Source organism: Duganella sp. Root1480D1 (genome assembly GCF_001427305.1).
Classification (GTDB): Bacteria; Pseudomonadota; Gammaproteobacteria; order Burkholderiales; family Burkholderiaceae_D; genus Rugamonas.
The window spans coordinates 115344-173014 of record NZ_LMFZ01000004.1; the positions used below are offsets into that span (position 1 = coordinate 115344).

The window sequence follows — 57671 nt, forward strand, 5'->3', positions numbered from 1 at the left end:
GATCCGTATTCGCACTGCGTGGCAAAGGCCACCCGCTCCGCCATGCCGTACATGTCCATGACTTTCCCGGCCAGGCGCTCGCGGATCAATTCCTGCTGGTGCGGGTACAAGGGTTCGGACGCCGTGAACAGGAATGGCACGCTCAATGTCATGCCGCGCCGCTCCAGTTGCTGCGCCAGCGTATAGGCAGTGGACGGGTAAGCCTGCATCATGGCCGGCGCGTATTCGCGCAGCTTGTCGATGATGGGGTCGATGCAATGGTCGGTCAGGTGGCGCGATGAGAGCAGCAGTTGCCGGTTGTAGCGGTTTTCGAACCAGAATGGCGGGCGCTGCTGCTCCAGCCCTGCCACCATATCGCCGCGCAGCGTGGCGCGCGGCATGCCGTCAACATAGCCGCCCCAGGTCCAGTGGCGCTTGATGAAGGCCTGTTCCATCTGCACCGATTGAAGGCTGCGGATGACCACCAGCGGGGTACCGGTTGTCCCGCTGGTCTTGCCCAGCGCCTGCCATGGGCGCTTGCTGCCATTGTTCGGATACAGCGCCAGCGGATGTTCGAGCAAGGTCGACTTGTCGACAATCGGGAACATTTCGCGCAAAACCTGGCGCGCTTCGACCGGCGAGAAATCGCGTGTGATGTGCGCGTAGTATGGCAGCTTGCCGATCGCCGCCTGCAGGCTGCGGTGCAACAGCCGGTCGCCCAACACCTTCAATGCGTAATCGTCCATCAGCTCGTGCCGCCGCAGGCGCTGCACCAGGCGCTGGCTCAGCGCATTGTCGCGCACCAGCGCGCGGCCGCCGTACAGGAACTCTTTACGCAATTCGGCCAGCATGATCGCCTCCTACCAGGTTCTGATAGCGTTGCGCCACCGCCTCGCCCAGCACACGGTAGCTACGCGCTGCTTCGATGTATGCCGGCCCAGCCGCGGCCCGCTCACGCGCCGCTTGCGGGTCGCGCAAAATGGCCAGCAAGCCTTCTGCCATTGCCTGCGGCGTGCTTGCCGCCAGCCAGCCCGCGCCGCTTGCGGCAAGTACCGCCTCCTGGTCCGGGATGTCGTTGCCAACGCATGGCATGCCCAGTGCCAGGTACTCCAGCAGCTTGGTCGGCGAGCTGACGTCATACAATGCGCCGCGCGGCACATACGATATGGCGGCTTGGGCCCCAAGCAGGTATTCCCAGGCTTGCGCTGGCGGCAGCCAGCCGGTAACCTGCACCGCATCTTCCAGTCCGCGTTCACGCCCAGCGGCGAGCAGCTGCGGCACATCGCCCTGCTGCGGCGAACTGCCGATCAGCAGCAGGCTGGCATCCGGCAGCTCGCGCCGCACCAGCACCAGTGCATCCAGCACGCGTTCCAGGCAGCGTGCCCGGTCCAGCGTGCCGAGATAGGCCACTACCGGCCGCCCTTCCCAGCCCTGCCAGGGCCGCGCCAGCGGCCGCGCTTCCGGCCTTGCCAGCGCTTCCATGTCGACGCCCATCGGCACCGCGCAGATGCGCCCCGCAGGCACGCCCTGCCGCACTACCAGGCTCGCCATCGCTTCGCTCTGCACGAACACGTGATCGACGCGCGGCAGCAACACCCGGTACAGCAGCCAGCGCTCAGCGAGTCCTTTAGCCAGCACCAGGCCCGCCCGCAAGCGGCGCAGGTGGCGCTGGCCCTGCAGCCGCGCCAACTCATCCCGGGCCCGCTCGATGCGTCCTTCGCTCATCAGGTAAGACAGCCAATACGTCATCGGCAATCCCTTCATGCGCGCCACCAGCAAAGCCAGCAAGCCAATGCTGACCATGTCGCGCACTTGCACGGCATCGTGGCTATGGCGGTTGGCGCCGAACAAGGCGCGCAGGCAGAGCCAGAGAAAAGACAGCTCCGCTTTCCAGCGCGCACCGGCGCTTGCCCGCCGTGAAGAAGCGAAGCCCTGGTTATCGGCTGGTGCCGCACTGCCTTTGCCGACCAGGTGGCATTGCACGCCATGGCGCGGCAGGTATTTTCCAAAAAGGGTCGCTACGTCGGCGCGAAAAGTCGGCAAGGGTTCCGGCACGAGCTGCAAAATGCGTACTGGGCGAGCCATGCTTCATCCTAGCAAGAACTGCTCGATTTCAGCGCCCGGTTCACCTCGCCCTTCCAGCCTTCCCGCAGCGAGCCGCACACGCTGTGCAAGTTCCTCGCGGCGCGCCGGTTGTTCGAGCGCACGCGCCAGTGCCTGGCGCATCGCCTGCACATCATCGTGCGGCACAAAGCCCGGATAATCCTGCCCAAGATAGGCTTCGATCGCCTCATGGCGGGTCGCCACCAAGGGCTTTCCATGGCGCAGGACACGCAGCAGGACACTCTGCCCGCACGCCTCGCCAAGACCGCGCAGGGGCATCGCCACCACGCTGCTGCGGGCCAGCAGGCCTTCGAATTCCGCCTCCGGCAAATCGCGCAGGATGCGCGTGCTGCCGCGCCCCGGCTGGCGAATCTGGTTGCGCTGCGAAGCGACGATCACCAGCGGCGCCGGCAGCGGTTCGGCGGCATCCAGCAGCAGGTCGTAATCGCGATTGGAGAAGCCGCCGGCAAAAATACTGCCGTCATCGTCCTGTTGTGACGCACGGCCGTCGAGCTCCTGGCGCCACAGATGGCAATGCACGTCCTGCTGCGCCATGCCGACGTTCTGCACCAGGTTGCGCGCCTCGCCCGGCGAGAAGGCAATAAAGCCGAGCCCCGGCACGCGCAAGGCGCGCAGCAGGCGGTCGGCAACACGGCGTGCACGCTGTCCATGCACGAAACACCCCATCACCAGCAAGCGCTGCGGCCGCGGCAACAGGCGGGCTTTGACCAGCGCCAGCAACGGCAAGGCCTGCCAGCCAACAACCAGCACGCGGTCTTCACGCGTCCACAAGCCGAAACAGCGCAGCAGCTTGGGCGACAACATGGCCAGCACGATGGCAGCCTTGCCGCGCATGCCCTGCGCGTCCGGACCGATCACCGTCACGCGTGCGCCGCGCTCGCGCAAGTATTCAGTGATGTCGCGGTAACCGCCCGCTTGCGACAGCAGCACATGGATCATGGCCGCCGCCCCTCCGCCACGACTTCGCGCAGGATCTGCATATACTGCCGGCTCACCACATCTGCCGTATGTTCGGATGCGTAGCGCAAGGCTCCGCCGTCCTGCAGCGTGCCGTAATACTCCGCATCGTCGTACAGGCGATTGATGGTCGCCAGCATGGCCGGCACGTCTTGCGGCATCATGCCAGTCCAGCCTGGGACGATGCTGAAGGTCGACTGCGGGCACAGGACCGGCGTGCGCGTCGACCACGAATCGCACAAAAAGCCCCAGCCGGAATTGCTTTCCGTGTAGGCGAACCATGCCGACGACAGGCGCTGCAGCGCTTCGATGCGGGTCACGCCCTCCACATGTTCAACGCGATCGCCCAGCTTTTCCCGCAATTGCTTCACGATGTGCGCATACGGGCCACGGCCGATCACCACGAAGCGCTCCACCGGCGTATGTTCCAGGATCGCCGGCACCGTTTCCAGCCAGCGTTCGCAATTCTTGTGGCGGATCAGCGAACCGACATAAATCATTTCGCCCTGTTGCCGTTCGCGCGCCGGCCGCCAGTCCGCTGGCCGCTGCGCACAATGCGCAGCGTAATAGGCGCGCCGACCGCGCAAGCCGAGCGTCGCCAGCTGCGGCAAGTCCGCCGGATCATTGCTCATGAGCGCATCGACCTGCCCGCACACCTGCCACCAGCGCATGCGCCCCGCCACGCGCCCCAAGGCTGGCACGCCGCCGTAGTAGCGCCGCCGCAGCAATTGCACTGGATCGGCCGATTCCACCCGCAACAGCACCGGCACCGGATACAGTGGCCGCAACAATTCCAGCAACGGCAAGGTATGGAATGAATTCACCAGCAGCACGTCGGGCTGGAATGCGTCGGCGATTTCACGCACTTGCGGCAGGTAGCGTAGCGCTTCGTGCGACAGCGCACGCAGGCTGGGAAAGATGCGGTGGATTGGCACGCCCTGGAAATTCTCATACGCCGCACCGGGCTCGGAACTTTTAAGCGCCGACACGCGCGACGTCACCACTTCCACCGCCACGCCTTTGGCAACCAGCGGCGGCAGCACATACGCCACCTCGTCGAAGGTGGGATTCAATCCGGGGTAGATGGCAAGCACTTTCATAAGGCCTCGCGCAGAAGTTGGCGTCCCAGCACTCGGTTGATGAGCTGTCGATCTTTCTCATCAATTGCACCGGACAATAACAGCGCTACAGCAAATACGGCGCACAGCAGCAGGCTTCCCGCTGCTGCTGCAAGCATGCCCTGCCCCGGCAACAGCCAGGCCACGGCAGCCGCCGCGCCAATTGCCAACAACGCGCGCGCCCACCAGTGCATGCCCAGCGGCCATGCAAAGCCGCGGCGCCGCATGCCTGCCACCACCAGCCCGTTCACGATCAGCTCATTGCCCAGCAAGGCGGCCGGCACCAGCCACAATCCCAGGCTTGCGGAACCGAGCCAGGCCAGCACGGGCAGCACCAGCAAGGAGCACAACGAAGCCAGTGCCCACATGCCCATCAAGCCGACCGCATTGCACACCACGTTGAGGATCAGGCGATGCAGGCGCAGCGCCAGCCAGCCGCACAGCACGGCAAACAGCAAGCGGTATTCGCCGAAGCGCCCGCCGCTGGCCAGTTGCAGCACCAGGTCGCCATACACTGCGGCCACCGCCAGCACCGGCAGCAAACTCAATGCACTGACCTTGAACACGAAGTGCGCCCAGCGCTGCAATTCTCCATAGTCGCGATTGCCGGCGTAGGCGCCGATCATGCGCGAGCGCACTACCGAGAAAATTACCATGCCAGGCATGTAGTTGCGGATGATATCCGTCAATCGCAAGACGAATCCCAGCCCCGCCATGGCTTCCGGCGCCTGGCTGCGCGCGAGCAGCAGGATCAGGCAGGACGGCGAATACAGGTATTCGACAATGCCGCTGGCATAGTTATGCAGTGCAACCGTCAGCATTTGCGCGCGGCGTGGCGGCTGCCATCCTTCCTGCGCCTGCGCCGGCAGGTTGCGCACGGCATGGGCGAAGAAGGCGGCCGCCAGCAGCAGTGCCCCGACGCTTGCGCCCAGTTCCGCGAACAGCAACTGGCGCGCCGTTCCGCTGCCCATTGCCAGCAAGGCACAGGCGATGACGGCGCCGCGCAATACAGTGACGATTTGCATGCGCGATTGCAAGGCCAATGCCTCCAGCGTGTTGTCACGCAGGATGCGCATCACGCCCTCCACCACCAGCAGGATGGCCACCACGCCCGCCAGTTGCGGCGGGAAGCTGGCGGGCAGCAGGCCCAGGCTGCGCGCCAACAACAATCCGCCTGCGACGATAAGCAGCAGCAGCATGCGGCAGCCAGCGACAGCGACGACCAGACGCGCCAGCGCCTGGCGGCTGCCACGCAGGCGATATTCAGGAAGGAAGCGCAACAGGACCCAGTCGAGGCCTAAGCTCGATAGTCCAAGGACGAGCTCCACCAGCGCCATGGCGACCACGTAGTGGCCGAATTCGGCAGCCGGCAGAACGCGTGCCGACAGCCCGAGCACGCTGGCTGTCAGCACGGCGGTAGGCACCTTGCCTACCAGGAATGCGGCGATATTGCGCCGCGTTTGGGGTCCCGAGTATGGCGCTGTCATAGCATGGCTCAGTCCCCCTGGCGGCTCAAGGCAGCGGCAGCGTGATGGTTTGGCTGCCCACCGTCAGCACGCGGCTGGTGGTACCGGTGGTCAGCTTCACCGCCGGCTTCTTGCAGCCCACATCCAGCAGCACCACGAATTCGCCCTTGAGTGCGGCGGGACGCGTAAATGCTGCATGGTCCTCAATGCCGGTGCGTGGCGCCGGCCCATCGCGCTTGACCAGCGTGGCTCCCGGCGTGATCGAGCTCACGCACAACGAACGGTCGCCATTGACGATGGTTGCCGTGCCATCCGCGTTGGCCGTGATGGCCACCGCCGCATGGAAATTCCATTCCCACGCATGGGCGACCGGCGCGGTCAGCGTATCCATTACCACGGCCGCATCCTGGCTGCGGAAGTACCACACCTTGCGCCGGTTCAGCGACAGCGCACCTTCAAACGCAGGCGTGGCATCGCCTTCGACGTAATCCATGGCAGACGTGGTCGAGAAGCCGGTGATCTTGCCATTGCGGCCCAAGTTCACCGTATTGCCTTCGATCCGCTGGCCGATGCCATTGTCGTAAGTCACCGCGTTGTGCGACTTGGTCGCACGGTACCAGCTGCTCCACAGCGGCGAGCCGTACCAGTCGTAATAACCGGCCTCGATCAGCAGCCGCTTGCCGCCGCTGTTCAGCACGATCGAGTTCTGGTCGCCGTGGCTGTGGTTGTACGAGCCGTAAGGGCTGGACTTGAAGTACAGCGAGGTGCGCTTGGTGTCCGCCATCGAACTGTGCATGGCTGCCCAGCCCACGCTCGGATAAAACGCGCCGTTTGGCGGCGGCGCGGCGGTCGCGACGGTATTGACTGGCAGCGGCGACGGCGCCTGCAGCAGGGTCAGCGGATCTTCCACCCCGGTCATGCTGTTGAAGTACCACTTTGCCGCCGGCGTGTTGAAGCGCGAGGCAAAGGCTTTCAGCAGATAGGTGTTGGGCACGTCCTCGTGGCCATCGCCGAACACATGGTTCGGCGTGCCGGGCGGAACGAAGTGCGCCATGAAGCGCAGGAAGCCATCCGACCATGGCTTGCGGTAAATCGACACGCCCAGCGCCTGGCTCAGCGGATCCCAGATCTGCACCGAGAAGTCCGCAGCCGCCTGGCCATACGCGGTACCGTTGGCATAGCCGCCTTCCGGGCCGCTCCAGGTGTAGACCTGGTGCACATAGGTGCGCACGGCAAAGTCGAACCAGGTCTGGGCCGCCGGCACGTCGCCCAGGTTGAGTGCCGCAATCAAGGCCAGGAAGCCCAGCGTGTTGCCACCGTGGGCATCATAGGGATATTGGTCCATGCGGCCATTGCTGCCCGCCAGGTCGTTATAGATATCCGTCGTGCGGCGTGCAATATTAGCTTGCCAGGTTGCCTTGCGGGTGGAATCGAGGTTATTCCACAGCATGTCCAGCGACTTCGACAACGACAGGGCAATGGTGCGGGTCGCCTGGTCCTGGTTGGCATAGCTGGTTGGTCCTGTCGGGCTCAATGCAGCCAGTTCATCGCCGCGCTTGATCGCCTCGTTGAGGTAGGCGGTAGCGATGGCCTCCCCTTGCTTCAGGCGGTACAGCAGGGCCGCGGCTTCCACCTGGTGCGCGGTGCGGTTGATGCGGTTGCGGATGTCCGAATTCTGGTTGCTCAGCGCCGTGGTCATGGTGCCGCTGCTCACCAGCGGCCAATCGGTATCCTTGACCGGCGCCATGGTCAGGCGCGACTGCACGGTTTCGATCAGGCGCCGCACCTGGTCGCCGCGCTCGGTGACCATGGCCGAGGACCATTTCAGGTATGGCAGGAATGTCGGCGGCAGCATGCGCGAGCGCCCATGGCGCAACACATTGTCGCGCAGGGTTGCATTGTCATACACCTCGAACTTGATGGCGCTGCTGTCGATGGTGAAGCTGCGCACCGTCGACCAGTCCTTGGCCACGGGTTCGGCCAGCGGCACCACAGCCGCTTCGGCCGCCGCTTCAATCTGGGCCAGGTTGGAACCGGCCGCCTTGGCCTTGGCGCGCGCGGCCGCATCGGCATCGTTCATCGCCTGCGTGCGCGTGAATGGCGCAACTTTCCAGGTATAAATGCCGGCGGTGGGAAACGCGTGCGTCGGCAGCAGCCAGTTGCGCGGAACCACCGACTTGATCGGCGCAGCGGTGCCCGGCGGCTGGATGATCACCAGGTACCAGGTAGACGAAGTAGCAATCGGATAACGCGACCAGGAAAAGCCGGGCGGATTTTGTGGTTGCAACTGCATTTTGTCCGGCGCCGGGCGCACCGCCTCGATGTTGGCGGAGATCGCCCAGTCGGCGCGGCTTGCGGTAGCAAAGGTGGCCAGGGCTGTGAAGACTGCATAGGGCAATAGGGAATATTTAACGAATTTCATGTGATACTCTCCAGACAATTTCGTTTGCGAATCAATAAGTTAACAGCATTTTGATCCGGCACAACAAGGAAAGTCTACATCACGCATTTCACAAATTCGTTTCTGTGCGACAAAAGTTTTGTAACAATGTCGCACAGAAATGACACAATCCCCTAGCGTTGGGACGAGCCGAAACGGCATAACTGGACTATCGTCCCCATGCACATCATCAGGAGTAGCTGGGCGGTGGGTTCATCCATCAGCGCGCGGTTATAAACCAGCATCATCAGGAACAGCAGCATGGCTGCGACGCAGGTATCGGCCAGCGCGAGCTGGGCCACGCTACCTTGTTTTCGGCGCACGTAGCGCCAGGCAGCTAGCAGGGAAAACAGTAGCATGGAGCCGTAAGCGAGAGCGCCCAATAGACCCACATCCCACAGCAGAATCGCCAGCGCGGTGGCGTCCAGGTGCAGCGGCTGGTAGCGCTTGGCGACCTCCCCCGCGCCCAGCAAGCCGGACGGTTTGCTGGCGCCGGGCCCGTAACCCACCAGGCGGCGCGGCACGGTTGCCAGCGGATCATGCGTCCACAGCGCGAGCGATGCAGCGCGGCTGATTTCACCGGTACGATAGTTGACGTTGTTCGGATCGAAGAAGTAGCCGCCGCCACGGTCCAGCTTCTCCGCCATATTATGTGCCGACTGCACCTTCTTGCCCCAGTACAGCGTTTCGTACACGGTATAAGTGGTGCCGACAAAGGCCGCCACCAGCACCGCGAATCCGATGAAGGCGCCGATGCTGCGCAGGATACGGCGCCGCAACACCCAGGCCAGCACCAGCGGCAGCCAGATGAAGGCAGCCTTCACTTCACCGAGCAGGATGATCGCAAAGCCGATCGCAAGGAAACACCACATCGCCTTGCCGGACATCTGCCCTGCATTCCAACGCGCTGCGGCATACCCCATTGCCACGACCGTGAAGAACACCATGATGGCGCTATTGCCGCCAAAGCCCGGCGTGCCGCCAAAAGTGCCGACAATCGAATCGAAGGTGGTGGTCGTGGCAACAAAGAAGTGCTGGTACAGCACCACCGGCACCTGGATCAGCACGACCCAGAACATCATGCGCCAGCTAAGTTCCAGATGGTTCTCTTTCCAGCGGAACCAGTACAGGGCAAACAACACCGAGAACATCGGCAGCATGGCTTTGGCCGACGAAAAAATCTGCGTCTTGGGCACGCGGTTGAATACCAGGCTGATAACGAAGGCCGCCAGGAACAATAGCGCCGCCAGTTCGACGGTCCATCCATCGCCCTTGCGCATGTGCTGCTGCTCGCGCTTGTGCACCACCAGGTCGAGCAGCGCGCGGCAGAAAAACAGGATGGCCAGGCCGAAGGCAAGCCATGCGGCTGGCCTCAACTTCAGGAAATAGACGGCAGATCCCTGCAACAGGAAGGTCAGCACGAACAGGCACCAGAACATGCCGTGCAGCGGCAGCACGAACAGCATCAGCACCGACAATACCGCCGTGCCGACGATTGCCACCAGCGGCGGCGAGTCCAGACCGCCCACCACCCCGACGAAAACCGCCAGCAGCAGGAAGGGGAACAGCAGCATCAGCGGCAGTCCGCGATTCGGGCGCACCAGCGCGTGCGGGCTGGCGCCGACGGCAGCAGCGGCAGTACGGTGGAACAATGGCATGCGCATCGTTCCCCCCCTACTCGCCGAACACGCCGACCAGGCGCTCGCGCGCCGGCTTGTCCAGCGCCGCCAGCAGGGAACGCACGAACTGGTCATGCAGCGGGTAGGCCGCACCGGCCTCGCCGCTGATGCTGGACACCCGCACCAGCATCCCATCCGGCACCGTGCCGCTCAAGCCATAGCGCAATTCCTGCAGGCGCTGGTCGACGCCGGGCATGGTCGCCTTGCGCCCGACCGTGATCCAGTAGGTGATCGGTTCCTGGCGCGCACCGGCAACGGCAAACAGCCGCTTCACCGGCAGCACGCCGAGGCCCGTATCGAGGCTGCTTTTCTGTCCGTCGCGCACGGTGAAGCCTTGCGCGGTGTAGCACACCTCCGGCTTGTGCACGCCCATATTGTCGCCCTGGTCGCCGCCATAGGCGATCGACAGCATGATGCGCTCGCCATTGCGGTTGACATAGGTGCGGCCCAGCGTCTGGTTGTAGATTTTGTCCAGCTTGGCCTGGGTGGCGGGATCGACCTGGAGGGGAAGCACTCGCGTATCGACCTGCCACTCGCCGAATGTGCGCGGCACCATCTGCTCCAGGCTGAAGCGCCCGGCCGCATCGGCCATGCGCGCGGTCGGCGTCAGGGCCCGCGTCACCGCAGCGGAACACACCATCAGCACGCCCAGCACCACGCTCACCATCATTGATTTTTTCATGAATTCCGCCACCTGACGAACCATTGCAGGAAGGCGTCCACGCCGATAATCAGCAGCAGCGCCGTGATGAATAGCACCATGCCGGCAAAGCCGTGCAGGAAGCCCTGCCCCGCCGCGTCGCCGAGGTAATAGGTCACCAGCGACAGCGTGATCACGCGGATCACGTTGGCGGTGAAGGAGATCGGGATGATCAGCAAGGCCAGCGCCACGTTGCGGAAGGCCGACGAATGCCGCACCACGTTCAGGTAAAACAGCCCGAGCGCTTCCAGCGTGAGCAGGGTTTGCAGGCCGGCGCAGGCGTCGGCCACCAGCAACTGGTACTGCCCCACCTGCAGGATTACCCCGCTGCGCGCAATCGGGTAGCCCGCCGCGTACAGCATATGCTCCGTGGCCCAGGACACCGCCATCTTCATCGGCATGGTCAGCATGCCGACCAATGGGCCGGGCAGCGGCACCATGAAGGCCATGAAGAAGAAGGCAAACCATTGCACGCGCAGCGCGCCATGGCCGCATTTGAGCATCAGCACCGCGGCCAGCAGCAGGATGAAGGAGGCGATCTCGAATGCGATGATGCCTTGCGACCGGCCCAGGATATATGCCAGCAAGCCCATGCCCAGCACCGGCCAGCCCGCAGCGGACGGCTGGCCATCGGCGCGCGCCAGCATGGCCGGCCATTGCCGGTACATCAGCCACAGGGCCAGCAACAGGATGATCGGTCCATGGGCTTGTTCCTCGGTCGCCCACAAGCCGGTGAACAGGCGATAGAAAGTGGGCACGTACAGCACCAGCATGCCGACCAGCACGGGTGCCCAGTCGGGCAGCGCGTCGCGCAAGGCCGCACGCATCGCGGCTTGCGGGCGGATGGCCAGGCCCGGGTCCACGTCAGAACTCCAGCAGCACGGAACCGACGACTTCAGCGCCGGCATAGCGCACCTGTTCGCTGAGCGCCGCCACGTCGTACAGCGAAGTGGCGTTGCGGTGCACCACCAGCAGCACGCCATGGGCACGCGCCATCACCGGCAGCGAATCGTGGGCAGTCAGCACATCCGAGGTGTCGTACAGCACGACATCATGCAGCGCTTCGAGTTGTGCATTGAGGCCGGTGAAATCCTTGCGCGCCAGAAGTTCGGCCGGATTGGGCGGCAGCGTGCCGGCGCCCAGCACGGCCAGCGATTCGAACGCGTCGATGCGCGTCACCGCCCCCATCGTGGCGCGGCCGGCCAGCATGTCGGACAGGCCGGTCTTGCCCTGCAGGTTGAAAATCTCATGCTGCGAAGGCTGGCGCAGGTTGGCGTCGACCAGCAAGGTGTTCTGCCCCAACTGTGAAAACACCACTGCCAGGTTGGCGGCAAACAGGCTGGTGCCCGAACCCGGCTCGACCCCGACAATCGCCAGCGACTTGTGGCCGCGCGCAAACCAGCGCAGCATCAACTGCCCGCGCACCGCACGCAGCATCTCGACCTGGCGGCTGAACGGATCGTAGGCCGCCACCAGGCGCGACGAGAAGTATTTCTCCCCGGACGGGATATAGGGATAGTCGAACTGCCGCGCCAGCACCTGCTGGATGTCGGCAGCGCTGACCATGCCCAGCGCCTGCGCCGCTTCGCCGAAGCGGACCCCGGTCTCCTCCTGCATGCGCAGCACGGCATCGGTGTTCTCCGGCGTCAGCTTGCCGGCTTCCTGCAGCAAGGCGCCGATGGTCGCATCGCCCACGCCATGCGGCGAGGCGGGATTGAAATGCAATGGGCTGTTCATCAGCACCTCCTCAGTTCAGCCGCAGCGTGCGCGGCGCATGCAGGTGCGGCAGGCCGAAGCGGCGCTGGCGCGGCGGATTCCAGTCGATCGTGGCCAGCACCGGAATGCGCACCACCTCGGCCAGGTCGGCTTCCGACCGCACGCGGCGATCGAACATTTCAGACAGCATGGCAATGCCGATGCCCAGCATGCCTCCCAGCAGCAGCGACAGGACGGTGTTCAGCACCACGCGCGGGCCGGCCGGCTCGATCGGCGGCACGGCCGGATTCAGCACCGACACGTCGGACTGGTCGTTGCCGCCCTCGATGCGGGTCTGCGACGAACGCTGCGAAGCATTGTCGAAGGCGCGCTGGGCGCTCTCGACATCCTTGTTCAGCACATTCATTTCATCGCGCTGGCGATTCAGCTGCAGCACCTTGGTCTTCTGGTCGGCCAAGGCCGCGCGCAAGGCCGCTTCGCGCTGGGCAAATACATTGGCGTTGTTGCTGACCGAGGAAGTAACCAGGGCGGTCTGCTCGTTCAGGCCGGCCCGCAGGCGCGCCACTTCAGCCGCGGCGCTCTGGTATTGCGGGTGGTTGCGGCCCAGGCGCTGGCCCATTTCGGCCAGCTTGGATTCCTGCTGCGACAGGTTGACGCGCAGGTTCTGCACCACCGGGCTGGCCGTCACGTCCGGCGAGGCGCTGCCGGAGCCGCGCGCCACTGCCTGCCGCGAGTTGGCTTCCATGGCCTGCGACTGCGCCGCCACCAGCTGCGCCGACAGGTCGTTCAGCCGCATCGACTCCACATCAAGCCGGTTGTCGACACTGACGATGCCATGCTCCTGCTGGTACTTGGACAGCTTGGACTGGGCCACCTCCAAGTTATCGCGCAGCACTTTCAACTGGGAGTTGAAATAGTTGGTGGCCTTCTTCATCGGTTCCACCTTGAGCTGCACATTGATCTTCTGGTATTCGTCGGCAAAGGCATTCGCCACCGCCGCCGCGAACTGCGGGTCGGAAGCCTTGAACGTCACGTTCAGCACCGAGCTTTCCTTGGCAGGAACGATGTCCAGCTTCCTTTGCAGCAGGTCGGCCAGCCAGTCGCGCACGGTGCCCTTGCCGCCGGTCGACTCATTGAATTGGGCAATCACAGCCGGACTTTCGGCCAGCTTGAGCTGGTCCACTACGCGCAGCGCGACATTCTTGCTGCTGATGATGTCGATCTGCGTTGCCATATAGCCGGGCATGAGCTGGCCCGGCAAGGCCATGCCGGTCAACGGGTCGACGCCCTTGTAATTCATCACCAGCGAACTGGTCGCCTCATACGTCTTGGGCAGCAGCAGGCTGACTACGAGGGTGGCGGCCACCGTGACCAGCAAGGTCAGCAGCACGATCTTCTTGCGCGCCTGGAGGATCAGCAGGAACTGGGCGAAATTCATAAATCCTCCTTAGAACCAGCTTTCCTTGATGAAGATGACGTCGTCGGTCTGCACCACGTCTTCGTTCTTGGCGGCGATCACCTGCAGCGAGCCGTCGCCAGCGCGGCGCTTGATCTTGATGCCGCTCTCGGTGCCGCGCGGGGTCAGCCCGCCGCCGACCGCCAGCGCCTGACTGACCGTCATGGTGCGCTCCAGCCGGAAGGAGCCCGGGCGCTGCACTTCGCCATAAATGTAGAAGCGCGGCGAACGTTCGGCATAGATCACATCGTTGGGGCCCAGTTCGATTTCCTTGTCCAGCGCCCCATTGCGCACCATGTCGACCACGTCGATCACGGTCTTGGTGGTCTTGCCATCGCGGGTACGCACCACGCTCACCGTATCGCCGCCATCGGCATTGAAGCCCCCCGCCTGCGCCAGCATGTCCATCACGCCACGCTTGCCGCCATCGAGCGGATAGCGCCCGGGGCGGTTCACCATGCCCAGCACCGATACCTGTGCGCTCTGGATCTGCGACACGATGATGCTGACCTGGGCCGTTTTCAGGTAACCCTTCTTGACCAGCTGCTCGCCGATCGCACGCTCGGCCTGCTGCACCGTCATCCCGCTCACCTTGACTTCCCCCAGCAAAGGGAAAGTGATCTTGCCCGATTCGCTGACCCGGGTTTCGGTCGCCATGTCCGGGTTGCCGAACACGGAAGCCTTGATCACGTCGCCCGCGCCCAGGGTCAGGTCGGCCGCCTGTGCCATGCCTGCGCCCAGTACCAGGGCCATCGCCAACATCCACATCAGTAGTCGTTTCATGATTGCTCCTCGATCTCTGTTTTATTTCAGGCCAGCCACGCCGCGTTCCAGGGCAGTGGCCGGGGCGCCCGCATCCGCTACCGGCGAGGGCTGGTTGATATAGGCAATCTTGGCGCTGGCGCGCAGGCGCTTGACTTCCTCCTCCGCCGCTTCCTTGCCCTTCTTGGCAACCAGATATTGCTCGATCTGTGGCCGCGCCGCATCCAGTTCCACTGGCGAAGAACGGATATCGGCAATGGTGACCAGCATGCTGCGCTCGCCCTCGCGCACGATGAAGAGCTGGCCTTTCGCCAGCGCCAGCAGCTTGGCCGACAGTTCAGGCGGCAGCTCCGAGCCGCTGCGGCTCAGCTGGGCCTTCTGGTACTTGACCTTGTGCTGGTCGAGCCAGGCCGCCACATCGTCGAGCGAACGGGTTTTATCCATCACCGCTTTCAGCTCATCGGTCACCTCGCGCGTCGGCAGGACGATTTCACGCATGTCGAAATGCTTGCGTTGCGCGAAGAATTGCGGGTTTTGGCTGTAGTAAGCTTCCACGTCTGCCGCGCTCGGCTTGGCCGGCGTGCCGAGGCGCTTCTGCATATAGGCTTGCGCCAGGATTACAGAGCGTGCCCTTTCGATCGCCTGCACCACGCGCGGGTCGCGGTCGACTTTCTCTTTCGCCGCTTCGCCAATCAGCAACTGGCGGTCGATCAACGCTTCCAGCGCCTGCTTGCGCGCGGCTTCCTGTTGCGTGGCTGGCGCGTTGCTGCGCGACAGTTCGTCGTTCAACTGCATCACGGTGATTTCCTCACCGTTGACGTTGGCCAACGCCTGGCCCGGTTTCTGTTCCGCCTTGCTGCTGCAGGCGGAAACCAGAACAACCAGCATGCCCGCGAAAGCCATATTCGGGTTGATGTGCTTCAAAATATCCTCCCTCGACTGTTGCAACTCATTCTAATAGCGCGACGAGCGCGCACGATTGATTCAGTACGCGTTTTGCCGGTTCAGCACCACCTTGACTGTCCGCAAGATAATCCACAGGTCGAGCCACAGCGACCAGTGGCGCAGGTAGTCCAGGTCATAGCGGATACGCGCCTCCATCTTTTCCAGGGTCTCCGTTTCACCTCGCAGGCCGTTGACCTGGGCCCAGCCGGTAATGCCCGGCTTGACCTTGTGGCGCAACATATAGCCTTTGATGAGCTTGCGGTATTGTTCGTTGTGGGCAACAGCATGCGGGCGCGGCCCGACAATGCTCATTGATCCTTGCAGCACATTGATAAACTGCGGCAATTCATCCAGCGAGGTGCGGCGCAGGAAGGCGCCGATCTTCGTAATGCGCGCATCGTGGGCCGTGGCCTGGCGCACCACAGGACCATCTTCGGTCACGCGCATCGAGCGGAACTTGTAGACGATGATTTCCTCGCCATACAAGCCGTAGCGGCGCTGGCGGAAAATCACCGGGCCCGGTGAGCTGACCCACACGGCCAGCGCAATCACCAGCATCAGCGGCGCCAGCGCCATCAGGATCGCGCTGCCGATGATGACGTCGCTGGCGCGCTTGACGATGCCGTCGAAGCCGACAAACGGCGTTTCGCAAATGGCCACCACCGGCATGCCGCCCACGCTGTCGAAGCGCGCCTGCATCAGGTCGAACACATAAATATCGGGCAGGAAATACACCGAGGCCGTGGTGTCCTGCAATTCGTCGAGCAACTTGCGGATGCGGGGCTGGGCCGAGATCGGCTGGCTGATGAAAATCATCTTGATGTGGTTGTCGCGCACGAAGCCGGCCACCTCGCCCATATTGCCCAGCACTGGGTGCGACAAGCCTGACTTGCGGCGGTCGGCAGTGCGGTCGTCAAAGAAGCCGCGCACGCTGAGGAACAGGTTGGGCATGCGCTCCACGGTGCCCGCAAACTTGGTTCCCACCTCGTTGGCACCGACGATGACGACCGAGCGCACTTCGCTTTCCTTGGCCGGGTCGGTGCCGACATGGCGCGCCGCCAGATGGCTCATGAGCAACGCAAAGGGCGTGGCGAGGAACCAGCTGAACACCACCGCTTCGTCATAGTGGTAAGCCAGGCCGCTGACATTGCCGAGAAATACCAGGATCACGGCGGTAACGATCCAGCCCATGAAGATATCGCGGGCATAGGCCGTGATGCGGCCGCTGCGCCAGGTGCGGTACGGATCGACGTGCTGGTACACCGCCGACGAAATGAAGAAGGCCAACACCATCAGCACCAGCGAATACCCGGTAAACGGCTCCCCATACACCATCGAAGTGGCGTACAGCATCCCCATGATGATCAGCGGATCGAGTACACGCTGAAAAAAGGAGACCAAGGGAATATCGTTTACCGTCATCGTCGCTCCTTGTCATCAGAATTGCACTGTCGCCATGAATGAAACGCCCTTGGCCTTGTAGCTGCCGGTGCCGATCAGCGGCGTTCCGGTGCGCCGGTCCTTGAAACCGGTCACGCTAAGCTGGACCTTGCGCCAGGGCTGGTAGACCACGCCGACATTGGTGCTGCGCGTGGTATCGCTCGGATCACCGTTGAAGGTGACGTAAGGCATGCGCTCGAATTTGCGTTTCTCGCGCTTGAGGCCGGCATTGGCCTGCACCTTGGCCGAAATATCCCAGGTGGCATTCAGGCTGGCGCCCTTGTTGACGCTGTTATTGACCACGATGCTTTCTACCGCCGCGAACTCGCGCCAGGTCTCGGCAGTGAAGCGCAACTTGCTGCGCGGCCGCCAGTTCAGGGTGGCACGGCCATTGAGGCCGCTGGTGTCGCGTTCGGTGAAGGTGTCGTGCTTGCGTTTGGCATAGCCGGCCAGCAATTGCAATTGCGTAATATCACTGTACAGCCAGTTGATATTGGCCTTCAACTCGTCCTGCGTGTAATTCTGGTCGAGGAAGGTGGCACCGATGCGGCGCGGATTCAGGAAATTGCCTTTGATATGGCGCGCCACCAGGCCTACCCTGCTGCCGCTCGATGCGTGGTAATCGATGCCGACTTCGCTGCGGTCTTCCTGGCGGTTGTTCAAGCTTTGCGCCTCCAGCTCGTAATCGAAGCGGTCGCGCTGGAAGCCGGTATAAATACGCCAGCTCGGATGCATGCGCCAACCGCCGTTGGCATATTCGCGGCGCTGGGTGCGCAGGTTGCGTTCTTCAGAGTGGAAGTCGCTGAACGGCGTCAGCACCTGCTGGTAGCTGCCGCCGATATTGCCGTCGAAGTGGTTGCCGACTACCCAGGCCCAGTCCAGGCTGAAGTCCTTGCCGTTGTAATCGAGCTGGTCGTAGTGGTCGAAAGTCACGCGCGAGACTTTAGCCTGCCCGCTAATTTTCTGGCGGCCGATCGGGCGGTCCAGCGCGATGCCGGCGATCGCTTGCGTGGCGCGGTCCGAGCGCTGGATGCCGTCCGGCGTATTGTCCGGCAGGCGCAGCAGGTTATCGTCATAGCTTTGGCCCACGCTGATGAAGGGCTTGAACGTTTCGCTGATGTCCGCCTGCGCGTAACAGCACGCAAGGGCGGCAGCCAGCGCCAAGGGAGTTGGCAGGATGCGCATGTTGTTTAGCCTTATTTAACACTACCAATAGGTCCAGCTACCGGTCACGATGATCCAGGCAGCCAACAAGCCGTTCGTCACGGCATGTCCCAGGATGGGAGTCCACAGCGCTTCGCTGCGCATGTACAACAAGGTGTAGGCGATGCCAGCGACAATGCCGGCCAGCCACAGGTTATGTTCGATACCGAACAGAAGAACAGAAATCGTCGCTGCGCGCAGGCCGACGCGGGTGGGCCGCAGTGACAGGAAGTCACGCTGCTCCAGCCAGCGCAACAGGAAGGAACGCCAGAACAGCTCCTCCATCAAAGGCACCACCAATGCCGCGCCGAAGGCACGCACGGCAACCAGCGGCCAGTCGATGCGTCCATCGCTGCCGGCAGCATCGAAGCCGCGCGGCGTGCCGATGTGCATCCAGCCCGCATCAAGTGCAATCCACAGCACGAAGACTCCGGCACCAATGCCGATGGCCACGAAAGCATCGCGCCGTGCAGGCAGCGTGCGCAGCTCCCGGTAGTGCTTGCGCCATGCCAGAAGCATGGCCAATACCAGCGCAATCTTGGCGGGATACAACCAGCGCATGGCGTTAGCGTGCGCACCGAATCGTTCAAGCACGTCGGCGAAAATGATGAAAACAATGAAGGTGGCAAACGGCAGCACGCGCGGCATCGCACTGCCGTCGTGCGCGCGCAGTGCAAGCACAGGCGCGGCAGCCGCGGTCGCCTGCTGCCGTTGGGAAATGCGCTTAGGTGGCTGCTGTAAAGTCACGATATCTGCCTTCCCGTTGGAAATGCCGAAGCAGGACTGCCTCGGCATTAAGGTTGTCAGATATTACAGCGGGCAATCGTGCGCAAGCGCACGAAAGTGAGAAAGTGCAAAGAGTGGATTGCGTTACATCAAACGTTGTTACGGGATTCGATTGCTTCCCAACGTTCCAGCGCCGTCATCAGTTCTTCTTCAATTTGCGCAATGCGCTCATTGAGGCGCTTCGCTTCCGCTGGCGTCTTCTTGTAGAAGTCCGGATCGGATAGCGTGAGGTTCAGCGCGGTCTGTTCATCTTCCAGTTTGGCAATAAGTTGCGGCAACTCTTCCAGCTCACGCTGCTCTTTGTAACTGAGTTTTTTCCCTTTTGCCTGCGCTGGGGCAGGCGCTTGGTCCGCTGACACTGTTGACGGGGGCTGCTTCGCTTCGTTCTTCTTCGATACCGACGCCGCGGCGCTGGCGTCGCGCACGCGCTCCCAGTCACTGTAGCCGCCCACATACTCTTTCCACCTGCCCTCACCTTCGGCAACGATCACCTGCGTCACCACGTTATCGAGGAAGGTACGGTCGTGGCTGACGAGGAAGACCGTGCCGGCATAATCCTCCAGCAATTCTTCCAGCAGTTCCAGCGTATCGATATCAAGGTCGTTGGTCGGTTCGTCCAGCACCAGCACGTTAGCTGGCTTGGCGAACAGGCGCGCCAGCAGCAGTCGGTTGCGCTCGCCACCGGACAAGGAGCTGACCAGCGAACGCGCACGTTGCGGTTCGAACAGGAAGTCACCAAGATAGCTCATGACGTGCTTGCGCTGGCCATTGATTTCGACCCAGTCGGAGCCCGGCGCGATGGTGTCCGCCAGCGTGGCGTTATCGTTCAACTGGGCGCGCATCTGGTCGAAGTATGCCACCTGCAGCTTGGTGCCCTGCTTGATCGTGCCGCTGTCGGCCGACTCTTCGCCGAGGACCAGTTTCAGCAGCGTGGTCTTGCCGGCGCCATTGGGGCCGATCAAGCCAAACTTATCGCCACGCATGATGATCGAGCTGAAGTCCTTGACGATGGTCTTGGCGCCGTAGGACTTGCTCACATTTTCCAGTTCCGCCACGATCTTGCCGGAACGCTCGCCGGTGCCGACCTCCAAACGCACCTGCCCCTGCTGCTCGCGGCGCGCCGCGCGTTGCTCGCGCAAGCGCTCCAGCCTGCGCACGCGACCTTCATCACGGGTGCGGCGCGCCTGGACGCCCTTTCGAATCCAGACTTCTTCGGCCGCCAGCACTTTGTCGAACTTTGCGTTTTCGATTTCTTCGATGGCCAGTTGTTCCGCCTTGCGGACCTGGTAGGTGGTGAAATTGCCCGGATAGGACATCAGGATGCCGCGATCGAGTTCGATGATACGGGTCGCCACATTGTCCAGGAAGGAGCGATCGTGGGTAATGAACAGGATGCTGCCCTTAAAATCGCGCAGCAGGGCTTCCAGCCAGGTAATGGAATTGAAGTCCAGGTGATTGGTCGGTTCGTCCAGCAACAATACGTCAGGGGCGCCGACCAGTGCGCGCGCCAGTGCTGCGCGCTTTTTGGTGCCGCCGGAAAGGGTTTCCACCAGCACCGCGCCATCCAGGTTCAGGCGTCCGAGCACGGTTTCGACCTTGTTCTTCAGGTTCCAGGCATCGCCTGCATCCAGTTTGACCTGGATGTCGTGCATGCGCTCCATCAGCGCATCGTCATCGCCCTGGCCGAACTTGCCGGTCAGCTCATCGTATTCTTTCAGCAGCGCCGGCAACTCGCCCAGGCCCGATGCCACCGCGTCGTACACGCTCTGGCCGGCCTCGAACTGTGGTTCCTGCTCCACGTAGACGACTTTTAGCCCTTGCTGCATGACCAGCAGGCCGTCGTCCAGCTTCTGAAAGCCGGCAATGATCTTCAGCAGCGAGGATTTACCGGTGCCGTTACGCCCGATCAGGCCGACCCGCTCCCCGGTTTCCAAGGAAAATTCAGCGTGATCAAGCAGGGCGTGGTGGCCAAAAGCCAGTTGTGCAGATGTTAAGGAAATGACAGCCATTGGTATGCAAATCGTGACGGAAAAACGAGCATTTTACCTGTTGCCAGCCTGTCAGCTATAATTGCGCTCGCTTTGCGTCCTCCCCGTAGCACAATGGATAGTGCACATGCCTCCTAAGCGTGGGATACTGGTTCGATTCCAGTCGGGGGGACCAATTCTTCATCGCATGTTGTCGCAGGACGATTCAGAACCCGCATTCTAAAAGGATTGGCGGGTTTTTTGTTGTCTTAAGGTGTCTCAAGAGCTAGCATGAAATACCAACAGTTTTATGGTACTTCCGTTGGTACTTATGGCGCGCTCTCGAGGGAGATACCAACATGGCTCTAACCGACACGTTCGTCCGCAAAGTCAAGTTTAGCGGCGCATCCGCTGGCGACAAACATACTGACGGCCAAGGCATGCATCTGCTCGTGAATGCCGTCGGAAAATATTGGCGCTTGAACTACCGATTTGCCGGAAAGCAGAAGACCCTTGCACTGGGGGTATATCCGGCGGTCTCGCTTGCGGCGGCTCGCAAGCGTCGAGGCGAGGCCAGAGAACTGTTAGCAGCGGGTATAGACCCGGTTCAAGCCAAGCAGGAAGCCATGCGGGCGAGGGCCACTGCCCAATCCAACACGTTCGAGGCCGTCGCTCGCCAATGGCTGACTAAATCCGCTGCAAGGCGCGCAGCGAGCACCCAAAAGAAGGTCCAGGGATGGTTATCTCATGACGTCTTTCCGCGAATCGGCAAAATTCCAATTGCAGACATTGGCCCTCGCGACGTACTTGAGACCGTTCGAATCATAGAAAACCGGGGGGCAATTGATTCAGCTCATCGGGTAAAACAGATATGCGGTCAAATTTTCAGGTTTGCGGTAGCTGCAGGATTGGTCGGACATGACATAACTGCTGACCTTAAAGGGGCGCTTTCCGCCAAACCCAAATCACATTATTCTTCGATTACCAATCCAAGCGAGCTTGGGCCACTTCTTCGTGCCATTGAGGGCTACACCGGCCATCCCTATTGTTGCGCAGCCTTACGTCTGGCTCCTTTGCTATTTGTACGCCCTGGCGAGCTGCGAAGTGCTGAATGGTCGGAGATCGATCTAGACGGTGCACAATGGCGCATTCCGAGCCACAAAATGAAAATGCGAGTTGAACATATCGTCCCGTTATCTACTCAGGCAGTAAACATCCTTCGGGATTTGGCTCAAATATCGGGGAAAGGGAAGTTTGTTTTTCCAAGCATTAGAACGCCCGAACGCTGCATGAGCGAAAACACACTGAACGCGGCCTTGCGTAGCATGGGCTATAGCCGAGAAGTCATTACGGCGCATGGTTTCCGCGCAACGGCTCGCACAATTCTTGACGAAGTAATGCAGGAACGTATCGACCTAATAGAGCATCAACTAGCTCATGCAGTTAAAGACCCTAATGGCCGCGCTTACAATCGTACAGCTCACCTTCCGGCCCGACACCAGATGATGCAAAGATGGGGAGACTATTTAGAAACTCTACGAAGAGGCGCAGAAATTATTCCGTTTTCCGCGAATAACTTAAATTAAGCTTAAAGGCGTCTTAATATTATATCTCAATCCACCTACCGCTTGATCTATCATTCGAAACAAGATATAAATACGCAAACAAACACATTTCTTCTTGCACTCGTAATGCGCACCGTATGCCACCGATAGCAAGGACCGTAAAGCACCACCTCCGTTGATGACTTTGCACGCCCTGAGGAAATGTACTAACTAACCCGCACTCGCGGGTTTTTTTTCGACTTTAGCAGCCTAACCCAGGCGCTAGAGCTATGACTACCTCTTTAACCCGCCACCATTTGTAGCGGGTTTTTTTATTCATATTTCATTATTCATCATGACAAAATTTAAAAACATTCCAAAAACTCTTCCGGAAAATCTTTCGAAAATTGCTTCGGGACGGGATTACCTTCAAACTTCGGAATTTGCGAATGCTGTAAATAGAGCCACTCAAACGATTCGCAAGAATGTAAGTCTCACCGGGCATTGCTATGGAATCAAACCATTAAAGATTGGTGGCCGATTGCTTTGGCCGGTTTCGGAAATCGCCACACTTTTCTCAGAAGAAAGTAAATAATGAACGTCAGTAATACTCTTCCAAAAGCAGGATATGTTCGAATTTCCGGTCTGATTCCAGCAATTCTCCCATTCTCTGCGGCAACTCTATGGCGAAAAGTAGCGGATGGTTCGTTCCCTCGCCCCTTGAAACTTTCGGCGGGGGTGACTGCTTGGCGCTGGGAGGACATTCATGATTGGATGTTTGCAATTCAGCTCGGGGAAATAAAGAAATGAGTCAACCATGTCGCCTACTAACCCCCACTGAAAGCGCACGCCCAGCCCCGACTAACAAACGCCAGAAACGCGCAATCGCGGCACTTTTGAGGGCCGCAGTTACTCGGGAAGAATTGGACAGAATAACTGGGTCTAGCAATAGCCCAGAGATAATTCATGCGCTGCGGGATCGAGGTTTAGCTATTCCATGTGAAAGAGTTGAACGCATTGACCGGGACGGGCACTTAGTTCGGCCCGGCGTCTATTCGCTCACAGCCCATGATAGACAACTAATACACGCATGGTTCACCCATCTGCAAGTACAGGGGGACTGAGTGGGAAGGGACCAAAGCAAACGCAAAAAGGCCAGCGAAAATCGTGACTCTGGCGGATTCGTAGCCATCCCATGGTCCGTCCTGGACTGCCCTGCTTGGCAAGCACTTTCCCACACATCACGAGACCTCTTACTCGAACTTGCTCGACAATTTGTGCGTGACAATAACGGGCAGCTCGTTTGTTGCGACAAGCGGCTAGGACCTCGTGGTTGGCGTAGCCCTGACGTTATAAGCCGGGCTAAACGCCAGCTTATCGACCTTGGATTCATTTTCGAAACCAGGAAAGGTCATAGACCCAACAAAGCAAGTTGGTATGCCATCACATGGTACGCATTGGATTGGCACACGGGATATGATGCAGGCGTACTAGCCGCGTTTGAGAGAAGTGCTTACAAGGGTGCGCGGCCTGGCAAAATTGAGTCCCTTAATACGGCTGCCGTAGCCATTAAACCCCGATAGCTACGTCCGCCGTAGTAACCACGGGGGCCCCTGCAACGTTTCCCGTTGCTGCTGTCTCGCTTTGACGTCCCTCTCTTACTACGTCTGCCGTACACTCTCTAGATATGCCATCTATAACTACGATTCCGGCAGCGCAGTAAAGGGACAGTCAAGCGACCATCATTGTCGTCGAGCCACGAGCTACGCGACATGCAGATTCGCCCATGCAATTTCTAAACGTATTTCGCCGAATGCCCACCTTGCGAAGGTACGCACGCGGAGGTCCCAATTGTGGCCTGGACTTCCTTTATCTAAAGGGCATTTTCATTTTCGCCCTGGAATTTTTCATCTCTTTTCTGCGCAATAATGAAGAACGTCTGGAGGTTGGAAACCGAACGAAATACCGAAGTTCTACTACCTCGCGACTCGCCAGATTGAAGGAGTGGATTGACCTAGCATTGACAAATCTTGGGCCTACCTATTGACGCATTCGAGGCGATGGCCCTCACACCTGTCTCGAACTGCTTGCGCAAACGCTGTCATGGTTTCATAGGTCCGCTTTCGAATACCAGGGACCTGACTGACTTGCTGAAAGCTGGCGGCCAGTATGTCATGTACGGAGCGCATTCCTAACGCGCGCAGCTCTGCTCGAGATTCCTCGCGCAGCCTCGGAATACAATCCAAAAATTCGGGGAAGAAGTAGCCCGAAAGCGCTGAGAAGCTATGCCCTTCATGCTTGGAAATCTCAGCCCACCGTTGCTTTAGAAGCTCGGTTTGAAGCCCGGAAAGCCGCGCGTCTATGGATGCATCGCATTCGACTATCTGGCGGACGGCAATCAGGAATTGAAGATACTCGCCGCCATTTGCCGGTATGATGCCAATCTCTGAAGCCATTTCCACAGCTTGAAACTCGGGAAAAGCGCTCCCAGTAAGTTCCTTCCATGACTTGGCCTTAGGAACCCATGTGCCCTCCCATAAGGAAGTGGCATATTGCGGAGGTTCAGTCGAAAGGCCACTATGCAATTCGTTGTGCCGCAACAGGATTCGAAGTGGCGTTCGACGTTGCATGGTTGCGCAAAAGGTCCAGCCTGCAAAAACGGTCGAGTTGGCAGCCACCATATCCCGTGCTAAAGCATCACTTCGCGCATCTTCACTCATGGCTGCCCCCTCTTCCCAATATCAATGCGCTGCACTCGCAGATACATTGCAATCTAGCAGTTTGGGGGGCTAACGCAACCTTCTAGGAATTCCCTCCAGCCAGCCGAATTGATGGTATTTTTGTTGGTATTTTTCATTAGTTTGATTGCCGGTCATAGGGGAATTCGATTCCAGTCGGGGGACCAACAGCGCCCTCAGCGGGACGTTCCCCCGTATCAGCCGGCAATCCGGCGTGTGGCATCAAGCTTTGAAGCCAAGCCTAATATGCACAGGCCGGCCAGCAGCATCATCCAGGTACCTGCCTCCGGCACGGCGAATACCCGCCACACTTCCATGTCGCCAAAAGTGATATTCGGCGATTTGTAGTCGCGCCCGTCGAGCAGGCTGGAATCGAAGTTGCTGCGCTCGGGGTCGATGTAGGAATACATGATCGAGTAGCCGCCATGCGTCAGGTCCCAGGGAACATACAAATCATGCCCGGCGCCGAACACCGGTCCGGTCCTGGCATCGTTCCAGGTCTGGAAAGAACCGACGGTATCCAGCGCGTAGGTACGCGGGGTCTGGCGATGCATCTGGTGCGACGTCAGGTTGAACAAGAAGCCGGTGCGCTTCTCATCTTCGGTCGTGATGTGGAATTTGCCGGACGAATCCCAGCTCTGCGGGTTGTAGCCGCCCACCTTGAACAGTTGCCCCAGTTCGTTGGTGGCTTCCATCACGGTAAAGGTCCTGCCCTTGCCGTCAACTGCCGCATGGAAATCCGCTGCGGTTTGTCCGTCGCGCTTCTTGTACAAGCGCTCCAGCCTGATCGGTCCATTGCCGAGCCAGGTCGATAGCTGGGCCAGGTCCGCATCCGTCAACAGCGGCGTTGCGCTGTGCGCCGTCGACAGCACTAGCAGAAAGATAGCGCCAGTCAGGCGCGTGAGTAGTTTAGCCATGGCATTGCTCCTCCACGGCCGGACTATATCACTTCATTAAAACTACGCGGGCACGACTGCCGTGACTTCAATCTCTACCCTTGCGCGCGGCTCCAGCAAGCCGGCAACTTCCACTGCGGTCATGGCCGGATAGTGCTTGCCGATCAGCTCGCGGTAGATAACGCCGATTTCTTGATAGGCGCCCATGTATTCGTGCTTGTCCACCACATACCAGGTCATGCGGGCAATGTGCTCCGGGCCGCCGCCCGCTTCCTTCAGCACGGTCAGGATGTTTTCGATGGCCTGTCGCACTTGTCCGGCGAAGTTATCCGTTTGAAATTCGCAATTGGCATCCCAGCCGATCATGCCGCTGACAAACACCATGCGCCCCGTCACTGCGATGCCATTGGAATAGCCGCGTGGACGCGCCCAGCCCGGCGGTTGTAGTACCTGCATAGAAACTCCTTAGCCTTCGCGCAGCAGTTCGCGCGCGATGATCAATTGTTGTACCTCGGTGGCGCCTTCGTAAATGCGCAGCGCGCGGATTTCGCGGTACAGGCGCTCGACCGGATGCTCGCTGACCACGCCCATGCCGCCAAACATCTGCACAGCGGCGTCGATTACCTGCTGCGCGGTTTCGGTGGCGGTCATCTTGGCCATGGCCGCCTCCTTGGTCACCTTCTGGCCCTGGTCGCGCTGCCACGCGGCGCGGTAGGTCAGCAGCGCGGAAGCGTCCACACCGGTCGCCATCTGCGCCAGCTTGGCCTGCGTAAGCTGGAAGTCGGCTAATGTCTGGCCAAACATCTTGCGGCCCTGCGCGTGAGCCAGCGCTTCGTCCAGTGCGCGGCGGGCAAAGCCAAGCGCGGCGGCGGCGACCGAGGTGCGGAACACGTCCAGCGTGGCCATCGCCACCTTGAAGCCCTGCCCTGCCTCGCCAAGCCGCTGGCTGGCGGGAATGCGGCAGTTGCTGAACTTCAGGCGTGCCAGCGGGTGCGGGGCAATCACATTGATGCGCTGCGCGATCCCGAAGCCTGGAGTGTCCTTGTCGACGATGAAGGCGCTGATGCCGCGCGCGCCGGGCTGCTCGCCGCTGCGGGCGAAGACGACGTAGAAGTCGGCGATGCCGCCGTTGGAGATCCAGGTCTTTTCGCCATCGAGCACGTAGTGGCCGCCGTCCTGCACGGCGGCGCATTGCATGGCTGCGACATCTGAACCGGCTTGCGGCTCGGACAGCGCGAAGGCGGCAATTACCTCGCCTTTCGCCACGCGCGGCAGGTAGGCTTGCTTGTTGGCGTCGCTGCCGAACAGGCTGATGGCGCCGGAGCCCAGGCCCTGCATGGCGAAGGCGAAATCGGCCAGGCCGTTGTGGCGGGCCAGCGTTTCGCGGATCAGGCAGATGGCGCGGGTGTCGATGGTGTCAAGTGCGCCACCGTATGCCGTTCCGCCGACGGCGTGGCGCAGCCAGCCTGCGTCGCCCAGCGCACGCACCAGTTCGCGGCATTGGGCATCGGTGTCGGTGCCGTGGGCATCGCGCACATGTGCGGCCGCCCATGCATCCAGCTCGCGCTCCAGCGCCGCGTGGCGTTGTTCGAAGAATGGCCAGCCCAGGTAGGATTTATCGGCCATCTCAATCCCCCTCGAAAACAGGTTTCTGCTTCGCCACGAAGGCGTGATAGGCGCGATGGAAGTCGTTGGTGGCCATGCAGATGGCTTGCGCCTGTGCTTCCGCTTCGATGGCTTCGTCGACGCCCATATTCCATTCCTGCTGCAGCATCTTCTTGGTCATGCCGTGGGCGAAGGTTGGGCCGCTGGCCAGGCCTTGCGCGAAGGCTTGCGCTGCGGCGAGCAGGCTTTCCGGCACGTGCAGGCTGTTGAAGAAGCCCCAGCGCTCGCCTTCCGTTCCCGACATCGAGCGGCCGGTGTACAGCAATTCGGCAGCGCGGCCCTGGCCGATCACGCGCGGCAGCAAGGCGCAAGCACCCATATCGCAGCCGGCCAGGCCGACGCGGGTAAACAGGAAGGCGGTCTTGCTGCGCTCCGTGCCGAGGCGGATGTCGGAGCCCAGGGCCAGCATGGAGCCGGCACCGGCGCACACTCCATCGATGGCGGCGATCACCGGTTGCGGGCAGGCGCGCATGGCTTTCACCACGTCGCCGGTCATGCGGGTGAAGGCCAGCAGCCCCGGCATATCCAGCTTGGTCAGCGGGCCAATGATTTCGTGCACATCGCCACCGGAACAGAAGTTTTCGCCGGCGCCGGTGATGACAATCACCTTGACGTCGTCGGCATAGGCCAGCGTGCGGAACAGCTCACGCAGTTCGGCATAGGAATCGAAGGTGAGCGGGTTCTTGCGCTCGGGGCGGTCGAGAGTGAGCGTGGCGACGCCCTGCTCCACCGTGAACTGAAAGTGCTTGGCCTGGTAAGCGGCGAGCTGCACGCGGTTGCCTGGCAGGTGCTGCGGTTCCCCTTGCAGGTATTTCATGGTTTGTCCTTTTGTTCGCGGGCGTACAGGTGGCCCTTCATTTGCGACAGCAGTTCGATCAGCTGTCCCTTGTCTTCTTGCGAAATCTCTTGCAGCAGTTCAGCGACCCAGCTTTCGTGGACTTCGGCCATCTGCGCGAACGCTTTGCGTCCGGCCGCCGTGAGCTTGACGCTGAAGGCGCGGCCGTCTTTCGGATCGGGAACCCGGACCACCAGGTTTTCCTGTTCCAACTGGTCGGTGATGCCGGTGACGTTGCCGCCAGTGACCATCATGCGCTTCGAGAGCTCCCCCATGCGCAGGCCTTCCGGGTGGCGCTCGAGTTGCGCCATCAGGTCGAAGCGCGGCAGCGTGATGCCAAACTCGGCGCGCAGGCGGCTGCGGATTTCCGCTTCGATCTTGGTGGTGCAGGAGAGCATGCGCAGCCACAGTTTCAGCGACTGGTGATGGTCGTTGGTCAGGCGGCTTTCCAGGTCTAATTGCATCGTACTGGTTTCCTTACATGACTTCACCGCCGGCGACGGCGATGGATTGTCCGGTCATTGCGCCCGATGCCGGCTGGCAGAGCCAGGCCACGGCGTTGGCGACTTCTTCCACCTGCACCAGCTTCTGTTGCGGGTTGCCGGCAGCCAGTTCAGCGCGCGCCTGCTCTTCGCTGCGGCCAGTCTTTTGCATGATGTTGGCAATGGCGTCCTGCACGATTTCGGTGTCGGTGTAGCCGGGGCAGACCGCATTCACCGTGATGTTTTTGGTCGCCAGTTCCAGCGCTAGCGATTTCGTCAGGCCGACCAGGCCATGTTTGGCTGCGACATAGGCGCTGACGTATTTATAGCCTTTCAGGCCGGCGGTGGAGGCGATGTTGATGATCCTGCCCCAGCCTTTTTCCAGCATTTGCGGCAGTACCGCCTGCGTACAGTGGAAGGCGCCGGTCAGGTTCACATCGAGCATCCGCTGCCAATGCTGGCTGGAGGTCTTCGCAAACGGTGCGGGCTGCGCCTGCCCTGCATTGTTCAGCAGGATGGTGATGGGGCCGAGTTGCTGCGCAGCTGTGGCAATGGCTGCGTGGACTGCCGCTTCGTCGGTCACGTCCAGCACGCATGTTCCCACTTGCGGCCCCGGTACGTCCGGCGCCTGTCCCCGAGGGTATTCGCGCAGGACTTCGGCGGCTCGATCAAGGGAAGCAGCATCGCGGCCGGCGATGGTCACGTTTGCGCCCTGCGCAAGCAGCGCACGCGCGCATGCGAGGCCGATGCCGCGGCTGCCGCCGGTAATGAAAGCGTGGTGGCCGATGAGGGTCATTATTCAACCCTCCAGCAACTTGGCTGCGAGTTGTTGCGGCGTCAGGCCGGCACTGGCCGCGGCCAGTTGGCGCTCGCGTTCAAGATTGCGCTCGAGCTGCTGCTTGCCGGCAAGGTACTGCTTCGGCCACGCCACCGGAGTGTAGCCAAGCCTGGCCGCCTCGCCCAGCGTCCAGGAAGGATTTGCGAGATGCGGGCGCCCCACCGCGCAAAGGTCGGCACGGCCCGCAGCAATGATGCCGTTGGCATGGTCCGCCTCGAAAATCGAACCGACCGCAATGGTCGGAATCCCCGCTTCGTTGCGCACGCGGTCCGCAAACGGCGTCTGGAACATGCGGCCGAAAACCGGCTTTTCCAGCTTGCTGACCTGTCCCGACGAGCAATCGATCATGTCGGCGCCAGCCTGCTTGAACAGGCGCGCAATCTGCACCGCATCGTCCGGCGTAATGCCCCCTTCGACCCAGTCATGCGCCGAGATGCGCACGCTCATCGGCTTATGCGCCGGCCACGCGGCGCGCATGGCCGCGAACACGCGCAAAGGGAAGCGGCAGCGATTCTCAAGCGAGCCGCCATACTCGTCGCCGCGTTCATTGGTCAGTGGCGAGATGAAGGACGACAGCAGGTAGCCGTGCGCGCAATGCAGCTCCAGCCAGTCGAAACCGGCTTCTTCGGCCGCCAGCGTGGCACGCACAAAATCGGCTTCGATTCGGCGCATGTCTTCCGTGCTCGCGGTGCGCGCCACCTGCGACACCCCCGCCAGGTATTGCTGCTGCGAGGCGGCGACCAGCGGCCAATTGCCTTTGTCGAGCGGCAGGTCGATGCCATCCCACATAGCGCGGGTCGAGCCCTTGGCGCCTGCGTGGCCAAGCTGCAGGCCTATTTTGGCATCCGTGTTCTGGTGGACGAAATCGACAATGCGCTTCCAGGCCATGGTGTGCGCCGGCGCATACATGCCCGGGCAGAACGGCGTGATGCGGGCATCGGCGGAAACGCAGGTCATTTCCGCCATCACCAGCGCGGCGCCGCCCATGGCACGCGAGCCCAGGTGGGCCATGTGCCAGTCGCCTACGCAACCGTCGACGGCGCTGTATTGCGCCATCGGCGACACGATGATGCGGTTTTTCAGCACCAGCTCACGCACCTTGTAAGGCGTGAACATGGGCGGCACGGAGCCGCCGTCACCCGGCGCGCGGGACGAGGCCGCAGGCTGTGGCAGCCCGGCTTGCGCGAACGCCCGTTCGGCCAACCAGCGCTCAAAGCCAGCCACGTAGCCTTTGTCGCGCAGGCGCAGGTTTTCATGCGACAGGCGCTGGCTGCGGGTCAGCATCGAATAGGCAAACTGCGGCGCTTCCATTGCGGTGTAGCGCTGCACGTTCTCGAACCACTCCATCGAATTACGCGCTGCGCTCTGGATCTTCAGCACTTCGACTGCGCGTACTTCCTGGTACGCGGCCAGTGCGGCGGCGGCGCTGCCGTGCGCGGCAAAGCAGCGCGCCAGTTCGATCGCGTCTTCCAGCGCCAGCTTGGTGCCGGAACCGATCGAGAAATGCGCGGAGTGCGCCGCATCGCCCATCAGTACCACCGGCACGTCGCCATTCCAGTGCAACCACTTCCGGCAGACGATGCGCGGGAACTTGATCCACACATTCGATCCGCGCAGGTGGGCCGCGTTGGACATCAGTTTGTGCCCTTCCAGCCGTTCGGCGAACAGCTTCTCGCACCAGGCCAGCGCTTCTTCCTGCGACATGTCGTCCAGTCCGGCGGCACGCCACACGGATTCCGGCGTTTCGATGATGAAGGTCGAGGTCTCGCCGTCGTACTGGTAGATGTGCGCCTGGAACCAGCCATGTTCCGTTTGCTGGAAATCGAAGGTGAAGGCATCGAACTTCCGGGTCGTTCCCAGCCAGACGAAACGGCACTGGCGCGCCTCGATCATCGGCTGGAACGTCTCTTCATAGCGCGCCCGCACGCGCGAGTTCAGGCCGTCCGATGCGATCACCAGGTCGGCTTGGTAGCGCGCCGCCAGTTCCTGGTCGTCCTGCACGTCGGTCTCGAACACCAGTTCCACACCAAGTTCTTCGCAACGCTGCTGCAGGATGTTAAGCAGGCGTTTGCGGCCGATTCCGCAGAATCCATGGCCACCCGAAGTGACTTTCTGCCCCTTGAAGAAAACGTCGATATCGTCCCAGTGGTTAAAGGACTGCAGGATTTCGCGCGCCGTCTTTTCATCGGCCGCCACCAGGTTGCCCAGGGTCTGGTCGGAAAACACCACGCCCCAGCCGAAGGTATCGTAAGGCCGGTTGCGCTCCACCACGACAATGCGGTGCGACGGGTCCTGCTTTTTCATCAGCAGGGCAAAATACAGGCCGGCGGGGCCGCCGCCAATACAAACGATATTCATGCGATTCCTCAGGTGCTGCGGAGTTTGAAGCGTTGCAGCTTGCCGGTTTCAGTGCGCGGCAGCGACGACAGGAAGCGGATCGAGCGCGGATATTTGTACGGCGCGATCTGCTCCTTGACGAAATCCTGCAGCTGGGCTGCCATCCCCGGCGACGGTTCGAAGCCGGGCTTCAGCACGACATGCGCTTCCACGACCTGGCCGCGCTCTTCGTCCGGCTTGCCGACCACGCCGCATTCCGCCACGGCGGGATGGCGCAGCAAGACATCTTCCACTTCGGGGCCGGCAATGTTGTAGCCGGCGGAGATGATCATGTCGTCGGTGCGCGAACGGTAGAAGAAATAGCCGTCGGCATCCATTTCATAGGCGTCGCCAGTCAGGTTCCAGCCATTCAGGACGTAGTCGCGCTGGCGCGGATCGTCCAGGTAGCGGCAGCCGGTCGGGCCTTTCACGGCCAGGCGGCCGACGATGCCGGGTCCGACCGGCAGGCCTTGCTTATCGACCACGCAGGCGCGGTAGCCGGGAATCGGCTTGCCGGTGGCGCCCGGGCGAATCTCGTCGCCCGCTGCGGAGATGAAGATATGCAGCATTTCAGTCGCACCGATGCCGTCGATCATGCGCAGGCCGGTGGCCTGCTGCCATGCTTCGCGCGTTGCCACCGGCAGCGCCTCGCCGGCCGAGACGGACTTCTTCAGGCTGGACAAGTCGTATTTGCCGGTCAACGCCGCCATCTGGCGGTAGAAAGTCGGGGCTGTGAAGCAGATCGTGGCGCGGTATTTTTCAATGGACTGCAGCAGCGCTTCCGGCGTCAGTTTCTCCAGCAGCACGGAGGCGGCGCCCACGCGCAGCGGGAACAGCAGCAGGCCGCCAAGGCCGAAAGTAAACGCCAGCGGCGGCGTGCCGATGAACAGGTCGGCGACTTCCGACTTGAGGATGTGGCGCGGGAAGCAGTCGCAGATGGCCAGCACGTCGCGATGGAAGTGGATGGTGCCTTTCGGGACGCCGGTCGTGCCGGAGGTGAAACTGATCAGGCAGATATCGTCGGCTGCCGTATCGCATGCAGCGGCGCTTGCCGGCTGCGCCGCCATCAGGGCATCGAGCGAGCGCTCCTGCGCCAGGCCGGCCTGCGCCTCGGCCGGCACGTTGAACCACACGATCCGCTCGGGGCGGTTTGGCGCTGCTTCAATTTCCTCGCGCAAGGCATGGGCGCATAGCACCGCCTGCACTTGCGCCTTCTGCATGATGACGCCCAGCTCGCGGGCCCGCAGCAGCGGCATGGTGGGCACGGCAATCAGGCCCGCCTTGAGCACGGCCAGCACGGCGGCAGCCATCATCGGATGGTTGGCGCCGCGCAGCAGTACGCGGTTGCCGGGCACCAGTCCCATCGGGCCGCGCAGGACGTTGACGATGCGGTCGACCTGCTGCTGCAGTTCGGCGTAAGACCAGTTGATGCCTTCGCCGTGCAAGGCCGGGCGCCCGCCGCGGCCTGCCGCAACGGCCTGGTCGAGGATGTCGGCCACGCAGTTCACGCGCGACGGATACTGCAACTCCGGGAGGTCGAACACCAGGTCCGGCCATTGGTCGGCCGGCGGTAGGTGCTGGCGCGCGAACTGGTCGAGATGCGCGCTCGGTTCTGCTGCAGTGGGTCTGTTCATGGTCGCCTGGGTAAGGTTCGGTTGAAAGTACAGCCTGCGGTGCAGACTACTTTAAACCTAAACTATATTTACCGCAAGCGCGGGCCTCAGCCCTGGCGCACCAGCGAGGATTGGTGCAGCACCGCCCGGATCACCTCCGTCAGCGCCGCCTGCACTGCCTGGTTGCTGGTGTGGCCGCCCATCAGCGGCTTCAGGGACGCCGCCGCGCCGTGCAGGCCCAGCGTGGTGCAGCCGGTGTGCAGGCGTTCCAGCCGCACGCGGGCTTCCGCCTGCTCATCGTGCGCCAGCAGCGCATCGATCTCGTTGCTGGCCGCCGTAAGCTGGTTCTGGAAGCCGGTCAGGTAGACCAGCAGGCGGTCGGCGGCGATCCCCAGCCGCACCAGGGTGGCCGCCGGGTCTTCCGCCCGATGCTCGTAGCCATTTTCTGCCTGGTCGAGGAAGGCGCCCAGGTGGGCGCGCACCTGCTCCGACTGGAATGGCTTGACGATATAGCCGGTGGCGCCGGCCAGGGTGGCCTGCTGCACGGTTTCCTTGTCGGTGGCGGAGGACACCAGCACGAACGGTACTTCCGCCAGCTCGCCATGTTCGCGCACGCGCTGCAGCAGCTCGATGCCGGACAGGCGCGGCATGCGCAGGTCGCAGAAGACGATGCCCGGGCGCAGGCCGTTCTCCAGTTGCTGCCAAGCGTCGGCGCCATCCTCCGCCTCGACGATCTCGAACTTGCCGCAACCGTCGATCAGGTGCATCAGCACCATGCGTGAGACTACGTCGTCGTCGACTACCAATACTTTCATGCTCTCTCCGCTTTTATTTTAATGACGCGTTGGGGATACGACGTGTTCCAGCAGCAGCCGCAGGCGCGGCAGCTTTTCGCGGATCGCAGGCCACATGGCGCGATCCGCAGCCCTTTCCAGTTCACCGCACAGGGCATGCAGTTCGGCCTCGTCCAGGTAGGCGGCGCTGCCCTTCATGCCATGGAACAGGCGGCCGGCCGCATCGGCATTGGCCGAGGCCAGCGCCTGGTCCATTTCACGCAGGCGCGCCGGCAAGTCGGCGATGAAGGCGTCGCGCAGGCGCAGCTTGAGCGCTTGCCCGGCCTGGCCCGGCATCGGTTGCGGCGGCGGCAGGTCGCACACGCCGAACATGGCATCCAGTTCGGCCACCGAGGGCCGCTCCTCCCTGCGCGGGCGCATCGACGGCAGCTTGATGCCGCGCGCAAGCTGGCGTTCGATGGCGCGTTCAAGCTGCATGTGCAGCGCGCCTTCGTCGATCGGCTTGGTCAGGAAGTCGTCCATGCCGGCGGCCAGGTAGCGGCTGCGGTCCTCATCGCTGGCGTTGGCCGTCAGGGCCACGATCATCAGGTGCGGGTCCAGCACCGGCGCTTCGCGCGGGCCGCCGGAGCGGATCAGGCGCGTCGCGGTGGAACCGTCCATCTCCGGCATGCGGCCGTCCATCAGGATCAAATCGTAGCGCTGCTGGGCGCAGGCAGCCAGCGCCAGCACGCCATTGCCGGCGATGTCGACCTTGTGCCCCAGGTCTTCCAGCATCATGCGCACGATGATCTGGTTGGTTGGGAAGTCTTCCGCGCACAGCACGCGCAGTTGGTGCGTGTGCTGCTCGCGCGCCACATGGGGCGCCAGCGGCGGCGCCACGCCGTCGCGCAGCGGAACGGTAAAGGCAAAGCTGGAGCCTGCGCCCGGTGCGCTGACCACGTCGATCAGGCCGCCCATCAATTCCACCAGCTGGCTGCTGATCGCCAGTCCAAGGCCGGTGCCGCCGTAGCGGCGGGTGGTGGTGGTGTCGCCCTGCTCGAACTTCTGGAACAGGCGCGGCAAGGCGTCCGGCGGAATGCCGATGCCGGTATCTTCCACCGTGAAGCGGATGCGGTGGCCTTGCGGCCCGCTGCTTTCACGTTCCACCCGCAGCGAGACCTTGCCGCGCTCCGTGAACTTGAAGGCGTTGCCGACCAGGTTGACCAGCACCTGGCGCAGGCGGGTCGGGTCGCCCACCACGAATTCCGGCAGGTCCGGCGCGAAATCGACTTCGAAGCCGACCATATTGGACATGGTCTGTTCGGCGAACAGGCTGACCACGTTCTCGACCATGCTGGCCAGCGCGAAGTCGATCGATTCGATATCCAGCTTGCCGGCCTCGATCTTGGAGAAGTCCAGCAAGTCATTGATGATCGCCAGCAGCGACTGCGCATTGCCCTGGCCGCGCTCGATCTGTTCGCGCGTGCGCTCGGCCAGCGCATTGTCGCGCAGCGCGAAGCCCAGCATGCCGATCACGCCAGCCAGCGGGGTGCGCATTTCGTGGCTCATATTGGCCAGGAATTCGGACTTCTGGCGCGTTGCCTCTTCCGCCCTTTGCTTGGCCAGCGACAGGTGCTTGTCGCGCTGCTCCAGCTCCCGCTTCTGCTCCTGCAACAGCTGGTTTTTCAGTTCCACTTCGGCGGTGCGCAAGCTGACCTGCTTTTCCAGTTGCAGCTGCTGGCCGCGCAGCGCCCGCACGCGCATATGGTAAGCGGCCCAGGCGCCGCCCATCGCCACCGCCAGCATGCACAGGCGGAACCACCAGGTCTTCCAGTACGGCGGCGCGATAATGATTTCCAGCGTGGCAGCGTTATCGTTCCAGATGCCGTCCTTGTTGGCGGCCTTGACGCGGAACTGGTAAGTGCCGGGATCGAGGTTGGTATAAGTGGCGAAGCGCTTGCCGGCATCGGTCACCACCCAATCCTTGTCGAAGCCGACCAGCTGGTAGGCGAAGCGGTTGCGTTGCGGCGCGGCGTAGTGCAGTGCGGCGAATTCCAGCGAGAATACGGAATCGCCTTCGCGCAGCGACAAGGAACTGGTGTATTCGATGGCCTGCTGCAGCACGCCCTTGTTGGCGCCGCCCTGCCCCGGCCGCACCGGCTTGTTGAAGATCTGGAAGTCGGTGATGACGGCCGTCGGCGCCGAGCCGTTCTCCCGCACCTCCTGCGGATCGAAGGCGGTGATGCCGTTAAAGCCGCCGAAGTACAGCGTGCCGTCGGCCGCGCGCAAGGCGGAGCCGTCGAAATAGGCGCCCTCGATGGTGCCGTCCACGCCGGAGTAATTGCGCACCTGGCCATTGCCCATGTCGAGGCGCGAGATGCCGGTATTGGTGGACAGCCAAAGGTATTTTCCGCGGTCCGGCAGGATGCCCGCGATCGCATCGTCGGCCAGGCCGTCCTTGCGCAGGAAGCGGCGGAAGTTCACGCTGCCGTCCGGGCGCCGCTCCATGCGGTTCAGGCCTGCCGCAGTGCCGATCCACAGCATGCCGTCGTCGTCCTCGAACAGGTAGTGCACCTCGTTGTGGCTCAGGCTGCCCGCGTCGTTCGGGTTGTTGCGGAAGTGCGTGAAGCGGCCGGTCTTGCGGTCCAGCAGGTCAAGGCCGTTGAAAGTACCGATCCACAGGTTGCCGCGCCGGTCTTCCAGCACCGGGCGCGCCACGCTGTCGGCCAGGCTGTGGATGTCGGACGGGTCGTGGCGGAAAGTCAGCACGCCGTTGCTGGACGGGTCGATGCGGTGCAGGCCGTTGCGGGCGGAAGCCCAGACCATGCCTTCGCGGTCGCCGTACAGGAAGCGGATCACGTCATTTTCAGGGTCGCCATGCGACAGCATCAGCGGGCCGAAACGGCGCGCCTTGATATCGAAGCGGCGCACGCCGTTGCGGCTGCCGATCCACAGCACATTGCGGTCGCGCGGGTCGTGCAGCAAGGCCGTGACCTGGAATTCCAGGCTGTCGCCGCCAGTGCCCGTGCTGGTGCGATACAGCACGGTCTTGCCGGTCACCGGGTCGTAGTAGTTCAGGCCATCGCTATTGCCAACCCAGACTTTGCCGTCGCCGGCATCGAGCAAGGCGCGCACCTTGTTGTCGGTCAGGGTGAAGGGCTGGCCGGGATCCTTGACCAGGCGCGAAAAGCCGCCGCTGCCCAAGTCGACCCGGCTCACGCCGCGGTACCAGGTGCCGACCCAGAGCGTGCCGACGTTGTCGCGGAACAGCGAGAACACGTAGTTGTCCGCGATGCTGTGCGGGTCGCCCTGCTGGTGACGGTATTGCACGAAACGGTCGTCCGACTGGCGCCAGCGGAACAAGCCGCCGGTCTGGCTACCCACCCACAGCGTGCCGTCCTGGTCCTGGTAGATGCGCTTGACGGTGCTTGGCGGCAAGCCTTCCGCCGCACCCAGCATGCGGCGCTGCGGATGTTTTCCTTCCAGCGTCCAGCGCTCGATGCCGTTCTGGGTGCCGACCCACAGCACCTGGTCGCGGTCCACCAGCAAGGATTGGGCACCGCGCGCACCGGCTGCTTTCAGCGGGTAGTGGACGAAGCTGCGCGAGCCTGCCTCCAGCATGTCGACGCCGGCCGAAGTGGCGACCCACAACCTGCCCTGCTTGTCGCGCGCCAGCGCATTGACCTGGTCATGCCCAAGACTGCCGGCATCGGTGCGGTCGTGGTGGTAGATGGCGAACTTGCCCGTGGCAGGATCAAAGTGCTGCAGGCCGTCGGCGGTGCCGATCCACAGGCCACCGCTTCCATCGTCCAGGATGGCCTTGATGTGGCGGTTGCCGCTGCCGCGCTTTTCCGGTTCGCGCGGCAGGAAGTGGCTGAACGCTTGCGTCTTCGGGTCGAACAGGTCAAGCCCGCCGTCGGTGCCTACCCACATGCGGCCGCGCGGGTCGAGATGCAGCACGCCGACCCAGTTTTCGGCCAGGCTGCGCTGGTCGCCAACGATATTGCGGTAAACCGTGACTTTGTAGCCGTCGAAGCGGCTCAGGCCCGCCTGGCTGCCGAACCACATGAAGCCCTGGCGATCTTGCACAATTGACAGCACCGATTCCTGGGCCAGGCCGTCATCCACGTCCAACTGCTCGAAACGCAGGGTGCGCGGCGGCGCCGCCAGCGCCGGGAGGGCGAGCGTGCAAGCCAGGGCCAATGCGGCAAGGCGCGAGATCAATCGAGGTACTGTTCCAGCCACGGGGTCAAATCAGGAAGAATCAGGGCAAAAGCTGCCATTTTACTATTGGTGGCCATCAGGACCCGAAAAATGCCAATACGTCGGCGCGCCGGGCCTGGGTATCGCGCTGTCCCAGGCGGATCAGCTCCTGGGTGTAGCTCGCTTCGAACAGCAGGTAAGACGCCAGCGCCGAGCCGCGCGCCTCGGTGGCGCCGATCCCGGACAGCATGGTGCGGATCGGCGCCGGCAAGCTGCCGATATGGCGCGCTGCCAGGTCGTCCAGCCGTTCGGACGGGGCGATGACCAGCAACTCCACCGGCCGCAGCGGGGTCTTGGCCAGCAAATCCTCCGGCAGCACGGACAAGGTCTGGTTGACACGATTCAGGCGCTCGATGTCGACTGCCAGTCCATCCAGGAAGATGGAGGACATGGCATGGCCGGCAATCTGCGCCAGGCTCGGGTAGCGCGGCGTTTCCGTCATCTGGCGCGGCGGCTCGGTCAGGCGCCCGGCCCCGACCACCAGCACCTTCTGCGCCCCAAGGTGGATGGCCGGCGAGATTGGCGCCAGCTGGCGCATCGACCCGTCGCCGCAATATTCCAGGTGGCCGCCCATGTACAGCGGCGTGGCCGGGAAGATGAAAGGAATGGCGGACGATGCCAGCAGGTGTTCGACGCCGATCTGGTCCTGCATTGCCACGCGCTGCATGCGCACCCAGGGCGCAATTTCGGCAGCGGTCTGGTAGAAGGTAATGTGCTGGCCGCCGGTGTAGGACGAGGCGGTGACGGCCACCGCGTGCAGCAAGCCTTCCTGCAGGCAGTTGTCCAGGCGCGGCAGGTCCAGCATGCGGTGCAGCAGGTTGACCAGCGGGGTGTTATCGAGCAGCGACTGCGGCGGCGCGGCGCGCCATTTGCGCAGCAGCCAGCCGAAGGACAGCAGCGATAGCCAGCGCGCGCCGGATCGCAGCACGCCCAGCGAGTCGGCGCGATAGACCTGGTTTGCTTCGAAATTGCTCCACACATCAAGCAGCTTTTGCACGCCTTCGCCGAAATTATCGGCGCGGCAAGCCAGGGCGGTAGCGTTGATGGCGCCAGCCGAAGTGCCGCAAATGATCTGGAAGGGATTACGTGCCGGCGGCCATCCCTCTTCCCACAGGATTTCGGAAATCGCCTGCAAAACGCCTATCTGGTAAGCCGCACGGGCGCCACCGCCCGTCAGGATCAAGCCTGTTTTCTTTTTCATGCCCATTTATCAAGGGTAACATGCTGGCCGCGGGGCGGGAATGCTTGCGGCCCTGCCCACCCCTGGCCTGTCGCGCGCTCGTCACTCCCCGCGCACGATGCCTTCGCGGCGCGGATCGGCGCCGCCGAACCAGCCCGTTGGCGTGCGCTGCAAGCCTTGCAGGCCCGAATTGAGTTCGACCTGGCGCACCTCATGGCCACGCGCTTTCAACTGGTCGACCACGTCGCCCGGGAACTTGCCCGCTTCCAGTTCGGTCGGGCCATTGCGGCTGCCGAAATTGGGCAGGCTGATGGCCTGTTGCACATTGAGCTTCCAGTCCAGCGCACCGACCAGCACCTTGGCGACATAGTTGATGATGGTGGAACCGCCCGGCGATCCGGTAGCCAGCACCAGTTGCCTGGTCTGCTTGTCGAATACCAGGGTTGGCGCCATGGAACTGCGCGGGCGCTTGCCCGGCTGCACGCGGTTGGCGATCGGGCCGTTTTCATCCACCGCATCCCAGGAGAAGTCGGTCAACTGGTTATTCAGCAGGAAGCCATCGACCATCTGGCGCGAGCCGAAGGCGTCTTCCACCGAAGTGGTCATCGAGATGGCGTTGCCGTTGCCGTCCACCACTACCAGGTGCGAGGTGGATGGCTTGTCCAGCGCGGTGTCGTCGCCCCAGGCCACTTTCACTTCGGCCGGCACGCCGGCACGGGCGCGCCCCATCGACTTGTCGCCGATCAGGGTGGCGCGTTGGCGCAGGTAGGATTTATCCAGCAGGCCGCTGGCGCCCTTGCCGGGCAGCGGCACGAAATCGGTATCGGCCACGTAACGGTTGCGGTCAGCATAGGCCAGGCGCTCGGCTTCCGACATCAGGTGGATGGCGTCGGCGCCGATGACGCCGTTGACCGGCGCGTAATCGCCGATCTTGCTGTTTTCGAGAATACCGAGGATCTGTGCAATCGCCACCCCGCCGGACGAAGGCGGCGGCATGCCGCACACGGTGTAGGCGCGGTAGTCGGCGCACAGCGGCTCGCGTTCCTTGGCCTTGTAGCCGGCGATATCGACTGCGGTCAGGCCGCCGGGATTGGTCGGGTGGCCCTGCACTTTCGCCGCGATGTCGCGCGCGATGTGGCCGCGGTAGAAGGCATCGGCACCTTCGGCGGCGATTTCGCGCAGGGTCTTTGCCAACGCAGGATTTTTCAGCACGTGGCCGACGGGCCAGGGCTTCCTGTCCTTGTCGAAGAAGTAGGCGGCGGCAACCGGGTCGCGCTGCAGGTAACGCTCACCACTCAGCAAAGCGTTCAGGCGCGGGCTGACGGCAAAGCCCTCCTCGGCCAGCTTGATGGCGGGCGCGAACAGCTTGGGCCAGGCCAGCTTGCCATATTCCTTATGCGCCAGTTCCAGCATGCGCAACACACCCGGTGCGCCGACCGAGCGGCCGCCGACCACACCCTCCGCACGCGGCAAGGGCTTGCCATTGGCATCCTGGAACAGGGTTTCGGTAGCGACTGCGGGCGCGGTTTCACGGCCGTCGAAGGAGCGCACTTTCTTGCCGTCCCAATGCATCATGAACGCGCCGCCGCCGATGCCGGAGGATTGCGGCTCGACCAGGGTCAGTACCAGCTGGGTGGCGATGGCCGCGTCGACCGCGGAGCCGCCTTGTTTCAGCATCTGGTAGCCGGCTTCCGTGGCCAGCGGGTTGGCGGCGGCCACCATGTATTGTTGCGCGGACCAGCCGGCTTTCTCCTGCCAGCCGGTGGCGATTTCAGGAGCGCGATTATCTTGGGCGTGCAGCGGGAGGCTGGTGCAGCAGAGCGCTGCGAGGGCGAGGGCTATGGCTTTCATCCGGCCATGCTACACCAAAACCGGTAACCCAGCCGGATGGCCGTCCCGTCAGACCCCCAGGGTCCGGCACCGGCTTGCGGCCGTAGCGTATCGGTATCCGACCCTGCGGGCCAGACACCGCTTTGCCGGCTTACTTGGGCTGCATGCGGATCGCACCATCCAGGCGGATGGTTTCGCCATTCAGCATGGTATTTTCAATAATGGACTTGGCCAGCGAGGCATACTCGAACGGCTTGCCCAGGCGAGGCGGGAACGGCACCATCTTGCCCAGCGCATCCTGCACTTCCTGCGGCATGCCCAGCAGCATCGGGGTCTCGAAGATACCCGGCGCAATGGTCATCACGCGAATGCCAGAACGCGACAGGTCGCGCGCCATCGGCAGGGTCATGCCGGCCACGCCAGCCTTGGACGCGCCGTAAGCCGCCTGGCCGATCTGGCCATCAAACGCCGCCACCGATGCAGTATTGATCATCACGCCGCGCTCGCCCCACTCCGCCGCTTCGGTCTTGCCCATGGCATCGGCCGCCAGGCGGCACATATTGAAGGTGCCGATCAGGTTGATGCTGACAGTGCGTGCGAAGGAGTCCAGCGGATGCGGGCCATCCTTGCCCACGGTCTTGATGGCTGGCGCCACGCCGGCGCAGTTGACCAGGCCACGCAGGGTGCCCATGGCGGTAGCAGCAGCCACCACGGCCAGGCCGTCCGCTTCGGAAGTCACGTCGCATTTGACGAATTTGGCAGCGCCCAGTTCAGCGGCCAGCTTTTCGCCCGCTTCCACCTGCACGTCCGCCAGAACGACTTTACCGCCGTTGTCGACGATCATGCGCGCGGTGGCCGCGCCCAGGCCCGACGCACCGCCGGTGATGATGAATACTTGGTCCTTGATTTGCATGCTTTGTCTCCCCTATTTACTTTACGTTACGTAAACGTCAATCGAGGCGTATTGTACGCGAAATCAGTAGCAAGTCATCCATCCCCCGCTCTGGGAGCACACTTTTCCGCTCGGGCTGATCACCTGCCCTGGCGGCCCGTGGTAATAGATGCCGCTGGCGTCTAGGCAGCCGCCCGCATCGCACTGGACCGGGATCGGCGCGCTGGGGCCAGGCAGCGGCGTGGTGGGCGGCAGAATCGCGCCCGGCGGCAACGCGGGCTGCCCGGCGCGCGGCAACTGGGCAATCGGCGTGGGAGTTGCATGCGAGTCGCGCCTGGTCAGCATGGGCGCCCAGGTCAAGGAAGAATCGGGAGCCGGCGCAATGCGCGGTGTTGGCGTAACGGCCAGCGGCACCGGGCGGCGCGGCAGGTTCTTGCGGGCAGGCGCCGTGCGGCAAGGCTCTTGCAGCAGGTGCTTGCCGTCGGCGCTGAGCCGGCATTCCGGCAATCGCCGGTACTCGTCAAGGGATTCGGAGCCAGCGGCCGGGCCGGAAAGCCCGGCGGCCAGCGCCAGCAGCAGTGGAATGTTCATGATGCCCTCCGCAGCGTATTGCCATCATACGCCGCGAAGGGTGAACGCGGCGCGACCTACTTGGCGGCCGCTGCCTCGCTTGCCGCTTGTCCCGGCACCTCGGCAGCAGCAGCGGCAGCAACCGGCGCCGGCGCAGGCGCCGGCACAGCGGCCGGTGCGGCTACTTGCGGCGCCGCAGCCGAAGCCGGGGCCACCACCTGTTGCTGCGCCTGCATCGGCGCCATGGTCACCGACAGGATGCCGGTGGCAGGCAGCAGCGGCACCAGCAGCAGCGCCACGATGTTGATGATCTTGATCAGCGGGTTGACGGCCGGGCCGGCAGTATCCTTGTACGGGTCGCCCACGGTATCGCCGGTCACCGCCGCCTTGTGCGCGTCGGATCCTTTGCCGCCGTGGTTGCCGTCCTCGATATACTTTTTCGCGTTATCCCAGGCACCGCCACCGGTGGTCATCGAGATCGCCACGAACAGGCCGGTGATGATGGTACCCATCAGCAGGCCGCCCAGTGCGCGCGGGCCAAGCAGCATGCCGACCAGGATCGGCACCAGCACCGGCAGCAGCGAAGGGGCGATCATTTCCTTGATGGCCGAAGCGGTCAGCATGTCGACAGCCTTGTCGTACTGCGGCTTGCCGCTGCCGTCCATGATGCCCTTGATGTCGCGGAACTGGCGGCGCACTTCCACCACCACGGCGCCGGCAGCGCGGCCCACGGCTTCCATCGCCATCGCACCGAACAGGTAAGGAATCAGGCCGCCGATGAACAGGCCCACGATCACCATCGGGTCCGACAGGTCGAACGTCATCGACATGCTGCGCGACTCGAGCGCGTGCGTGTAGTCGGCAAACAGCACCAGCGCAGCCAGGCCGGCGGAACCAATGGCGTAGCCCTTGGTCACAGCCTTGGTGGTGTTGCCCACGGCGTCCAGCGGGTCGGTAATGGCGCGCACGGAATCAGGCATGCCCGACATTTCGGCGATACCGCCGGCGTTGTCGGTGATCGGGCCGTAGGCGTCCAGCGCCACCACGATGCCGGCCATCGACAGCATGGAAGTCGCCGCAATCGCAATGCCATACAGGCCGGCCAGCTTGAAGGAAACCAGGATCGCCACACACACAGCCAGCACCGGCCATGCAGTTGACTTCATCGACACGCCCAGGCCGGCAATGATGTTGGTGCCGTGACCGGTGGTGGAGGCTTCCGCAATATGGCGCACCGGGGTGAATTCGGTGCCGGTGTAGAACTCGGTGATATAGACCATCAGCCCGGTCAGCACGATGCCAACCACCGTAGCGCCCAGCATTTTGTAGCGCATGTCGTCGTCAGGCCAGACCAGCCAGGTCACGACCACGAAGCCAATCAGCGACAGGCCGGCGGCCCACCACAAGCCGGTGTACAGCGCCGACATGATCTTCTTGCCCGGTTTCGCCTTGACCATCGAGCAGCCGATGATGGAGCCAATGATGGACACCGCGCCCAGCAGCATCGGGTAGATCGCCGCTTGTGCCGGCGCACTGGTGATCATCAGTGCGCCAAGCAGCATGGTCGCGATCAGGGTCACCACATAGGTTTCGAACAGGTCGGCCGCCATGCCGGCGCAGTCGCCCACGTTGTCGCCCACGTTGTCGGCGATCACCGCAGGGTTGCGCGGATCGTCTTCGGGAATGCCCGCCTCCACCTTGCCCACCAGGTCCGCGCCGACGTCTGCGCCCTTGGTGAAGATGCCGCCGCCCAAACGCGCGAAGATCGAGATCAGGGAAGCGCCGAAGGCCAGGCCGATCATCGGCTTCAGCACTTCATGCACATTAAGCGTTGGGGCAGGCGCAGACGGCGCGCCCATCACGGTGAGGACCCAGTAAAAACCGGCCACGCCCAGCAGGCCAAGGCCGACCACCAGCATGCCGGTGATGGCACCGCCCTTGAAGGCGACATTGAGCGCCTCGTTCATGCCTACCGATGCAGCCTGCGCGGTACGCACATTGGCCCGTACCGACACGTTCATGCCGATAAAGCCGCAAGCGCCGGAAAGCACGGCGCCAAGAAGGAAGCCGATGGCGGTCTTGATATCGATCGCCACCCCGATGGCTACCAGCAAGACAACACCGACAATTGCGATGGTGCGGTACTGGCGGGCCAGGTAGGCCGCAGCACCCTGCTGGATGGCTGTCGCGATTTCCTGCATGCGGGCATTACCCGCGTCCTGTCCAAGAATCCAGTTGCGCGCCCACAGCCCGTATACAACCGCGAGCACGCCGCACGCAATCGCGAACCACAAACTTGCTGCCATAGATTGCCCCCTAACGTTATTAGAATCAAAAGCTACAAAACGAACTCGGTACGACCGAACTACGTACTGCAAAACTTTGACACTTCACGGCCAGGGGGCCGTGCCTTGAACCGGTAGACCTGTGACGCGGCTGCCGCGTGTCGGTGTCTGACCCTGCGGGTCAGACACCGGTCTGCCGGTTTGGCATAAAATTTAGCTGTTCAGAGCCGCGAATGCACGGTCGCGAATCTCGTCGACTGGACCAACGCCTTCGATCTTGCGGTATTTAGGCGCACCAGGCTGGCCCGATTTGGCCCACTCGCCGTAGTAGCCGAGCAGCACTTCGGTCTGGTTGTGGTAGACGTCCAGGCGTTTCTTGACGGTTTCTTCCTTGTCGTCGTCGCGCTGCACCAGGTCTTCGCCGGTGACATCGTCCTTGCCTTCGACTTTAGGAGGATTGAATTTGACGTGGTACACACGGCCCGAAGCCGGGTGGCTGCGGCGGCCGCTCATGCGTTCGACGATCTGGTCGTCCGGCACGGCGATTTCGAGAACGTAGTCGATTTTGACGCCTGCGTCCTTCATCGCGTCGGCTTGCGCGGTGGTACGCGGGAAGCCGTCAAACAGGTAGCCGTTGGCGCAATCCGCCGCTTTCAGGCGGTCTTTCACCAGGCCGATGATGATGTCGTCGGAGACCAGCTGGCCCGCGTCCATTACTTTTTTAGCGGCCAGGCCCAGTTCAGTACCTTCCTTGATCGCGGCACGCAGCATGTCGCCGGTCGAAATCTGGGGGATGTTGTACTTTTCCTTGATGAAGTTGGCCTGAGTGCCCTTACCGGCTCCTGGAGCTCCTAACAGAATGAGACGCATGAATGTTCCTAAACGATTTAATAATAATTTTTGATGATGCCTTAGCCACCTTGCTAGAAACTTACCACAGAAGTTGGCTTATCCGCCACTTTTGTAGAGTGCTTGCACACGCGCCAGGTCCTCCGGGGTGTCCACACCCGCCTGCGGGGCGGCGTCGGTCACGTGTACGGCAATCGGGTAGCCATGCCACAGTACGCGCAACTGCTCCAGGGCTTCAATCCCCTCCAGCGGCGACACTTCCAGCGCCGGGTAGGCTTGCAGGAAGTCGTTCCGATAGGCGTACAGGCCGATATGGCGCAGCGGGACATAGCCGGCCGGCAGAGCCGATTTGTCCCTGGCGAAGGCATCGCGGTGCCACGGAATGGTGGCACGGCTGAAATACAGTGCGCGGCCCTGCTTGTCCAGGACCACCTTCACCACGTTCGGGTTGAAGGCGTCGGCAACATCGTGCAGCGGGTGGGCACAGGTGGACATCGGCACCTCGGCACCAATGCGGGCAGCGGCAGCTTGCAGCAGTTGCGGGTCGATCAGGGGCTCGTCGCCCTGCAGGTTGACCACCACGGCATCCATCGGCAGGTTCATGGCGCGCGCCACTTCGGCGATGCGGTCGGTGCCGGACGGGTGGTCGGCACGGGTCATGAAGACTTCGATGCCGTGCTGTTCGCAGGCTTCTTTAATAGAGGCGTGGTCGGTAGCGACCACGATGCGGGCGGCGCCGGCTTCCCTGGCGCGTTCTGCGACGCGCACCACCATCGGCTTGCCGCCCAGGTCGGCCAGGGGCTTGTTGGGCAGGCGGGTAGAGGCCAGGCGGGCCGGGATGATAACGATGAAGGACACCGCTTACTCCGTGGTGTCTGGCAGGGAGCGCGCTTCGTCGGCCCACATGATCGGAATGCCGTCGCGGATCGGGTATGCCAGGCGGTCGCCTTTGCAAATCATTTCCTGGGCTTTTTTATCGTACTCCAGAGGGCCCTTGCACACAGGGCAGACCAGGATATCAAGCAGGCGTGCGTCCACGTAGTTTCTCCACAATTTGATCGGCCAGCGCCGCGTCGATGCGGGCGCTGACTGGAACGACCCAGATTCTTGGATCGTTGCGTAATTCTTCAATTTGCCAGCATTTTACTGCATCCTTCTCCGTCACCAGAATAAAGTCGGCCTCGATATTCGCGAACGGGCGGTCTTTAAAGTCGTGATGATCGGGAAGCGGCAGCTCTTGCGGCTTGAGTCCTGCGCTGCGCAGCATGGCGAAGAATCGGCCAGGATTGCCAATGCCTGCCGCAGCGGCCACCCGCGCTCCGCTGCGTTGCGCCAACTCGGCCAGCATCATGCGTTCGTTGCGCTGGGCGAGCCGCTCGGCAACGCCTCCCGCAAGGCGCATCTGCCAGGGAGACCCCGCCTGGACGCCCAAAGGCGCGACGGCGGCGGACAACCGGGCCGGCAATTCCGCTGCATTGACCACGGTGAAATCGCGTTTGCGGGACGGCGCTTCGCGCAGCGGCCCTGCCGGCAAGGTCCAGCCATTGCCGACGCCACGGCCGTCGAACAGCACGATTTCCACGTCGCGCGCCAGGGCGTAATGCTGCAAGCCGTCATCCGTAACGATCACGTTGACCCCGGGATGGGCCGCCAGCAAGGCACGCCCTGCGGCAGCACGTGCACGGCCGACGAATACCGGGCAACCGGTGCGGGCCGCGATCAATACCGGTTCATCGCCCACTTCGGCGGGTGTCGACCCGGCGCTGACTTCTCGCGCGGCGGCATCCTTGCTGCCAAACCCGCGCGAAACAACGCCCGGCCGGAAGCCGGCCGCACGCAGCGCATCCACCAGCCAGATGGTCAGCGGCGTCTTGCCGGTACCGCCAATGAAGATATTCCCCACGACGACAACCGGTACCGGCAGGCGCTCGGCATGCGAGACGCCAGCCGCGTACAGGCCGCGGCGCAGGGCGGCCAGTCCCCGGAACAGCAGGGACAAAGGCCAGAGCGCGCATGCCAGCGCGCCCCGCCGCAGCCACTCGCGCGAGAACGTCGCCTCAAGGGAAGAGGCCATTACCTGGCCTGGGCGGTCTGTGCCTCGAAGGTCACGCGCTCAAAGCCTGCCACACGCGCCGCTTCCATCACGTTGATCACCATCTGGTGCATCGCGAACTGGTCGGCGTTGATCTTGACGATCGGGTTGGCATCCTTGGTGGCAGCCTTCATCTGCTCGGCCAGGCCGGCGACATCATGGAACGCCACCGGCGTGCCGTTGATGGTGTAGTTACCCTTGGCATCCACCGTCACGTTCAGGTCATTCGGCTGCTCCACCGTCTTTTCCGCATCGGCGGTCGGCAGGGTGATTTTCAGCTCGGTGAACTTGCTGTAGGTGGTGGTGATCATCAGGAAGATCAGGATCACCAGCAGCACGTCGATGAACGGGATCAGGTTGATCTCGGGATCTTCGCGCTTCTGGCCGCGGCGGAAATTCATCGCCATAAACTGATCCCTCGCTTACTTGCGGGTGTTGTGGACCACGTCCACGAACTTGACCGCCTGCTGCTCCATGTCGATCACGAAGGAGTCGACCAGGGCGCGGAAGTGGCGGTAGAACACCAGGGTCGGCATCGCAATCGCCAGGCCGAAACCGGTGTTATACAGGGCCACCGAGATACCGTGCGCCAGTTGCGCAGGATTTGCGCCGGCAGAGTTCTGGGAACCGAAGATCTCGATCATCCCGACCACGGTACCGAACAAGCCCATCAGCGGTGCCAGGGTAGCGATGGTGCCGAGGGTGGTCAGGAAGCGCTCGAGTTCGTGGGCCACGGCGCCGCCCGCCTCTTCGATCGATTCCTTCATCACATCACGCGGAGCGTTGACGTTACGCAACGCTGCCGAAAGAACAACGCCCAGTTGGGACGACTTTTCCAGCTTGGTGATGATTTCGTTATTGATGTTTCCGCTGCGATAGACGCGCACCACCTCGTCCAGCAGTGTCTTCGGAATGATGCGCGCACGGCGCAGGTACATCAGGCGTTCAACGATCAGCGCAAGGGCAACAATGGAAGCGATCAGCAGAGGCCAGATGGGCCAGCCGGCGGCCTGGAAAATTGCGAGCAAGACATACTCCTAAGAAAGAAAAACCTAAACGCGCAATGTAGCGTGTCGAGAGCTATCAGGCAAGTGTGTGCGTATTCTTCACATTTTCTGTGGACAACATTGTTGGCAATCCAACTATTTCTCATTAACCCTATGATTTGATTATGATTTTTTCTAATGCAAAAATTTTCATCAGCTCTGGAAGGATCAGTTCTGCACATATTCTGTGGACAAAATTGTGGGGAATGGAGGCTTTTATATGCTAAGCCTTTGATCGCAAAGCGAATTATTCTCAAGCACAAAAAATGCGCACTGGCGCTTTTCCTGCTTTTCCCCAGCTGTGCACTTCTTCACATATTCTGTTGATAAGATTGTTAGCAAAGCTATGCTTGAGGGGTAAAGTACTTGATCCATAAGGACTTTCTTGCCATGCGTAAAAATATCGCATGGGGATGTCCACCATGATTCCAGCGACCGAAGTGGACATTTTTGAGCCTTCTACACAAATTCTGTGGACAAAAGTGTGAGCAAGGCCCCGGGGAGCAACGCAAGTCCTTGATCCACAACAACAATCACGTCGCGCCCAATTTTTGGGCAGCACTTTCCCCACAGCTTCTGTGGATAAAATTGTTAGCAAGGGACAGACTGGCGTGCCAAGTCCTTGATTTCTAAAATGAAAGTTACCCTGCAAACATTTTCATCACGCAAGTTTCGACAGCGAAAAGTTCCTCACATATTCTGTGGATATCTTTGTGCGTAACAGCCAATCGCTATCGCAAAGTCCTTGATCTATAAGGAAATTCGCAAAATGCCCGCTTATGTAGCATTTAGGTTTACCCTTAATAATCATGTGTTTACAAAAAATACTTGCGAGTTGAAGTGATATATGACATAAGCATGACCGCTTTCAAAAAGTGTGGACAGGTCCAATGATCAACAGCCCCGAACCCAACCAGGTTATCTCAGTCAGCGCCCTCAACCAGGCCGTAGCACGCCTGCTGGAGCGTTCATTCCCCTTGCAGTGGATATCTGGGGAAATCTCGAATTTCACGCGAGCAAGTTCCGGCCATTGGTATTTCACCCTGAAGGACGACGCGGCCCAGGTACGTGCCGTCATGTTCCGCGGCCGCGCCCAGTACGCCGGCTTCGTGCCGCGCGAAGGCGACAAGGTCGAAGTGCGGGCCCTGGTCACGTTGTATGGACCGCGCGGCGATTACCAGATCAATGTGGAAGCCATCCGCCGGGCCGGTGTCGGCTCGCTGTTTGAAGCCTTCCAGCGCCTGAAAGAGCGGCTGGCCGCGGCCGGGCTGTTCGATACCGAGCGCAAGCGCGCCCTACCCTTGTTCCCGCGCACCATCGGCATCGTCACCAGCCCGCAGGCAGCAGCCCTGCGCGACGTACTGATTGCCCTGCGCCGCCGGGCGCCGCACGTCAACGTGGTGCTCTACCCTACCCTGGTGCAGGGCCAGCAGGCCGGCGCCCAGATTGCCGCTGCCATTGATAGGGCGTCGCGCCGCGCCGAATGCGATGTGCTGCTGGTGGTACGCGGCGGCGGCAGCATGGAAGACCTGTGGTGCTTCAATGAAGAAGTGGTCGCTTACGCCGTGGCCAATTGCAATATGCCGGTGGTTTCCGGCGTTGGCCACGAAACCGACTTCACCATCTGCGACTTTGCCGCCGACGTGCGCGCCGCAACGCCGACCGCGGCGGCCGAACTGGCCGCAACGCCGCGCGCCGACTGGCTCGGCTCCCTGCGCGCCGACGCCACCGACCTGTGCCGGGCCATGCGCCGTGCCTTGAGCGACGCCACCCAAACGCTGGACAACCTGCAGCGCCGCCTGCTCAGCCCGACGGCCCGCATCGCGCAGCAGCGCATGCAGTTGCAAGGCCTGTCCACCGCCATGAGGCACGCCACGCGCAACCCGCTGCAGCAAGCCCGCTTCACAGTCGACCGCCTGGCCGGACGCCTGGCCGCGCGCAAGCCGGACGCCAGCAAGGCACGTGCAGCAATGGAAGCCCTGCAGCACCGCGCCGGCGCCAACATGCGCGCACAACTGCTGCAGCGGCGTGATGCCTTGAACGCGCTGTCGGCGCAACTCGAACTACTGAATCCCCAGCGCACGCTGGAACGCGGCTACGCCATCGTCACCGATGCCGCAGGAGCCGTATTGCGCGACCCGGCGCATATCAAGCCGGGACAATCGCTGGGCGTCCGCCTGGCCGAAGGCAGCGCCGAAATCGGCATTGCCACCGTGCAGCCAACGCTTGCCTAGCGTTCGTATTACAATAGTGGCCGTTTCGGCAAAAATAACTTTTCGTCTCAATCAAAAGGAAACATTCATGGAACATACCCTGCCACCACTGCCGTATGCAATGGACGCGCTGCAGCCGCACATCTCCAAGGAAACCCTGGAATTCCACTACGGTAAGCATCACCAGGCTTATGTCACCAACCTGAACAACCTGATCAAGGGCACCGAGTTCGAAAACCTGTCCCTGGAAGAGATCGTGAAGAAGTCTTCCGGCGGCGTGTTCAACAACGCAGCCCAAGTTTGGAACCACACCTTCTACTGGAACTGCATGGCTCCAAACGCCGGCGGCGCGCCTACCGGTGCCCTGGCGGACGCCATCAACGCCAAGTTCGGTTCCTTCGACAACTTCAAGGCTGAATTCACCAAATCCTGCGTCGGCAACTTCGGTTCCGGCTGGACCTGGCTGGTGAAGAAAGCTGACGGCTCGGTCGAGATCGCCAACACCTCCAACGCTGCCACCCCGCTGACCGGCGCCGACAAGCCACTGCTGACCTGCGACGTGTGGGAGCACGCTTACTACGTTGACTACCGCAACGCCCGTCCTAAGTACGTTGAAACCTTCTGGAACCTGGTGAACTGGAACTTCGTGGCCCAGAACTTCGCCTGATCGCGGTTCTTCGCCAACAAAAAAGCTCGCACACGCGAGCTTTTTTTTCGCCAAATTCGGGGTCAAATTCGGGGTCAGGTCTGTCATTTGGACAGCTAGCGCTCTCATTTGATATTACTCAATACGCAAATTCCGTCGATTTTGCGTATTGAGATTTGTCAAAGAAACTGCGCGCGTGTCCGATTGACAGACCTGACCCCGAATTGGGTTAATAGCGCGGCTTGACGCTGATGACGACCTTGCCGAAGTGGTTGCCGGAGGCCAGGTGCTGGTAGGCTTCGCGCGCCTGGTGGACATCGAACACGCGGTCCACCACCGGCTTGATGTTGCGCTGCGAGACCAGGCGCGACAAGTCTTCCTGCATTTTGCGGCTGCCGACGTAGATGCCGCTCATGCTCTTGCCGCCGATGACGATGCCGAGCAGCTGGACGCTGGTTTCGAAGCCGCCACCCAGCCCGCCGATCACAGCCACCTTGCCGCCAATGCCGGCGGACGCGATCGAACGCGCCAGCGTATCCTGGCCGCCCACTTCCAGCACCAGGTCGACGCCTTCGCCGTTGGTGGCGCGCAGTACTTCCTCCTGCCACTCAGGGCTCTTGCGGTAGTTGATCAGGACGTCCGCGCCTAGTGCGCGCGCCCGCTCCAGCTTGGTGTCGCTGGACGAGGTGACGATCACGCGCACGCCTGCCGCCTTGGCCAGTTGCAGCGCCCACACCGATACACCGCCCGTGCCCAGCAATAGCACCGTGTCGCCGGCTTTCACTCCACCTTCCACGAACAGCGCATTCCAGGCCGTCACACCGGCGCAAGTCAATGTCGCAGCTTCCTCGTAGCTCAGGTGGGCCGGCACTGCTGCCAGGCCGCCTTCATTGATCACCAGTTCTTCCGCCAGCACACCGTTGCCGCCAGCGCCCAGCGTCACGGCCGTTTTACCCGGGGTTACCTTGCCCTCTTCCCACTCAGGGAAAAATGCGGTCGCAACGCGGTCGCCGACACGGAAGCGCTGCACGCCAGGACCTACTTCGACGACCTCGCCGGCCGCATCGGAACCCGGCACCACGGCCCCTTCGCCGCTGGTCGGGTAGCTGCCTTGCGCTACCATCAGGTCGCGATAATTCAGCGAAACGGCGTGTACCTTGACGCGCACTTCCTGATATTGCAGTTCGCGCTTGGGCAGTTTGACGGCTTCCAGGCTGTCGATACCGCCGCCGGGGGTGATTTGGTAAGCGTGCATTTGAATCTCCTTGCAGGTTGTAGTGAAGTGAGAAGAACTATATAGTTTCCATGCGATCCACAGTGGTGGAGTTTTCTCGACAGATTGTCGACCAAATGGAAACAATATGAATGAACGCCTGAATGGCATCAACGTCTTCGTCCAGGCGGTGGAAGCCGGCAGTTTTTCCGCCGCCGCAATCCGCCTGCACCAGACCCGCTCCGCCGTCGCCAAGTCCATCGCGCGGCTGGAAGAGCGGCTGGGTGTGCGCCTGTTCCACCGCACCACACGCAGCCAGAACCTGACCGAAGCGGGCCAGTCATATTACGAACGCTGCGTGCGCGCGCTGGCCGAACTGGATGCGGGCGAGGCCTGCATCGGCACCGGCCGCAACGAACCGACCGGGCGCCTGCGCATCAGCGTGCCGGTGCTGTTCGGCCGCCAGTTCGTGGCGCCACTGATGATGGACCTGGCCCAGCGCTATCCACAACTGACCATCGATATTTCATTCAATGACCGCGTGGTGGACCTGCTGGACGAAGGCTTCGACCTTGGCCTGCGCGTCGGCCCGCTGCCTGACAGCAGCAGCCTGGCCGCACGCCACCTGGGCCAGCAACGCATGCTGATCTGCGCCGCGCCCTCTTACTTGAAGGAGCACGGGGCGCCAAAGACCTTGCAGGATGTGAGCGGGCACCTGGGAATCCTGTATTCGCGCGGACGGGTGGTGAAGGAATGGACGGTGTCGGCGCCGGACGGCCGCACGCATGAGCTGCTGCCGCAGCAGCGCATGTTGCTGGACGATTTGCAGGTGATTGCCGATGCGACGGCGCGCGGCATGGGCCTGGCCTGGCTGCCGTGCTGGCTGATTGCCCCGTATGTGAAACGCGGCGAATTGAAAGTGCTGTTCGATTGCGGGGAAATGGAAGCCTCACAAATGCATCTCGTGTGGCCCCAGACCCCTTACATGCCCGCCAAGCTGCGTGTCGCAATCGACACGCTGCTTGAGGTCACGCCCATCTACCTGGCAAGTGCGGAGCAGAACCCGGCAGTGCCTTACGTGCGCCAGCGCGGCGGCAAGCCAACCAGCCGATAGGCACCCGTGGCTGGCGGGCTTACATCTTCCAGTGCAGGCCAGCCGAGACCGAACGTCCGGTCTGGACCGTACCGAAATTGCTCAACTGCGCGTTACCCGCACTGCCGAAGTGGTAGTACTGCTGCTGCATTTCGTTGGTCAAGTTGACACCGCTGATATCGAACGACATGTTGTCGTTGATTTTGTAGGAGATCTGGAAGTCCACACTCTTTTCCGGATGACGCCAGATACCAATCGGATTAGCAAACAAGGCGGCTTCGTTGCTGGACAAGAAGCCGGAGCGCCAGACATAAGACAGGCGCGCGCTGACCGGGCCCTTTTCGTAAGCCAGGGTGGCGTTGTAGGAGCTCCTGGACACGCCGAAGAACGGGGTCTCGAGCTGGGCGACGATGATGCCTGCATCATTGGCGTCGGGCACGTTCTGCGACGAGGAGAGTCGCGTATAGCTGCCCTGGAAGCCCAGGCCGTCCAGCAGGCTCGGCAGCCCTTTCGGGAAGTAGATCAAGCCGAGTTCGGCGCCCTTGATCGTGCCGTTGGAGGCGTTGACCGGCGAGTTGATGACGTAGTCATAGCCGTTCGTATGGTCGCCGCCCGAAGTCGAGTTGCGGAACGGGTCGTTTGCCGGATCAACGTGAACCCGGTGACGCAAGTTGACGACCAGGCCGTCGATCTTGCGCTTGAACAAAGTGCCGTAGAGCGCGCTGTCCTTCTGGAAATACCACTCAGCCGTCAGATCGAGGTTCTTGGAGCGCGTCGGTTTCAGGTCCGGATTGCCGCCGCTGCCCGAGCCATAACCAACCTTCGACACGTCGTCATTGAGTTGCAGGACCGGATTCAGATCACCGAAGTTCGGGCGGCGCAGCGTTTCACCATAGTTGGTGCGCAGCACCAGGTCCTTGGAGGCGTCGTAAATCAGGGTCATGCTCGGCAGGACCTTGCTGGTCGACTTGCTGGCACTGGAGGTCGTGACCGCCTTCGTCGTGGCATCAACTTTGTAGAAGGTCATGTCGGTATCGACCTTGACGTAGCGCACGCCGAAATTGCCGCGCAGGCGGCGGCCGAACAGCTCGTTTCGGGTATTCCCCATCAGGAAGAGATTGTTCGTCTTCTCATCGACTTCAAACGTCTTTTGCAGGCTCAGTTTGTCTGTCGTCTGGAAGTTCGAATCGGCCGAGTTAAAGAGCTTGCGCCAGTCGTCGATATGGTCGCGGATGTAGTAGGCATTTGGCTCCACCCATGTGCGCGGAACGTCCGAGATGTCCTTGCCGAAGTTCGAGTTGGTGGAGGAATACTCCGAGCCCAGCGAGGCGAGGTTGCGGTTCAAGGTGCCCGATTGCGTCCGGTTGGCCTCCGACGCCTTGCGGTCGTCGAAGCGCACGCCGAACTGGATCGTCTCCAGCGCCCCCCAGTTGGCATCGTAGACGCCCGACAGATTGGCCGTCGCAGCGCTGCCCTTATTGCGATTCGCGTTATCGAAGAACTGCGCAACGTTCCACTTGGCCGGATCGGTCAGGTCGGCATCGTTATTGAAATGGAACGCAGTGTTGTTGCCGCCGGCATTGAAGTCGACGTCGATAGACGGTGCAACGCGATCGATCCGGGTGGCTGTGAATTCCGAGTGATAGCTGCTCGATTGGTACGACAGGTCACCTTCCAGCTTCAGGCGGTCGCCAAGGTCCCACTTGCCGTTCAGGGCATAAACACGGGAATCGGTGGCCGAGGTGGTGTAGTCGCCGCTGTTGAAACCATAGACGTTATTGACATGGCGGCTCTTGATCACGTTCGTTCCCGGGAACGTCGTGATCGTCCCGGCAGGGTTGCTGCCGAGATCACCCCACCAGTCAACAAAGCTGAACAGCAACTGGTTGAAGGCCTTGTCGCGATATCCGTTGTACATCGATTCGAAGGTGTAGACCGAATCACTGTTCGGTTTCCACTGCAAGGCGATATTGGCGGCGGGGCGCTTGCGCTCCCCTTGCAGGTCGCTCTGGAAAACGGCGTCACGCGCCAGGTAATACGGATAGGCTTTGCCGTTGAAGTCCAGCGTTGAACCCTCTGCCATCGGCAAGCCTGCATGGGTACCAGGTGTCCAGATCGTGTTGTCGAAGATGCGCTGCAAGGGAGTGTAACCTGGCGGAACTTCAGCGGCATTGGGGCTGGTGAACGGCACCATGGCACCCGGCGTCACGCTTTCATTGCGGTATTTCGTCTTGTTAGCCGACAGGTTGATCAGGGCGCCGAATTCGCCGACGCCGGTTTGCCAGCGGTTGCTTAACATGGCGCTGAGCTGAGGGTTGGCCTTTTTCGCGGGATCCAGATAGGTCTCACGCGCCGAAATCGACACTTTCGGCCCCTTGAAATCGAACGGCCGCAGCGACTTGACGTCAACCTGGCCTGCAATTCCGGTTTCTAACTGGCTGGCGTCGCGCGTCTTGTAGACGTCAATCTGGCGCACCAGGGTCGAGGGGATATCCTGCAGTGCGACCTGCGTGCCGGATGCGGTAAAGATATTGCGGCCGTTCCAGGTGGTTTGGAGGTCGGGCAGACCACGGATGGACAAGGTGCCGACTTCGCCGCCGGCGCGGTTGGTGACCTGGATCCCCGTCACGCGTTGCAGTGCTTCGACCACATTGTTGTCGGGCAGCTTGCCGATGTCTTCGGCAACGATCGATTCCACCACCTGGTCGTTGGTGCGCTTGATCGCCAGGCTCTTGATCAGCGATGCCTTGACGCCCGTGACGATCACGGTCGAGGTGTCGGCCGGCTCCGCTTGTACGGCGGCCTCTTGCGCCCACACCGATGCACTGCTCAGCAGGCCGGTGGCCAGCATGCAGGCCACGGTGGTTTTAAGGTTCAACTGGTATTGCATTTACGGTCTCCCTGAGTTGGTTTTTGTTAAAACCGAATGTAGGGTAACTGGTGCAATGCAATCCAATTAAATCTTTTCCGACTTCAATACCAATTTTGATATCGAGCGGGT

Annotated in this window: 47 protein-coding genes and 1 tRNA gene (1 of these 48 only partly in view); 7 read left to right on the forward strand and 41 right to left on the reverse strand. The window is 62.0% G+C overall.

Annotated features, from left to right (window positions below; all coding sequences use genetic code 11):
* The 17 genes from ASD58_RS06260 to ASD58_RS06340 form a co-directional block, all read right to left on the reverse strand.
* Positions 1 to 830, reverse strand: partial view of a phenylacetate--CoA ligase family protein gene (locus ASD58_RS06260; RefSeq protein ID WP_057260237.1) — the 5' portion only. 517 nt of this gene lie to the left of the window's left edge; only the first 830 of its 1347 coding nucleotides appear in the window; its start codon is at positions 828 to 830; its stop codon lies beyond the left edge, outside the window.
* Entirely contained in the window at positions 811 to 2064 is a 1254-nt protein-coding gene (locus ASD58_RS06265) for a glycosyltransferase (protein ID WP_057260238.1), read from the reverse strand. Before ASD58_RS06265 ends, ASD58_RS06260 begins: the two co-directional genes overlap by 20 nt.
* Before the next feature lie 3 nt (positions 2065 to 2067).
* Entirely contained in the window at positions 2068 to 3042 is a 975-nt protein-coding gene (locus tag ASD58_RS06270) for a glycosyltransferase (protein ID WP_057260239.1), read from the reverse strand.
* The gene (locus ASD58_RS06275; RefSeq protein WP_057260240.1) at positions 3039 to 4160 is read right to left on the reverse strand and encodes a glycosyltransferase; all 1122 of its coding nucleotides are present in this window, start codon (positions 4158 to 4160) and stop codon (positions 3039 to 3041) included. Before ASD58_RS06275 ends, ASD58_RS06270 begins: the two co-directional genes overlap by 4 nt.
* The gene (locus ASD58_RS06280) at positions 4157 to 5665 is read right to left on the reverse strand and encodes a lipopolysaccharide biosynthesis protein (RefSeq protein WP_057260241.1); all 1509 of its coding nucleotides are present in this window, start codon (positions 5663 to 5665) and stop codon (positions 4157 to 4159) included. Before ASD58_RS06280 ends, ASD58_RS06275 begins: the two co-directional genes overlap by 4 nt.
* Positions 5666 to 5690: 25 nt before the next feature.
* Complete coding sequence (locus ASD58_RS06285) at positions 5691 to 8066, reverse strand: heparinase II/III family protein (protein WP_229209911.1); 2376 nt, start codon at positions 8064 to 8066, stop codon at positions 5691 to 5693.
* Between the two features lie 152 nt (positions 8067 to 8218).
* Complete coding sequence (locus ASD58_RS06290) at positions 8219 to 9748, reverse strand: hypothetical protein (RefSeq protein ID WP_057260242.1); 1530 nt, start codon at positions 9746 to 9748, stop codon at positions 8219 to 8221.
* A 10-nt stretch (positions 9749 to 9758) separates the two neighbouring features.
* A complete protein-coding gene (gene epsI, locus ASD58_RS06295) occupies positions 9759 to 10445 on the reverse strand; it encodes an exosortase-associated protein EpsI, B-type (RefSeq protein WP_057260243.1) in 687 nt (228 codons plus the stop codon).
* Positions 10442 to 11290, reverse strand: a complete 849-nt coding sequence (gene xrtB, locus ASD58_RS06300) for an exosortase B (protein WP_057260351.1) — start codon at positions 11288 to 11290, stop codon at positions 10442 to 10444. The genes epsI and xrtB overlap by 4 nt, the downstream gene beginning before the upstream one ends.
* A 37-nt stretch (positions 11291 to 11327) precedes the next feature.
* Positions 11328 to 12200, reverse strand: a complete 873-nt coding sequence (gene epsG / locus ASD58_RS06305; RefSeq protein WP_057260244.1) for a chain length determinant protein tyrosine kinase EpsG — start codon at positions 12198 to 12200, stop codon at positions 11328 to 11330.
* 10 nt (positions 12201 to 12210) lie between these two features.
* Complete coding sequence (gene epsF / locus ASD58_RS06310) at positions 12211 to 13617, reverse strand: chain length determinant protein EpsF (RefSeq protein WP_057260245.1); 1407 nt, start codon at positions 13615 to 13617, stop codon at positions 12211 to 12213.
* A 9-nt stretch (positions 13618 to 13626) separates the two neighbouring features.
* Positions 13627 to 14418: a polysaccharide export protein EpsE gene (gene epsE / locus ASD58_RS06315; RefSeq protein WP_057260246.1), complete on the reverse strand. Its 792-nt coding sequence runs from the start codon at positions 14416 to 14418 to the stop codon at positions 13627 to 13629.
* Between the two features lie 21 nt (positions 14419 to 14439).
* Positions 14440 to 15321, reverse strand: coding sequence for an EpsD family peptidyl-prolyl cis-trans isomerase (locus ASD58_RS06320; RefSeq protein ID WP_229209912.1), 882 nt, complete (start codon positions 15319 to 15321; stop codon positions 14440 to 14442).
* Positions 15322 to 15381: 60 nt separating this feature from the next.
* The gene (locus ASD58_RS06325) at positions 15382 to 16764 is read right to left on the reverse strand and encodes an undecaprenyl-phosphate glucose phosphotransferase (protein WP_057260247.1); all 1383 of its coding nucleotides are present in this window, start codon (positions 16762 to 16764) and stop codon (positions 15382 to 15384) included.
* 15 nt (positions 16765 to 16779) lie between these two features.
* On the reverse strand, positions 16780 to 17967 hold the full coding sequence (gene epsL / locus ASD58_RS06330; protein WP_057260248.1) for an XrtB/PEP-CTERM-associated polysaccharide biosynthesis outer membrane protein EpsL: 1188 nt from the start codon (positions 17965 to 17967) through the stop codon (positions 16780 to 16782).
* A gap of 21 nt (positions 17968 to 17988) precedes the next feature.
* On the reverse strand, positions 17989 to 18732 hold the full coding sequence (locus ASD58_RS06335) for a CAAX prenyl protease-related protein (RefSeq protein ID WP_229209913.1): 744 nt from the start codon (positions 18730 to 18732) through the stop codon (positions 17989 to 17991).
* A 128-nt stretch (positions 18733 to 18860) separates the two neighbouring features.
* Entirely contained in the window at positions 18861 to 20780 is a 1920-nt protein-coding gene (locus tag ASD58_RS06340; protein WP_057260249.1) for an ATP-binding cassette domain-containing protein, read from the reverse strand.
* A gap of 79 nt (positions 20781 to 20859) precedes the next feature.
* Here ASD58_RS06340 and ASD58_RS06345 point away from each other — a divergent pair.
* From ASD58_RS06345 to ASD58_RS30415, 4 genes are all read left to right on the forward strand, one after another.
* Positions 20860 to 20934 (forward strand) — tRNA-Arg (locus tag ASD58_RS06345).
* A 163-nt stretch (positions 20935 to 21097) separates the two neighbouring features.
* Positions 21098 to 22324 carry an integrase arm-type DNA-binding domain-containing protein gene (locus ASD58_RS30405; RefSeq protein WP_082565257.1) on the forward strand — a complete coding sequence of 409 codons (1227 nt, stop codon included), beginning with the start codon at positions 21098 to 21100 and terminating at the stop codon, positions 22322 to 22324.
* 313 nt (positions 22325 to 22637) lie between these two features.
* Positions 22638 to 22877: a hypothetical protein gene (locus tag ASD58_RS30410; protein ID WP_082565258.1), complete on the forward strand. Its 240-nt coding sequence runs from the start codon at positions 22638 to 22640 to the stop codon at positions 22875 to 22877.
* Positions 22877 to 23092, forward strand: coding sequence for an AlpA family transcriptional regulator (locus ASD58_RS30415; protein ID WP_082565259.1), 216 nt, complete (start codon positions 22877 to 22879; stop codon positions 23090 to 23092). The genes ASD58_RS30410 and ASD58_RS30415 overlap by 1 nt, the downstream gene beginning before the upstream one ends.
* 1226 nt (positions 23093 to 24318) lie before the next feature.
* On the opposite strand, the gene ASD58_RS31120 is transcribed toward ASD58_RS30415, so the two are convergent.
* From ASD58_RS31120 to ASD58_RS06450, 22 genes are all read right to left on the reverse strand, one after another.
* The gene (locus tag ASD58_RS31120; protein ID WP_156401182.1) at positions 24319 to 25002 is read right to left on the reverse strand and encodes a hypothetical protein; all 684 of its coding nucleotides are present in this window, start codon (positions 25000 to 25002) and stop codon (positions 24319 to 24321) included.
* A gap of 215 nt (positions 25003 to 25217) precedes the next feature.
* The gene (locus ASD58_RS06355; protein WP_057260251.1) at positions 25218 to 25937 is read right to left on the reverse strand and encodes a PEP_CTERM-anchored TLD domain-containing protein; all 720 of its coding nucleotides are present in this window, start codon (positions 25935 to 25937) and stop codon (positions 25218 to 25220) included.
* Positions 25938 to 25979: 42 nt separating this feature from the next.
* Positions 25980 to 26372 carry a RidA family protein gene (locus tag ASD58_RS06360; protein WP_057260252.1) on the reverse strand — a complete coding sequence of 131 codons (393 nt, stop codon included), beginning with the start codon at positions 26370 to 26372 and terminating at the stop codon, positions 25980 to 25982.
* 9 nt (positions 26373 to 26381) lie between these two features.
* Positions 26382 to 27542 carry an acyl-CoA dehydrogenase family protein gene (locus ASD58_RS06365; RefSeq protein ID WP_057260253.1) on the reverse strand — a complete coding sequence of 387 codons (1161 nt, stop codon included), beginning with the start codon at positions 27540 to 27542 and terminating at the stop codon, positions 26382 to 26384.
* Between the two features lies 1 nt (position 27543).
* Positions 27544 to 28398, reverse strand: coding sequence for an enoyl-CoA hydratase family protein (locus tag ASD58_RS06370; protein WP_057260254.1), 855 nt, complete (start codon positions 28396 to 28398; stop codon positions 27544 to 27546).
* Complete coding sequence (locus ASD58_RS06375) at positions 28395 to 28880, reverse strand: MarR family winged helix-turn-helix transcriptional regulator (protein ID WP_057260255.1); 486 nt, start codon at positions 28878 to 28880, stop codon at positions 28395 to 28397. The genes ASD58_RS06370 and ASD58_RS06375 overlap by 4 nt, the downstream gene beginning before the upstream one ends.
* Positions 28881 to 28893: 13 nt before the next feature.
* Positions 28894 to 29694: an SDR family NAD(P)-dependent oxidoreductase gene (locus ASD58_RS06380; protein ID WP_057260256.1), complete on the reverse strand. Its 801-nt coding sequence runs from the start codon at positions 29692 to 29694 to the stop codon at positions 28894 to 28896.
* Between the two features lie 3 nt (positions 29695 to 29697).
* Positions 29698 to 32094 carry a bifunctional salicylyl-CoA 5-hydroxylase/oxidoreductase gene (locus tag ASD58_RS06385; RefSeq protein WP_057260257.1) on the reverse strand — a complete coding sequence of 799 codons (2397 nt, stop codon included), beginning with the start codon at positions 32092 to 32094 and terminating at the stop codon, positions 29698 to 29700.
* Between the two features lie 8 nt (positions 32095 to 32102).
* Positions 32103 to 33746 (reverse strand): AMP-binding protein, encoded by a 1644-nt coding sequence (locus ASD58_RS06390; RefSeq protein WP_057260258.1) that lies wholly within the window; start codon positions 33744 to 33746, stop codon positions 32103 to 32105.
* A gap of 86 nt (positions 33747 to 33832) precedes the next feature.
* The gene (locus ASD58_RS06395; RefSeq protein WP_057260259.1) at positions 33833 to 34540 is read right to left on the reverse strand and encodes a response regulator; all 708 of its coding nucleotides are present in this window, start codon (positions 34538 to 34540) and stop codon (positions 33833 to 33835) included.
* Between the two features lie 18 nt (positions 34541 to 34558).
* A complete protein-coding gene (locus tag ASD58_RS06400; protein WP_057260260.1) occupies positions 34559 to 38722 on the reverse strand; it encodes a hybrid sensor histidine kinase/response regulator in 4164 nt (1387 codons plus the stop codon).
* A 76-nt stretch (positions 38723 to 38798) separates the two neighbouring features.
* Complete coding sequence (locus ASD58_RS06405) at positions 38799 to 39968, reverse strand: patatin-like phospholipase family protein (RefSeq protein WP_057260261.1); 1170 nt, start codon at positions 39966 to 39968, stop codon at positions 38799 to 38801.
* A gap of 75 nt (positions 39969 to 40043) precedes the next feature.
* On the reverse strand, positions 40044 to 41792 hold the full coding sequence (ggt, locus tag ASD58_RS06410; RefSeq protein WP_057260262.1) for a gamma-glutamyltransferase: 1749 nt from the start codon (positions 41790 to 41792) through the stop codon (positions 40044 to 40046).
* A 130-nt stretch (positions 41793 to 41922) separates the two neighbouring features.
* On the reverse strand, positions 41923 to 42684 hold the full coding sequence (locus tag ASD58_RS06415; RefSeq protein ID WP_057260263.1) for a 3-hydroxyacyl-CoA dehydrogenase: 762 nt from the start codon (positions 42682 to 42684) through the stop codon (positions 41923 to 41925).
* Between the two features lie 63 nt (positions 42685 to 42747).
* The gene (locus ASD58_RS06420; protein WP_057260264.1) at positions 42748 to 43254 is read right to left on the reverse strand and encodes a hypothetical protein; all 507 of its coding nucleotides are present in this window, start codon (positions 43252 to 43254) and stop codon (positions 42748 to 42750) included.
* A 56-nt stretch (positions 43255 to 43310) separates the two neighbouring features.
* Positions 43311 to 45539, reverse strand: coding sequence for a sodium-translocating pyrophosphatase (locus ASD58_RS06425; RefSeq protein WP_057260265.1), 2229 nt, complete (start codon positions 45537 to 45539; stop codon positions 43311 to 43313).
* Between the two features lie 192 nt (positions 45540 to 45731).
* On the reverse strand, positions 45732 to 46388 hold the full coding sequence (adk, locus tag ASD58_RS06430) for an adenylate kinase (RefSeq protein WP_057260266.1): 657 nt from the start codon (positions 46386 to 46388) through the stop codon (positions 45732 to 45734).
* Between the two features lie 78 nt (positions 46389 to 46466).
* Positions 46467 to 47225 (reverse strand): 3-deoxy-manno-octulosonate cytidylyltransferase, encoded by a 759-nt coding sequence (kdsB, locus tag ASD58_RS06435; protein WP_057260267.1) that lies wholly within the window; start codon positions 47223 to 47225, stop codon positions 46467 to 46469.
* Positions 47226 to 47228: 3 nt separating this feature from the next.
* Complete coding sequence (locus ASD58_RS30420) at positions 47229 to 47405, reverse strand: Trm112 family protein (protein WP_082507565.1); 177 nt, start codon at positions 47403 to 47405, stop codon at positions 47229 to 47231.
* Positions 47386 to 48441, reverse strand: coding sequence for a tetraacyldisaccharide 4'-kinase (gene lpxK / locus ASD58_RS06440; RefSeq protein ID WP_057260268.1), 1056 nt, complete (start codon positions 48439 to 48441; stop codon positions 47386 to 47388). Before lpxK ends, ASD58_RS30420 begins: the two co-directional genes overlap by 20 nt.
* Entirely contained in the window at positions 48441 to 48860 is a 420-nt protein-coding gene (locus ASD58_RS06445) for a biopolymer transporter ExbD (protein ID WP_057260354.1), read from the reverse strand. The genes lpxK and ASD58_RS06445 overlap by 1 nt, the downstream gene beginning before the upstream one ends.
* Before the next feature lie 21 nt (positions 48861 to 48881).
* Positions 48882 to 49487, reverse strand: a complete 606-nt coding sequence (locus tag ASD58_RS06450) for a MotA/TolQ/ExbB proton channel family protein (RefSeq protein WP_057260269.1) — start codon at positions 49485 to 49487, stop codon at positions 48882 to 48884.
* A 908-nt stretch (positions 49488 to 50395) separates the two neighbouring features.
* On the opposite strand from ASD58_RS06450, the gene xseA reads away from it, so the two are divergent.
* Both xseA and sodB read left to right on the forward strand, forming a co-directional pair.
* Positions 50396 to 51739 (forward strand): exodeoxyribonuclease VII large subunit, encoded by a 1344-nt coding sequence (xseA, locus tag ASD58_RS06455; protein WP_057260270.1) that lies wholly within the window; start codon positions 50396 to 50398, stop codon positions 51737 to 51739.
* A 67-nt stretch (positions 51740 to 51806) separates the two neighbouring features.
* Positions 51807 to 52385, forward strand: a complete 579-nt coding sequence (gene sodB, locus ASD58_RS06460) for a superoxide dismutase [Fe] (RefSeq protein WP_055937191.1) — start codon at positions 51807 to 51809, stop codon at positions 52383 to 52385.
* A gap of 208 nt (positions 52386 to 52593) precedes the next feature.
* Here the strand turns inward: sodB and ASD58_RS06465 are convergent, their stop codons facing one another.
* Positions 52594 to 53619, reverse strand: a complete 1026-nt coding sequence (locus ASD58_RS06465) for an NAD(P)-dependent alcohol dehydrogenase (protein WP_057260271.1) — start codon at positions 53617 to 53619, stop codon at positions 52594 to 52596.
* 106 nt (positions 53620 to 53725) lie between these two features.
* On the opposite strand from ASD58_RS06465, the gene ASD58_RS06470 reads away from it, so the two are divergent.
* Positions 53726 to 54691, forward strand: coding sequence for a LysR family transcriptional regulator (locus tag ASD58_RS06470; protein WP_057260272.1), 966 nt, complete (start codon positions 53726 to 53728; stop codon positions 54689 to 54691).
* 19 nt (positions 54692 to 54710) lie between these two features.
* Here the strand turns inward: ASD58_RS06470 and ASD58_RS06475 are convergent, their stop codons facing one another.
* A complete protein-coding gene (locus ASD58_RS06475) occupies positions 54711 to 57560 on the reverse strand; it encodes a TonB-dependent receptor (RefSeq protein ID WP_057260273.1) in 2850 nt (949 codons plus the stop codon).
* Positions 57561 to 57671 lie beyond the last annotated feature (111 nt).

What these genes read in the sequence shown, in the direction of transcription:
- ASD58_RS06265 (WP_057260238.1), bottom strand. Translation starts at nt 2,064, where the DNA reads ATGGCTCGCCCAGTACGCATTTTGCAGCTCGTGCCGGAACCCTTGCCG.
- ASD58_RS06270 (WP_057260239.1), bottom strand. Translation starts at nt 3,042, where the DNA reads ATGATCCATGTGCTGCTGTCGCAAGCGGGCGGTTACCGCGACATCACT.
- ASD58_RS06275 (WP_057260240.1), bottom strand. Translation starts at nt 4,160, where the DNA reads ATGAAAGTGCTTGCCATCTACCCCGGATTGAATCCCACCTTCGACGAG.
- ASD58_RS06280 (WP_057260241.1), bottom strand. Translation starts at nt 5,665, where the DNA reads ATGACAGCGCCATACTCGGGACCCCAAACGCGGCGCAATATCGCCGCA.
- ASD58_RS06285 (WP_229209911.1), bottom strand. Translation starts at nt 8,066, where the DNA reads ATGAAATTCGTTAAATATTCCCTATTGCCCTATGCAGTCTTCACAGCC.
- ASD58_RS06290 (WP_057260242.1), bottom strand. Translation starts at nt 9,748, where the DNA reads ATGCGCATGCCATTGTTCCACCGTACTGCCGCTGCTGCCGTCGGCGCC.
- epsI (WP_057260243.1), bottom strand. Translation starts at nt 10,445, where the DNA reads ATGAAAAAATCAATGATGGTGAGCGTGGTGCTGGGCGTGCTGATGGTG.
- xrtB (WP_057260351.1), bottom strand. Translation starts at nt 11,290, where the DNA reads ATGCGTGCGGCCTTGCGCGACGCGCTGCCCGACTGGGCACCCGTGCTG.
- epsG (WP_057260244.1), bottom strand. Translation starts at nt 12,200, where the DNA reads ATGAACAGCCCATTGCATTTCAATCCCGCCTCGCCGCATGGCGTGGGC.
- epsF (WP_057260245.1), bottom strand. Translation starts at nt 13,617, where the DNA reads ATGAATTTCGCCCAGTTCCTGCTGATCCTCCAGGCGCGCAAGAAGATC.
- epsE (WP_057260246.1), bottom strand. Translation starts at nt 14,418, where the DNA reads ATGAAACGACTACTGATGTGGATGTTGGCGATGGCCCTGGTACTGGGC.
- ASD58_RS06325 (WP_057260247.1), bottom strand. Translation starts at nt 16,764, where the DNA reads ATGACGGTAAACGATATTCCCTTGGTCTCCTTTTTTCAGCGTGTACTC.
- epsL (WP_057260248.1), bottom strand. Translation starts at nt 17,967, where the DNA reads ATGCGCATCCTGCCAACTCCCTTGGCGCTGGCTGCCGCCCTTGCGTGC.
- ASD58_RS06340 (WP_057260249.1), bottom strand. Translation starts at nt 20,780, where the DNA reads ATGGCTGTCATTTCCTTAACATCTGCACAACTGGCTTTTGGCCACCAC.
- ASD58_RS30405 (WP_082565257.1), top strand. Translation starts at nt 21,098, where the DNA reads ATGGCTCTAACCGACACGTTCGTCCGCAAAGTCAAGTTTAGCGGCGCA.
- ASD58_RS30410 (WP_082565258.1), top strand. Translation starts at nt 22,638, where the DNA reads ATGACAAAATTTAAAAACATTCCAAAAACTCTTCCGGAAAATCTTTCG.
- ASD58_RS30415 (WP_082565259.1), top strand. Translation starts at nt 22,877, where the DNA reads ATGAACGTCAGTAATACTCTTCCAAAAGCAGGATATGTTCGAATTTCC.
- ASD58_RS31120 (WP_156401182.1), bottom strand. Translation starts at nt 25,002, where the DNA reads ATGAGTGAAGATGCGCGAAGTGATGCTTTAGCACGGGATATGGTGGCT.
- ASD58_RS06355 (WP_057260251.1), bottom strand. Translation starts at nt 25,937, where the DNA reads ATGGCTAAACTACTCACGCGCCTGACTGGCGCTATCTTTCTGCTAGTG.
- ASD58_RS06360 (WP_057260252.1), bottom strand. Translation starts at nt 26,372, where the DNA reads ATGCAGGTACTACAACCGCCGGGCTGGGCGCGTCCACGCGGCTATTCC.
- ASD58_RS06365 (WP_057260253.1), bottom strand. Translation starts at nt 27,542, where the DNA reads ATGGCCGATAAATCCTACCTGGGCTGGCCATTCTTCGAACAACGCCAC.
- ASD58_RS06370 (WP_057260254.1), bottom strand. Translation starts at nt 28,398, where the DNA reads ATGAAATACCTGCAAGGGGAACCGCAGCACCTGCCAGGCAACCGCGTG.
- ASD58_RS06375 (WP_057260255.1), bottom strand. Translation starts at nt 28,880, where the DNA reads ATGCAATTAGACCTGGAAAGCCGCCTGACCAACGACCATCACCAGTCG.
- ASD58_RS06380 (WP_057260256.1), bottom strand. Translation starts at nt 29,694, where the DNA reads ATGACCCTCATCGGCCACCACGCTTTCATTACCGGCGGCAGCCGCGGC.
- ASD58_RS06385 (WP_057260257.1), bottom strand. Translation starts at nt 32,094, where the DNA reads ATGAATATCGTTTGTATTGGCGGCGGCCCCGCCGGCCTGTATTTTGCC.
- ASD58_RS06390 (WP_057260258.1), bottom strand. Translation starts at nt 33,746, where the DNA reads ATGAACAGACCCACTGCAGCAGAACCGAGCGCGCATCTCGACCAGTTC.
- ASD58_RS06395 (WP_057260259.1), bottom strand. Translation starts at nt 34,540, where the DNA reads ATGAAAGTATTGGTAGTCGACGACGACGTAGTCTCACGCATGGTGCTG.
- ASD58_RS06405 (WP_057260261.1), bottom strand. Translation starts at nt 39,968, where the DNA reads ATGGGCATGAAAAAGAAAACAGGCTTGATCCTGACGGGCGGTGGCGCC.
- ggt (WP_057260262.1), bottom strand. Translation starts at nt 41,792, where the DNA reads ATGAAAGCCATAGCCCTCGCCCTCGCAGCGCTCTGCTGCACCAGCCTC.
- ASD58_RS06415 (WP_057260263.1), bottom strand. Translation starts at nt 42,684, where the DNA reads ATGCAAATCAAGGACCAAGTATTCATCATCACCGGCGGTGCGTCGGGC.
- ASD58_RS06420 (WP_057260264.1), bottom strand. Translation starts at nt 43,254, where the DNA reads ATGAACATTCCACTGCTGCTGGCGCTGGCCGCCGGGCTTTCCGGCCCG.
- ASD58_RS06425 (WP_057260265.1), bottom strand. Translation starts at nt 45,539, where the DNA reads ATGGCAGCAAGTTTGTGGTTCGCGATTGCGTGCGGCGTGCTCGCGGTT.
- adk (WP_057260266.1), bottom strand. Translation starts at nt 46,388, where the DNA reads ATGCGTCTCATTCTGTTAGGAGCTCCAGGAGCCGGTAAGGGCACTCAG.
- lpxK (WP_057260268.1), bottom strand. Translation starts at nt 48,441, where the DNA reads ATGGCCTCTTCCCTTGAGGCGACGTTCTCGCGCGAGTGGCTGCGGCGG.
- ASD58_RS06445 (WP_057260354.1), bottom strand. Translation starts at nt 48,860, where the DNA reads ATGAATTTCCGCCGCGGCCAGAAGCGCGAAGATCCCGAGATCAACCTG.
- xseA (WP_057260270.1), top strand. Translation starts at nt 50,396, where the DNA reads ATGATCAACAGCCCCGAACCCAACCAGGTTATCTCAGTCAGCGCCCTC.
- sodB (WP_055937191.1), top strand. Translation starts at nt 51,807, where the DNA reads ATGGAACATACCCTGCCACCACTGCCGTATGCAATGGACGCGCTGCAG.
- ASD58_RS06465 (WP_057260271.1), bottom strand. Translation starts at nt 53,619, where the DNA reads ATGCACGCTTACCAAATCACCCCCGGCGGCGGTATCGACAGCCTGGAA.
- ASD58_RS06470 (WP_057260272.1), top strand. Translation starts at nt 53,726, where the DNA reads ATGAATGAACGCCTGAATGGCATCAACGTCTTCGTCCAGGCGGTGGAA.
- ASD58_RS06475 (WP_057260273.1), bottom strand. Translation starts at nt 57,560, where the DNA reads ATGCAATACCAGTTGAACCTTAAAACCACCGTGGCCTGCATGCTGGCC.